Below are 57671 nucleotides of genomic sequence, written 5' to 3'. Positions count from 1 at the left end.
CGATCCACGGCGGCACGGCTGACACCGGCGCTCTTGGCAAAGGGGAGGACCGAGCTGTTGTGCATCGGCACATCCATCATCGTTTCGTCGAAGCCGATGCCGAGCCAGTCGCACAGCGAGGAGACGGTCACCGAGGGCTGGTCGGTGACGTCCTCGTAACGGACGATCCGGACCCTGTCGCTGCCGTGCCGGGTGAGCGCGCCGACGGCGGCGTTCACGGTGCCGCACCAGAGCAGGGTCGAGATGACGATGTTGTAGGAGAGCTTGGCGCGCCGCTCCTCGGCTGCGATCGCGGCCTGGTAGTCCTCCTCGTCGTTGACGTTGAGGCCGCCCTGGTTGCGCCAGTCGCGGTAGGACGCGACCACGGCGCGCGGATCGCGCACCATGCACACCACCTTGGCGGACGGAAACGCGGTCAGGATGTCGTTGAGGCGGAAGACGTGGCGGGGGGTCTTCTCGCCCCAGATCGTCTTGCCCTCGCGCTCGGCGACGAACCGGCAGTACGCCTCGAAGATGCCGTCGGCGCCGCCGCCAGCGGCCTCGCTCCGGCGAAAGAGCTCCTCCCGGGACAGCGCGCTGCGGGACGGGTCTCCCTGCATCCCGTAGGGGCGATCGTCGATCGAGCGGAAATAGTCGGCGCAGATGGCCGCCTGTTCCGGCGACAGCGCCTCCGCCTTGCGGAAGGATGGGCGGACGCGCAGGTCATCGAAATAGTGCGTTTCGGTCGCGAGGCCGATCAACGGTTGGCGGTTCAGTATCGAGCGCATCATGGCGGTGCCGGAGCGCGACGCTCCGACGATAAAAAGCGGCCCGGACCAAGAGTTGCAATCTGCCATGAGGGAACCTTATGTTATAGTCTGCCGAGGAAACCCTCTCGGCGCACGGTGAATACTGCTTTTCGTACCGGCCAACATCACTTTTATACTCACGACTTTGGCATCGCAACCGGACGAACGGGAGACGAAGCGCCATCAGCCGGTGGCGCGGCCAGGGTCCGCGGCGCTTGGCGCGGGTGATTCGGCGCGGCCTATTCGGCCGGCACCACGCCGCCGAGGTTCACGGGACCAGCGCGCCAGCGGCCGGCGCGGGGCGCTCTCGAGCCCCAGCTCCCGGAAGCCGCGGTCTCGGCCGCGTCGTCCTGCGCGGGGTCGGCCGCCTGGGCCCGCCGGCTCTGGACGACCATCCAGTACGAGGCGCCGACCATGAACATGAAGAGGGCGTAGAGCTCGGTCCAGAAGTGCACCGTGGCGCCGGCGAAGATCATGCCGACCATGCTGATCGACCAGCCGATCCGGAAGCGTTCCTGCTCCGGCTGCAGCCGTGCCCGGGAGAGGCGCACGAAGATCACGGTGAGAGCGAGGACGAAGAGGATGAACGCCGGCACGCCGTACCGCATGGCGATCACGAGCCAGAAGTTGTCGACGGAGGAGCTCATCCACGGCGGGCGCTCCCACTCGTTGAGGCCGATCCCGAAGATCGGGTATTTCTCGACCGACGCCATGCCGAAATCGAAGATGTGGATGCGGTTGTAGGCGCTCTCCATGCGCAGCGTCATGTACGTCACGATCACGTGGAACGGTGTCCGGTTCGTCATCGAATCGACGATGAAGTACAGCGCCAGCACCAGGCCGGAGAGAATGCGCCACCGATACTTCAGCCCGCGCGTCAGGACGTCGTAGATCTTCAGCTGCGTCTGCACCATGAAGAGCAGGAGCGGCCCGGAGGAGAGCGAGCAGAAGATCGCGACGCCCATCACGGCGTAGCGCCACAGGGCGGCGAACCTGGTCTTCTGCATCGAGACGAGCATCCCGACGAGCGTCGCGCAGAACAGGCCGTAGTGGATGGGATGCTCGAACGGACCGTACGCCCGCTCGAGACCGAGCCGGGCCGGGCGGCCCTCGAACGCGGTGAACCGCCCAAAGATCTGCCCCGCGATCTCCCGCAGGATGTGGTGGCCCGTCAGCGTTTCGATCAGCGCGAAGGGCAGGATCGCAAGGACAATGATGAAGTATAATTTAACAAATGCTTCGAACTGCTGGGCGGTCTGGATGTAGGTGCGCGCAATCAGGTACGGCACGACCGTTTCCACGGTCGTCAGGCCGATGAACTGCCACCAGCTGACCCCGTGGTTGACCAGCAGCGCGATGGCGGCCCACAGCGCGAACCCGAAGACCAGGAAGTCCGCGAGGTTGAGACCGCCCTGGCGCCCGCGCAGGAGCGAGATGAGGCAGGGGAAGGCCATCACGACGAGGAGGATCCGGTAGACCGGCAGGCGAATCGGGCCGAGCTCGACCCACACCTCCGGCGGGATCGTCAGCGACAGCATGAACAGAACAATGACGATGTGATTGCCGGGCCGGGATGCAGCTTGCGCATCCTGGCGCGCGGGCCTCGCCTGAGCCGTGATCGTAGTCGACATACTCGCCCGTCTCTCGTTCGGTCGATGTCCGAGGAGCGGCATCTTGTCACAACCAGAGCGCGAGTGGATCCTTCGAGGATCCGTTGCGCCGGTTGCCAACCGCCGTCACCTCCGACGTTGCAATTCCCGGCAGATGGGATCGCCGCGCTGTGGCGGCGGCCATCTGCCAGCCTTTAAAAACAAGCGGTTCGCGGTTTCAGCACCGGAATTGGCGCGCTTGCGCGATCGCGTGATCCACCCACCTCCCCGTCCCTTGCGAACCACGCTCGGCGGACGAGCGACCGTCGGTCGCTCCCCTGCCTGGATGAGACGTGAATCCTTGGGGGCCTGTGTGTGGCTAAGTATTTGTCCCGCATGCCGGAATGATTCGTATGACTAATTAACTCTCAGAACTGCTTTTCGAAGGTCCCCAACCGAAAATCCGCTGTATGACCATGATAATCCTAAGTTCCGTCGATTTTTCGCCCCAACTCACTGGGAGAAGCGCGGTCGAGGTGATCGCAGGCGACCCCTGTCCCAATGGAGAAACGCAATGGACCATCCTCGAGCGCTGCTTTTCCAAGGCGATGCGTAAAATCATTTCGGACCCGGACTCCGTTCAGACGCCCTCCTATTTCTCTCCCGCCTTGTCTCCGCGCATATGAGCAGTCCCAGACCTGGACACGACGGTCAGGACGCCCTGTGCTCCCGCCTCATATCGTTCCTTTGGTTGCAATTCGTCCGGCCCACAACTACAAGTTCGTTCCTGTTTGCTGGCCGCGCTCTTGAGCGCCGCAAATTCGAATGACTGCCCGCGACTAATCCCAATGGAACGTCAATCTGGAACAGTAGAATGGTAACCAAGACAGTCTCGTCCTCTTCCGAGCTCCAAGCGGCGCTCAATACAGCTTCAGGCGGCGATACCATCCTTTTGGCGCCGGGCACCTACGGCACCTTGGAGATCACCGACAAGCACTACAGCTCGAACATCACGATCACGTCGCAGGATGCATCCAACCCCGCCCAATTCACGAGAATTGATATCGCGGGATCGGAAAACATCACGTTCGACAGCGTAAAGGTTTCCTATCCGAGTAATCCCACGTTCAACTCTCCGGTCGGACTGGTTTCGATCACCGAGGGCAGCAAGAACATCACGGTTCAGAACAGCGAACTCCATGGACCCGTCGATCAGAATTTCGACGGCGGCCGGGGTGTCTCTGTCACGGACTCCAGCAACGTCACCGTCAAGAACAACTTCATCCACGACATCGCCGACGGCGCAGTCTTCCTCGGCAGCGACCACCTGGTCGTCGAGGGCAACACCATCGAAGACATCCGGACGGACAGCTTCAAGTTCGCCGGCGTGACGGATGTCCTGATCGAAAACAACACCGGCGCGACCCGTTACCACGGCGCTGACGGTGACCATCAGGACTTCATCCAGTTTTCCGGCACGTCCTCGGACATTGTCATTCGCGGCAACGTGCTGATGCCGGCGCTGGACGGGACGGTCCAGGGCATCTTCCTCGACGACGCGGTCTACAACAACGTCCTGATCGAGCAGAACATCATCGTCAACGACCTGCTTCGCGGCATCTTCGTGCGCGAAGGCAACAACGTGACGATCCACAACAACACGCTGATCAGCCTGCCGGGCGCGACGCTCGCCGACGAGGGCTCGTCCAAGGCGAGCGCCATCACGGCCCCGTCCGGCGCGAGCGTCTACAACAACGTCACCTCGAGCAGCGCCAACCAGGCCTCGGTCAGCGGCTCCAACTACGTGATCCAGCACACGGATCCGGATGGCGTCGGCTACTACGACGACTTCTACACGAACGCCACCAAGGGCCTCGGCATGACGATCGAGGACCTGCGGCCCGTCGAGGGCTCGTCGGTTGACTTCGGATCCGGCATGGGCGCAACCGGCCGCCTCGCCGAACTGCTCGACGAGACCGCCGCGCCGGCGCCCTCGAACAGCGCCCCCGAGGCCTCCAACGACACCGCCAGCAGCACGGGCGACCCCGTCCTGATCGACGTTCTCGCCAACGACTCCGATCCCGACGGCGACACGCTCAGCGTGACCGGCGTTTCGGGCGCCTCCAACGGTCAGGCCGTGGTGCAGTCGAACGGCAGCATCCTCTACACGCCCGACTCCGGTTTCTCCGGCACCGAGACGCTGACCTACCGTGTGACGGACGGCGACTTGACCGACACGGCAACGGTGAAGGTGACCGTTACCGCGCCGTCCGAGCCGACGGACCCGACGACTCCGACCGACCCGGCCGGTGACGTCACCGTCAGCAACGCCGCGCAGCTGAAGGCCGCCCTCGCCAACGCCACCGGCGGCGAGACGATCCTGCTCGCCAACGGCAACTACGGCGACGTCGACCTCGAGAACCTGAAGTTCTCCTCGACCGTCACGCTGAAGTCCGCCAACGGCGATGCCGGCGCGACCTTCAACACCCTCGACATCGTCAACAGCCAGAACATCCGGATCGACAACGTCCACGTCGACAGCGACAGCGACGGCACGGTCAGCCAGGGCTTCGTCAACATCCTCGGCAGCACGAACATCGATTTCGTGAACTCGGAGGTGAACGGCACCGTCGACGACGTCTACACGGTCACCGAGGAGCGGTTCTCCGAGGGCTACGGCATCGAGGTCAACGGCGGCTCCCGCAACATCAACGTCTCGAACAACTACATCCACGACTCGGGCCACGGCGCGGTGTTCTTCAACACCACCGGCCTGACCGTCAGCGGCAACGTCGTCAACGACATCGGCGTCGACAACTTCAAGTTCGGCGGCATCGTCAACGGCGTGATCGAGAACAACACCGGCGCCGTCTCGGTCCACCCGAACAGCGACGACCACGTCGACTTCATCCAGTTCCAGGGCGACGGCACGGGGCTGGTGATCCGCGGCAACGTCCTGCTGCCGGGCGATTCCAGCACGAGCGATCTCGGCGACCACGTCTATCAGGGCATCTTCCTGAAGGACGGCACGTTCACCGACGTCGTGGTCGAGCAGAACCTCATCTACACGAACACCGTCAACGGCATCTACGTCGAGAGCGCCAGCGGCACCGGCGGCAACATCGAGATCCGCGAGAACACGGTCCTGTCGCCGCCCGACATCTCGAAGTGGGGCTCGGCCGAGATCCGCGTCGTCAGCGTCGCGGGCGACTTCCTGGTGACGAACAACGTCGTCGACCGCGTATCGAACTCCGACGGCGGCGGCACGGTCACCGGCAACGTCGTGCTTCAGTACACCGACCCGAGCGCGGCGAACTACTACAATAAATACTATGTAAACGCCACGGCCGGCTCGGGCGCCACGCTCGACGACTTCGCCATCGTCGACGGCTCCGGCGCCGAGACCAAGGGCGCGTTCGACCGCATCACCGAACTCGTCGACGGCACCGATCCGGTCGACACCAACGGCGCTCCGGTCGCGGTGAACGACTCGATCACCACCGACTTCGACCAGAGCGTCAGCTTCGACCCGCTGACCAACGACAGCGACCCGGACGGGGACCCCCTGTCGGCCGCGCTCGCCAACGGGCCGGGCCACGGCACCGTCGTCGTGGGCGACGGGCTCTGGACCTACACCCCGGACAGCGGCTTTTCCGGCAACGACTCGTTCACCTACAAGGTGTCCGACGGCAACGGCGGAACCGACACGGCCACGGTCAGGGTGTCCGTCGCCGAGCCGCCGGTGACGACGCCGAGCAACGGCGCCCCGAACGCCGTCAACGACTCCGTCTCCACCGGATACGGCGAGTCCGTCACCTTCGACCCGCTCGCCAACGACAGCGATCCGGACGGGGACAAGCTGACCGGCGTTCTCGCCAAGGGCCCGACCAACGGAAGCGTCACCGTCGGCGACGGCCTCTGGGCCTACACCCCGGACAGCGGCTTCTCCGGCAGCGACTCGTTCACCTACAAGGTGTCCGACGGCAACGGCGGAACCGACACGGCCACGGTCAACGTGACCGTCGGCGCTGCTCCGACGGACGGTGGCAGCGGCGGTGGAGACAGCGGTGGCGAGGTCCTGTTCGAGCATCGAGGCGACCTCGAGATCGACAGCAAGCAGGACGTCATGGTCGTCGAGCATGACCCGTCGCTGGAAGTCGACGACTACACGATCTCGTTCACCTTCAACGCCGACAGCGTCGATTCGACGATGGGCCTGGTCTCGAAGGACGCCACCGGCTTCGGCGACGGCGGTCACTTCACCTCGTACGTCAAGAACGACACGCTCTTCGTCCGCTTCCAGAGCGACTCGAGCGAGCACACGTTCTCCGTCGCCGACATCAAGGCCGGGCAGGACTACGACGTCGTCGCCGCCTACGCCGACGGCACCGCGTCGCTGGAAGTCAACGACTCGCTCGTCGGCTCCGCCAACATCGACGCAAGCTGGATGAACAACACCGAGTACCTGCAGATCGGCGGACAGGGCTGGGCCAGCAACCCCGGCAGCGCATCCTTCGGTCAGCCGTTCGACGGGACGATCAGCAACGCGATGATCACCTCCGGCTCCGGTGGCGAGGCGGACCCGCTGCCGGCGTCCCTCCTCTACCTCAACGCCGGTCCGATCGACGTGTCCCGCCGGGCCGACGTCGCCGTCGTCGAGCATGACCAGGCGCTCGAGGTCGACGCCTACACGATCGCCCTCGACTTCACGGCCGATCGTGTGTCGGGCCGCCGCGGGATCATCTCCAAGGACGCCAGCGGCTTCGGTGACGGCGGGCACGTGTCCGCCTACATCGAGAGCGGCGCGCTGAAGGTGCGGTTCCAGAGCGAGAGCGCCTCGAAGACGCTCACGGCATCGAACATCACCGCCGGCGAAACCTATGAGCTGGTCGTGACACACGATGGGACTACCGCTTCGGCCTTCCTCAATGGGACGTCGTTCGGGTCGGCGAAGATCGACGCCGACTGGCTTACCAACACCGAGGCTCTTCAGGTCGGTGCACTGGGCTGGTCGAGCGATCCGGGCGACGACTCGTTCAGCTACATCTTCGACGGACAGATCGAGGATGTGAGGATCTTCGAGGGCGCCTGGGACCCCAGCGAACTCGATACCCTCACCCACGCGGATGCCGTCATGTCCTCGGGAACGGACTTCGACGGCATCGCCTGACCTCCTCGATCCTTCCTTCACGCCCGCCCGACTGAACCCTGCGCCGGCCCGGGATTGCCGGTGATCACCCAGAGTTCGGGCGCGAGGCCGAGCGACGCGAGACGATCGCGGATCTCGGCCTCGTAGAGGCCGTTCGAGACCAGGACCAGATCGGGCTGGATCTCGGACAGCTTGTCGGGATGGACGATCGGGATGGCGGCACCCGACGCACAGCGACCGTGCTTGCGGGGGTTGAGATCCACCATCGCGACCACGCCGCCGCAGTCGCCAAGGGCGTTGGCAAAGGTGACACCCTTGCTGCCAGCGCCCCACAGGACGGCCCGGCCGCAGCGGTCCTTGAGCCGGGTCCGCCAGTCGGCGATCCGGAGAGCCGCCTCGGACCCGAAGGACCGTGCCCGCCGCAGGGCCTCGTCGACCCCGTTCGAGACATAGTCGGGGTCGACGTCCGCCGGGCGCGCCTCGACCATGATGAACTGGCCGCTGTAGCCCTGACGGATGCGGTACGGCTGGAAGCCGGTCCGGCGCAGGAGCATCTCGATCGCAGGCTGCGTCCAGTAGCTGACGTGCTCATAGATGACGTCCCAGACCGAGACGGTCTGCAGCATCCACTCCGCGTTCGGAACCTCGATGTAGACGACCATGTCGCGGTCGCCGATCTGCCGGCGCAAGTCGCTCAGGAGCTTGCGGGGCTCCGCCAGGTGCTCCAGCACGTGACGGCAGACGACCGCGTCGATCGGCCCGTCGACCTCGTCCGTGCTGAAGTAGTGCGGAACGATGCGCATGTTGGGCCGGGCGAAGGGGCTGTCGCGCCCCTCCATCGAGGGGTCGAAGCCGATCGCCTCCCCGACCCCGGCGTCCAGGAAGCGCGACAGCACGAAGCCGTCGCCGCAGCCGACCTCGACGACACGCTTGCCGTAGAGGTCGTGCGCCTGGACGAGGTCACTGACGAGCCCGTCCGCGAACACCTTGAAGCTCGGCGAGTGATGCAGGGCGTTCTCGTAGTCCGGGACGTAGGCCATGCGCGCGTCGTCGAACACCGCGTTGTAGACGAGGCCACAGGAGCGGCAGACGACGAGCTCCACATCGCCGCGCGGAACGGCGCGGGCGGAGGCCGCGTCGTCCGACAGCGCGTTGATCACCACCGGCATGTTCGGCAGCGACACCACGGGCTCGAAGTCGCTGGATTGACAGCATGGGCAGTGTGTCATGGCAACGCCACCAGTTCCGGCTTCATTCCGAGTTGAGCGAGGTGGTCCGCGATCTCCTTCGCGTACATCGCGTTCATGGCGATGACGGTGTCGGGCGGACGGTCGCAGAGCGCCTCGGGGGCGTGCACCTGGCGCGCCGTCCCCGGGATGAACTTGCCTTGCTTGAAGGGGTTGATGTCGACCACGTCGGCGATATCGTCCTCCAGGCGATTGCTGGTGATGAACGACGTCGCCTTCGAGCCGCCGCCCCACAGCACCACGCGCTTGCCGACCGCGGCCCGGTCACGCACGAACTTCGTCCAGTAGTCGCGGCTGTCCGCGACGCGCTTCGGAAACTCGCGCACGAGGTGCCTCACCTCGTCGAGATCGCATTCCTGGCGCAGCTGCGGGCCGGTCGCATGGCTCATCGCATACTGGACGATGTACTGGCCGCCGTACTCCAGATAGAGGTCGGTGACGTTCATGCCGGCGCGCCGGAACAGGCGGGCGTGCGAGCCGAGCGTGAAGTACGAGCAGTGCTCGTAGTAGATGTCCCAGAACGCGCCCTGGACGAGGAGCCGACGCGTGTCCGGCGTCTCGAAGAAGACCGCGCGCGGCTGGTTCTTCAGCGTCCGGTCGATGTCGGACACGAAGTCCCACACCGCCGGAATATGCTCGAGCGTATGGCGGCAGACGACGAAGTCGGGGTCGAACTCGATCCGATCCGACTTGAAGTACTCACGCATGAACTTGATGTTGTTGCTGCCGTTGGTGGCCAACCGCTCGGGGATGAACCCCGGGTCCACGCCGATGCCGTAGGTGCCGGTGGTGGCGACGAGGGCCTTCAGGAAGTCCCCCTTGCCACAGCCGATCTCCAGCGTCGTGCGACCCGACAGGTCGTAGCGATGGGCGATATCGCTGATCAACCGCTCCGCGAAGCGGTTGAACGTTCCCGAGAAGTGCTGGCTCTCTTCGGTCGCGGCCGCGTAGTCGACATTGTCGACGTCAAAGACCGAGTTGAAGATGAAGCCGCACGACGAACAGAAGCTCAGCGTGATATCCCCGCGCGGGAAGTTGAGCGCCTCCTCTTCCGTCGGCACCAGGATGCAGCTTTGGACCGGAATCGACTCCAACTCGTAGATCGTATGGAGCCGTTGCGACCCGCAGGCAGGGCACGCACTCGCTGTCATTCCGCCGCTACCCTCGCCTCGGCGCGATCGAGGCTATCCGCATCGACGACCCGCAGCTCCGGGATGGGCACGATGAACTGCCCGCCGGCGCGCAGATAGGCCGTCTGCTGACCGATAATCTCGTCCGCGAAGTTCCACGGCAGGATGATCACGGCGTCCGGCCGATCCTCGAGGAGGCGCGCCGGGTCGGCGATCGGCACATGCACGCCGGGCATGAGCTTGCCCTGCTTGTGCGGGTTGCGATCGCAGGCGTAGGCGATCACGCGATCCCCCAGGCCCAGGTAGTTGAGCATGATCGTGCCCTTCGCCGCCGCGCCGTAGGCGGCGATACTCTTGCCCTCCTCCAGGAGCGAGCCGACGAGCTGCCGGGCCGCCTTGCGGAACGCGCGCACGCGGGCCGCGAAGGTCTCGTAGTACGCGTAGGTGTTGACGCCGGCGGCGTCCTCCTCGGACAGCGCCTGCTCCACCGCGTCGCCGGCGAGCTCGGTCTTGGCGAAGGTGAGGCGCAGCGACCCGCCGTGGATCGGCACCCGCTTCACGTCGACGAGATAGAGGCCGGCGCGCTCGAACAGCGTCTTGGCCGAGCGGATCGAGAAGTAGCAGCGGTGCTCGTGGTAGATGGTGTCGAACTCGCAGTGCTCGACCAGGTCGCGCACGTAGGGGAATTCGACGACCACGACACCGTCGTCGTCGAGCACCGTCGCCATCGCCTTCACGAGGTCGTTCTGCTCGGCGACGTGGGCGACGACATTGTTGGCGATGATGACCCGCGGTCGGATCCCCTCGCCCTTCAGCGTCTCGGCGAGCGTCGTCGTGAAGAAGTCGACGCGCGTGTCGATGCCCTTGGCGATCGCCGCCTCGGCCGGATGCGGCGCCGGGTCCACGCCCAGCACGGGGATGCCCTGGCGCTGGAAGTTCGCCAGCATGTAGCCGTCGTTGGAGGCGATCTCGAGGACCAGCGTGTCGGGGCCGAGATCGAAGCGCTCGATCAGCTCCTCGGCGTGGTCGCTGGAGTGGCGCAGCAGATGGTCGGAGTAGGACGAGAAGTAGAAGTACTCGTCACCGAACATCTCCTCGGCCGGGCGCGTCTCCAGAAGCTGCACCGTGGCGCAGTTCGGGCAGAAGCCGACCCGCAGCGGGACGAGCTGCTCGTCGATGTTGTCGAGCGGCGGCACCAGCAGACCGTCGGAGCGCGGCATCAGGCCGAGGTCGACGATCGGCTTCAGGCCCGCCTCGCAGCAGACGGCGCAGGTGGTCGCGGCGGCGTCGGCAGCGAATTTCGCCGTCGCGCTGGCGCTCCCCTCTTCCGCCTCGGCGGGGCGGCCGGGCAGGTGCTTCAGGGACTCGTCGATGATCCCGCCGGCGATCAGCGACTTGATGTGACCGATGCGCTGGTAGACCGGGCCCTCGAACTTCTCGAGCGTGAGGTCGGCTTCCTTGTAGGCGTTGTAGATGCTCTGCGCACCCTTCAGCGCGTCCCACTGTGGCTCGAACTCGGGCAGCCACAGGCGGATCTTGTCGCAGTTGACGCGATAGGACCGCTTGTCCGGGCCGGCGCCGTCCGCGAAGGTCACCTCGCAGCCCGGCACCACGCTGGCGACGATCTGGGCGAGTTCGCTGATCTGGTAGTTGTGCTCGGTACGGCCGACGTTGAACGCCTCGCAGTGGACGTTCTCGCGCGGCGCATGGAGCACCGCGAGGAAGGCCCGCGAGATATCCTCGATATGTGTGATCGGACGCCAGGGCGTCCCGTCCGACTTCATGTGGATGTTGCCGGTCGTCACCGCCCAGGCGACGAGGTTGTTGAGCACCAGGTCGAAGCGGATGCGCGGAGACACGCCATAGGCGGTCGCCGAGCGCAGGAAGGTCGGCGTGAAGTCGTCGTCGGCGAGCTCGGTCAGCCCGTACTCGGAGGCGACCTTGCTCTGCCCGTACGGCGTGACGGGGTTGAACATGCCCGTCTCGTCGATCATGTCCGGCCCGCTCGCGCCGTAGTTCGAGCATGACGAGGAGAAGACGAAGCGGCTGACGCCGGCGGCCTTGGCGGCGCGCGCGACCTTCATCGTGCCTTCGTAGTTGATCGCATGGGTGGTTTCCGGGCGGAAATCACCGAGCGGATCGTTCGACAGGGCCGCCAGGTGCAGCACCGCATCGAAGCCGAGGAAGTCGGAGACCTCGACGTCGCGGATGTCCTTGCGGATGGTCGGGACCACCGGCATCTCGCCGCCCGGCGCGAACGTGCAGCGCTCGTAGAGGTCGCTGTCGAGGCCGACGACGTCATGCCCGGCGGCGGCGAGCATGGGGGTGAGGACCGTGCCGATGTAGCCGCGGTGTCCGGTAACGAGTACGCGCATGGTCACGCCGCCTCCCACTGGGCCCAAGGACGTTCCCCGGAGTTCCAGAGCGTTTCGAGATTGTGCTTGTCGCGAAGGGTGTCCATCGCGGCCCAGAAGCCTTCGTGGCGATAGGCCATCAGCTGGCCGTCCCGGGCGAGGTTCATCAGCGGCGCGTGCTCGAACATCACGTTGTCGCCTTCGATGTAGTCGTGCACCTCCGGCTCGAGGACGAAGAAGGCGCCGTTGATCCAGCCTTCCGCGGTCTGCGGCTTCTCCTCGAAGGAGACGACGCGGTCGCCGTCGAAGGTCATGTGGCCGTAGCGGGCCGGCGGGCGGACCGCGGTGACCGTCGCGAGCTTGCCGTGCGAGCGATGGAAGGCCAGCAGGTCGTTGAGGTCGATGTCGGCGACGCCGTCGCCCCAGGTGAGCATGAACGTGCCGTCGCCGAGGAACGGCTTCAGCCGCTTGATCCGTCCGCCGGTGAGCGTCTCGTCGCCGGTCTCGATGAGGTCGACGTTCCAGGGCGCGTGGTCGGCGTCGTGACGGATGATCGGGGCGTTGCCGCCGACGGTCATCGTCAGGCTCCCCGACAGGGAACAGTAATCGGCAAAGTATTTCTTGATGTAGTCGCCCTTGTACCCGAGCGCGATGGCAAAATCATTGAAGCCATACGACGAGTAGATCGACATGATATGCCAGAGGATCGGACGTCCCCCGATTTCAACCATGGGCTTGGGACGAACACTGGTCTCTTCGGCAAGGCGCGTACCTTTACCGCCGGCGAGAATGCCTACTTTCATGAATGAAGCTCCTTGGCGAAATCTCTTTTCGTGAAGGACAGGAAGCGATGGTTGGGGGCCGAGGACTGACCCACCGCGCGGCGGCCGAACAATGACGTCCGCCACGAGTATTTTCCGGTCGAGCGCAGCTGCGCGGGGTACGCACTGGCGCCGGGACCGTAGGTTTCGCGGAAGAACCGCGAGTCGGCCCGGTTGACGAACGCCACAGGCTGGGGCGAGGACGCCGTCTCCAGGAGATCGAGCGAGCGATGCGTGCGATCGATCGTCGACGAGCCGTGCCGGATCACGAACACCACGGCATCGGCATAGGGTGCCAGGAGCTCGCAATCGGGCGCGAGGCAGAGCGGCGGGGTGTCGATCACGACGAAGTCGTAACGCTCCCGCAGCTCCTTCAGGATTTCCCGCATGTTCGCCGACGCCAGGAGCTCGGTCGAATGCTGCGCGGGGATGGTCACGGGCAGGACGGCGGGGCCGTCGTCCACCTCGGGAATGAGGACCTCGTCGAGCGTCGCACGCCCTTCGATGAGGCCCACCACGCCAGTGTTGGTGCGCGGCAGCTGCCGGTTGTGCCGGCCGGGCCGGCGCAGATCGCCCTCCACCAGCACGGTCGACGTACCAGTCGCCGCGGCGAAGGTGGCGAGCGCACGGGCGACCGTGGTCTTGCCTTCGTTGGTCGAGCCGGAGGTCACCAGCACCGTCCGCTTCATGTCTGCGTTGACGCCTCGGTAAAGGGTCGTCGCGAACAGGCGGCGGATCGCGTCCTTGAACATGAAGGCCGGCCGCCGGCTGCTTCGGCCGCTCTTCGGGACACGGGGGGCGCTGACGATCGTGCTGAGCCCGGCCGCGCGCACCTGGTCCGGATGAACGATCCGGCGGTCGATGATGGCGAGCAGCGCGACGACGGCCATGCCGAAGAAGAAGGAGGCAAAGCCGGCCAGCGTCACGAGCAGCGGCGGGCCGATGATGGAGGGCGTCTTCGAGGGCAGAGCGGCCTGGATGACGCTGATGCCGTCGTCCTCGACCTGCGCGACCTGACGGGCCTCCTGCAGGCGCCCGAGAAGGCTGCGGTAGTGCGCGCGGTCGGCATCGAGGTCACGCTGCAGGGAGGCGATCGACGCCTCCGCCTCGGCGTTGCTCTCCATCGCCGTCGCGAACTGCTTGCGCGCGTTCTCGAGACGTGTGTCCGCCGCCTTGACCGCGGCCTCGGCGGTGGCCACCTCCACCTCGAAGTCGCCCAGCAGGCGATGCTTCTCGGCGTTGATGTCCTTGTCGAGGCCGGCAATCTTGGCGTCGATGTCGCGCACGACGCCATGCTCTTCGCTGACCCGCGTCAGGAACTCGCGGCGCTTGCCGACCGCGTCGGCGCGCAGGGCAATGAGCCGATCCATCACGGCGGAGGTGAAGAGCGTGGTGTTGGTGGCGTTGCTGTCGACCTCGGCGCGGCCGCGGTCGAGCTTCACCTGGGCGTCGAGAAGGCGGGTGCGCGCCGCGTCGGCCTCGGCCGAAAGACGTGTGATGAGCTGCTGCGCCTCACTGTCCTTGGTATCGGCGAAGAGGCCGTGCTCGGCCCGCACGCGCTCGATCTTCTGCTCGGTCGCGGCGACGTCGCGGCGGGCATCTTCGACGCGCTCGGCGAGCCACTTGGCGGCACCAGTGGAGCCGTCCCGCATACGAGCCCGGCGCTCCGCGGCGAACGCCTTCGGAACCTCGTTCACGACGCGCGCGGCGAGTTCTGCATCCGGCGCGCTGAAGGAGATGATGGCGATCTCCGAGCGGGTGTCGATGGTGACATCGAGCTTGTCGGCGATTGCGGCCACGGCGAAACGCAGGGCCGCCTCCATCTGCTCGAGCTCGGCAGGGTCGGCGTTGGGATCCAGCGGATCCGGCGTCTCAACCGACCCGTCGACCGCACCGAACGCGCTCTGGCTCAAGATATCGGACTGGAGCGAAGAGACTTCGATGGGCTGTGATGGATCGTGAGACGCCGGTTCCGCCTGCGCCTCCGAAGGGAAAAAACTGTCCTGAAGCGAGCCGACGAAGGCCGAAAAGCGGGACTCGAGAGCCTCCGGCCGCTCGTAGAGCTTCAGGGAAATGGCAACCCGGCGCAGCACCGGGACCGAGGACAGCACGGCCGCGACTGTACGGCCGTCTTCCACGCTCCCGGTGACGCGCCCCACCGTCGACCATGCCGACTGCGACGCGAGGATCGCAGACTCTCGGCTACCCAGCCAGACGACGGAACGGGCAGAATAAACGGGCGGGAGATGCTGCAGCACAACAAACGCTGCAGCCGTCACCAGACCAGTAAAGACAATGACTATGGGGAGGCGTCTCAGGCACGTTCTGAGCACGCGTCCGAGCCGCAGCGTATCGCCACTCATCGGATTCATGCACCAATGTTCGTAACGTAAATGTCAGTAAAGAATCGGCTAGATCAATCTTCGCCGATGACGACCTCGACGAGGCTCAGTATTCGGCGCTTCAACGCGGGATCCCGGACATTGGCAAACATCCGCAGGAGTCGGAAGGTCGCAGCGTCGCCGAGCGCAACAGCCAGGAAGTTATCCGGCCCGTCGTCGTCCATCGCGTGCTGAATTTGATCCATGTTCCGGAAGAAATACTGGATCGGAACATCGAGGATGACCGAGATCCGATACAGGCGGCTGGCGCCGATCCGGTTGGTCCCCCGCTCGTACTTTTGGAGTTGCTGGGGCGTGATCCCCAACATGTTGGCGAGCTTCTCCTGCGTCATATCCAGCTCGATCCGCCGGATTTTGACCATGGAGCCGACATGCGCGTCAATTTCTGTGGTCGAGCGCGTGGCTTTCGGCTTGTGCACTTGACCAACAATCGTGTCATCATTCGCGGACAAGAGAGACACTTTAACCTCAAAATAATGTAATTTCTTAGAGCTCTCAACAATCACCAAACGCAACAACTTTATATGTTCAGGCAAAACGCCCTACAAAGCTGCAGTCAGCTTCGGATCGGCAAGAACACTTGCATACGAACCTTTGGCTGACCGTCGCAGGCGACCGCTAACGAGCCCGGCTGCCATCAAAGATTAACCACGATCGAAATCGGTGAAATAGTGCAAGTCCACCAAATTTTGCGGAATTTTTATCGCGGACATTAAATTTTAGAGATTTTTGTATCTTGCGCGTGATTCCCGAAGTGACCGAACTTTGAGTTCCGCACCCATGGGTTTTCGGGCCAGTGCGTCCAGTGTGACTCACGTAAAACAGCAATACGTCAGCATCAAGATTGTGTGAGCAGGCTGTTTTCCGAGTGGTATTCGATATTTACGCTTTCGGCCTCATTCTTCCCATAGTGCCGCTGACTCAGGGCGAACGCATTACTCAATGGCGGCTAAAGTGGGGCGAGCCCCAGGACCGCAGGTCAAAACGGCATTCTGCTTCGGCTCGGGGCCAACCCTCTGTAATTCGGAAAACATTGCACGCGTCCCGCCTGCGCCGCCTTGCTGTATTGCACGGAAGGCAACGCCGACGCGGAAACACGGTTCCCGGCAACCGGCCTCCCCGCGCTCCCCGGCCGTTCACAGGTCTCACAATTGCCATGCCCGTTCGGGCGCCCGCGACCGGCGATACGGTCGGCCCAACAGGTCGGCGACCGGGTGGCCCGTTAACCGGAATCCAGTCGAGGCGACCGCGACTTGCCCTCAACCACCCTCGGGCGGAGTTGCAGGCTCGATGCCGATGGCGGCTCTTGGCACCGGACGTCCGGACATGGGCCCGGCCACAATTCCGTCGCAACACCGGGGCGGCAACGCCGACATCAACGCACGGATCACCCCGCCGGCGGGCGTGCCCTCCCCTCGCCACGTCTCGCCAAACTTTGGCTACGGGCCGAAACGCAAAAAAGGGGTCGGGAGCCAGCTGGCTCCCGACCCCTTTTGCAGTTTCCAACGTTCACGACCGCTAGGTCACGACCGCGCGATCCGTAACCCGCCGCCAGTTGGCGCCGTCGGAGAAGGCCAGCACCGCACCGCCCGTCTCGTCGGCCACATAGACGACGCTCCCGGAATGCCCGGCCGGCGCCGGAAGTTGTGCGACGTTATAGTTGCTCAGCCCGAGGATTCCGGCCGACGGCGAAAGCACGCTGGCATTCTTGACCGCATAGTCCGACACTTGGCTCTCCGCATAGGTGAACCCCGCGTCGATCACCTGCAGCGCCGCATTGGAAAAGGACTGCGACACCGTGTAGACGGCGGCGGTGCCCCAGTCCGTCGTCTCGTCGATGTAGAACGCGTCGTCGTTTCGGATGTTCTGGAAGCGCAGAACCCCGTACGGCGTGCTGACGTAGGCTGGACCATCCAGATCGTTGAGAAGGTTGCCGCCGGTCCCGTCGACCTCCTCGTCGCCGAGGAGGTGGTTCCAGGTGCCGGACAGCGCGGTCAGGTGACCAGCGGCGCTCCAGCTGATCGCCTTGTCGGCGTCCGCCACTTCCACCAGGAAGACGTCGCCGGAGTTGTAGACCGGCCAGACCGTGACATCTGTCGTCCCGTTGAGATTCTTGAGCAGCAGCTTCTGTCCCAGGTGGATACGGGACGGCTCCGTCGCCGTGATGAAGCCATAGTAGAGTTCCAGCTCCGGAACCGTCGTCTCCGACCCCCGCACCGGCGGCCCCGGCATGAAGGAAATGCCGGTCGAGGCATCGACCGCTGGCGCAAGCGGTTCCGTCTGGACGTCCGGTCCGATGTAGATCCGGTCGACGACACCGGAGCTACTCTCGGAGGCGTCGTAGGCCACACCGTGTGTGCGCGTGAACGCCGTCCCTGATAGGGTCGGATCGTCGTAGCCCGAGCGCTGACAGTTGTCTGAAATTCGTCCGGAATGAATCTCGAGCCGTTCGCCGGAGACGACGCGCACCTGACCACCGCAGAAGGCGATGTCCGCGTCGTGAATGATGACCGACGGACGCTGCGGCGCCACCGACCCCTCGAACTCGATCTGCCCGTCATTGTCGAGCAGGATCGGGTCGGCGCGGCACTCGCGGATCGAACACACGCCGACTTCGATGGTGTTCTTGCGCGCCCAGATGCCGTAGTGCCACTGCCCGCGAATGATGAGCTCGCTGAAGGAGATGCGGCCGTTGCGCTTGTGCCGCCCGTTGCCGACATTCTCCGGCGGGCGCGCATCGCCGTGCGCATTGATCGCCGAGCTCCCCGACAGCACGTTCTGCCGGCCGCCGTCCGACCAGAGCAGCATGCGGCCAAAGCTGATGTCGAAATCGGTGATGACCTCGATGCCCTGCGTCGCCGTGCCGAAGAACGAGAACTCGTCGAACCGCGTCGCGCTGTCGTTGGAGATCCACGACACGCCGAGCATCGAGACGACCTCGCGAACGGTCTGCCCGCCGTAGTCTGACGGCTGCCCGGCCGCCGCCCCCATCCCGTGGATCGAGGCACAGTGGATCGGGCAGCGGACATTCCCCACCCAGGTGATGCCGTTCATGAAAGCAGAAGACGTGCCGTGTCTCCCTGCCCGTCCGGTCACATTGTCGATCTCGATCCGCTGGACCGGGCAGTTCACCGACCGCAACATGTGCACGACATGGAAGAAGGCCGGGAAGAACACGTCGTTGTCGTCGGCCAGACGATTGTCGATGTCCTGCGCCCCGATCGTCCCGATGTAGAGGTCACGGCATCGATCGAACCGGTAGGCCAGACCGCAGCGTTCGGCCCGGATGTCGTCGATGACACCCGACACACCCGCCGTCTCCGAGCCCTTGCAGTAGATCGCGAGATTGACCTGGTCGACGATCTCGATATCCCGAAGATCGACTTCGATGTCGCTGGTCGCCCGCGCGAAGATGGCGGCCTTGTACTGGTTCAGCGATTCATCGGCCGCACTGGTGCCGAGAATGTCCAGCAGCCCCGCCATGGTATCGGTGTTGGCACGGGAACCATCGAACCGCCCGCCCTGCCAGGAGAAGTCGGCCCGCACCTCGATGTGCCCGGCTTCCCCAGACCAGCTGGACCATCCGGAGCGTAGCTTGAACGTCGCCCCACGCGCGCAGATCACCGACGCCGGCGTCGTCAGCAGGATCGGATCGAACAGGTAGACCTTGCCGCCATCGTCCGCCCGCCCGCCGCCATAGGACAGCCAGTTGAAAATGGCCGCGGTGTCGTCGGCGATGCCGTCGCCGACGGCGCCGAACATCTCCGGCGAGGGCATCGGCTCCGCGATCTCCCACCACCCGCCATTGGCCGCATTCACGGTCCCATCGGGCAGGAACCGGTCCGAAGTGCGCAGCTTTCCCGGATGGGATGGTTCGCTCGACACGCGGCGAACGGAATGAGCGCCGCCGTCAGCCTCCGTTGCGTATCCCTTCAGGTACATCAACTTCACGTCCGCCGGGATGAACGTGGATTCCGCCACGTTCAGACTGGCGACCGACGGGCTGAACGGCACCCCCCGGATCGGGCCAAGGCCTAAACCGACCATCGTCTCTCTCCAATTTACGGTAAATTCGCGCGTGACCCTGCACCGACCGACACTCGGCGGGCCTGGTCGCAGCGACACAAAAGGGGGCGACCGCCGTCGTCCCATGGTGGCAAGGCGACCGAATGACAGGCAGCGTCGTCGCGGTTACGACCGCAGCAACCGCCACGCGGCGCGCCGCGATCGCCGGATCGCAGGCGACCGGTCGACGCGCCCACACGCTCCGAGGTCGAGTGGGTCAGACCAACCCTTCCGCTGGCGTCCCTTCGGCCCGCCGGATTGCGAAGCGCCAGAGAAGAACACCGGCGACGACGACGACGGCCAGAGCCACGACCGAGACGCCGATGATCGTCGCACCATCCCATGTCTGGAGCTGTTGTGCCGCCTCGACGGTGGACGTGATGGCCGCGCCTGCCGTCACTGCGGCCCCCGCCCCGGCGATCGGCGCCGCCGCCTTCTCAGCCGTCTTGCGGCGCGCCTCCCGCGCCTTGCGATCCTCGACCTCCGCCGTGAGCGCCGCCAGCATCGCCGGATCGGCGATTCCGTCGCCCTTGAGCCCGCGCTTCGTCTCGAACCGCATCACCGCGTCACGGGTCCGACCGCCGAAGATTCCGTCCACGTCGAGCTGGTAGTTGAGAACGTTCATGTCCCGCTGCAGCGCCTCCACGTCGCGCCCCCGGCTTCCCATCTGAAGCACGCGCGCCCCAAGCGGCGCGTCGTCCGCGCCATGCGGCTCGCTCTCCGCGGGTGCGACGGCACCGGGAGGCCAGCGGATCCCGTCGGGCAGGATCGACGACTGCCGGAAGACCGAGCGCCGAACGGCGTTCCCTGAATTGCCGTTGATGATCACGATCGTCCCATCGGACCGCACGCTCTCCACGATCCCGACGTGCCCGTAGAGCGGATTTGAACCGCGCGGGAACACGACGATCGCTCCACGAACCGGGCGAGACAGCCGCGTCCCATAGCGCGTGAACGACCGCGCAAGGGCCGAGCGGGTCGACGGATAGCCCGAATTGATCAGCGCCCCGTTCACTGCGACGGCGCACCACGCATCCTCGTCATTGTTCCACCAGTCGATGCCCGACTGTTTGCCCCACTCGATGATCAGCGGATTATGCTGAGCCCCCGGCACCTCTTTCAGGCCGATGTGATTGCAGAGATAGTCGAGCCACGGAACACGATCCTGCATCGTGCGATCCCCTACACAAGAGTACAAACAAAAAAGGCACTCATGCCTCGCATAAGTGCCTGAAGCGCCCGAAGACGCTCTCGCTATCCTGATCGAAACGCGCTCGTATTCAGTCGCTCACGACGCCCGGTAACTTCTTACGGAGCGCATCGACGTCTTCGCTCAACTGCTGGATGGCCCGGACGATCGGCGCCACGAACTCCGTATAACCGAGCGTCTTCACGTCACGGCCGCCGGCGATCGCATGGTCCTGATAACCACCGAAATCCATGCCTGTCCGGCGGATGACCTGTTCGATCTCCTGCGCCAGAAACCCGTGGTGAAAGCGGTTACGCTTCTTCGAGCCGTCCGCCGAAGCCTCGCCAGGCCCTCTACCGCTATAGTCCTCGCGATAGTCCCAGCGGAAATCGACCGGCCGAAGGGCGCGGATGAACTCGAGCCCCAGCGCCGTGTCCCGCACATCCGCCTTGTCACGCTCATCCGAGCGATCCTGGATGGCCCCGTAGGCATACGTGGTCGTCGCGCTGTTGCCCAACTGGACCTGATGGCTTCCCTGCACGGTCGCTCCAGCGCCGACCGCCGCGCAGTTGGTAATGCCCGTCGGTGCCCCAGCGAATGCCCCCTGTCCGAGAGCCGAGTTGTCCGCGCCGACGACCGTCGCCCCGGCGCCGGCGCCGATGAACGTGTTGCCGCCCGCGGTGGTTACCGCCGCCCCGGCCCCATCCCCCACGGCCACATTCAACGCCCCGCTCGTCACACCTGCGAGCGCGGACGTCCCGATGGCCACGTTATCCGTCCCGCTGCTCGCCGCATCCAGCGCGCCGGCGCCGAGCGCGATCGACCCGGCATCCCCTCCCGCGCCGGACGACAGTGACAGACCGGTCGACCAGCTCAGGCTCGCGCTCCCCAGAGTCACGGCGCCACCAGCAACGGCGATGTCCTGGTCGAACGACACCTTCGCGGTCGTATGGTCGACCACGAACGCCTGGGCGAACGTCGATCCATCCGAACTCACCTTCAGCGCAAAGTCATCGCTGCCGATGAGACCGAATTCGGCACGCCCCGAATAGTTGTTCTGGAAGAGATGCGACACGACATCGGTCGCCGAGTCCTTCGTCGCCACGATCCGGACGTCTCCCGACGGTGTCCCGGTCGGATCGGGTGCGAACAGCGCATAGTCGGAACGGACCGAGAGACGGTTAGTCTCGTCGGCACTCGTATTGATGCCCAGCTTGTCGGTCGTATTCGCCGTCAGTGAAACGCTAAGCTCGCCCCAGGCGGCCCCATCGTAGGTCGCAATCCCGCCCGTCGACTGATCGAACGCGATCCATCCCCCCCGGGGCGCGAAGAATATCCACGCACCGTCGATGTAAGCTGCCACGTCCGTGTCGTGACCGGCCCAGGCGTCCGTGGCACCCGCCGCCACGATATACCGGTCACCCTCGCTCACAGACACGGGCGGCGTGGTCTGGATCCGGTCGATCACGGTGAGCTGCACGATCAGGTCGAGCATGCTCAGCGCATCATTGACCGTCACATGCTTCTGCGCCTGCGCCTCCTCGAGGAGCGGCAGCTGCAGATTAAGGCTGTTGGACATCGACCGTCACCTCATAAAGCGTGCTAAGGGCGAACCCCGGTGAATGCTGCCCCACCCGGAACGACAGGGTATCCGGCGGCTCGCCGAAATCTGCCATCTGATCCGCCAGCGGGTACGTGTACGTCGGCTCCGAGGTGGCCGTCGTGCGAACCACCGTCGCCCCGTCGAGGATCTCCAGCCGGTACGATTCCGAGCTCTCCCCCAACGGGACATCGCCAGGCCCCCAGCGATCGCCGCCGATCCGCGTCCGTCGCACCCAAGAGATTTCGAGCGCATCGTCACTTGCACGTCGTCGCACTCTGCCGTGCACCGGCGAATACGGCACCAGCGCGCGGCCCGTTCCGACGAACGCGAAGTCGGTGACGTTCGGCCCGCCCACACCCTCGGTCAGCGGCCCGACCCGGTAGGATCGCGGCAGGCCGACCTCGTCGAGTTCGAGCGGGATGGTGGCCAGCGATCCGTCGAGGAGGACGAGCCGTGCCCCCGCCTCGATCCCCGCAGCGGTCGCGTCTTCCGTCCCAAGCTGCCCACGCAGCAGGACCGAGAGCCGGTACGTCCGCTCACCGGTCAATTCGGCGTCGCGAAACTGCATGATTTCCCAGAGGCCCGACCCCGTCTCGATCGCAACCGCGTTGGCACCGCTGAGAACATCCATCTCCGGCGCGCTCGACACCGCCGCATTGAAGAGGCGGACATCGACCGAGCCGCCGCGGTGCCACCGGCTCGTCGGCCCGGGCGGCAGGTCGCTCACCGTCTCCCCCATGGAAGCCGGCTTGGCGATCGTCTTGATCAGCTTGTGCGAGCCGCCCTCGACGAATTGCCAAACGCCCATCTCTGCCGGAAAGGGTCGCGAATAGACGCCGATCCACGGACGATGCGCATCCACCGAGCTGTCGACCAGCGGCAGGTTCAACCCGAACGCCACGGGTGCGGACAGGGTCTCGGGAACGCGCGGCCCACCGAACGACCCACGCACGGCCGTGACCACCTGGGCCGCCCGATCCAGCGTCCGCGCCGTGATGAGCCGGTGCCCGAGATCCTCGATCTCCTCCACGATGAATTCGCGTGACACGCCGCCGTACGTCAGCGCCACGACGTCACCGGGGGCGATCGTCAGATGAGACAGAGGCAGGGCGAACTGCACTCTGGTCCGCCCGGACCAGCGCACGCTCAGCGCCAGTTCCGACAACTCCGTCGCGAGCGCGTCATTCAAGCTCGCCGGCACCGAGATCGTCTCGATCTGGCGCGCCGATCCCGCCTGCGGCCGGAACCGCGCACTGGCGATCTGAAAGTCCCTCCCGCTGTCGAAGTAGCGCAGCCTCACCTCGACCGGCAGCGTTGCCGCATCGTCGCGCGTCTCGGAGACCAGCGGCGTCCGCGCATTCACTTCGACCAGGTCGTCCTCATTCAGCGCCAGGCTCGGAGCACGCGAAAGTCCCACGATCCGGATCGCCGTCCCCGTGTCCGCCGCCACCGCCGATACGGCGTCGAGCAACGGCTCGACCACCGACCGCAGGCTGCTCGGCCCCGTCACGATGAACCCGTCAAGGACGGTCGAAACCGCCCTCACCTCCGGCGCCTCCAGACCCCAGTCGGTGAACAGCGCCTTGAGCAGCGACGCCACCGGGACCCCGCCTAGGCGCCCGTTCAGCCAGTGCCCGCGCTCCCAGTTCGTCCCGTCCGCCCAGAGGTCGAGAAGGTGCGGGAACATCGGCCAGGGCCGCGCGTCCCAGGTCCAGACGTGCATCGTCGACGCGTCCACCATCCGCCCGCCGTAGACGCTTGAGACGGGATTGATCGCCGGATCCGGGTCCCCGCCCGCGTCGAAGACGTCGTAGAAAGCCCTCAGATGCGCCCGCTGGATCCCGTCGTCCCGCCGCCCGCTGGAGTGGTAGGGCAGCGCCGACTCCGAGCTCTTCGGATCGTAGAACACGTTCGGCTGGTTCGAACCGCGATCGATCGCAGGGCACCCCAGCTCGGTGAACCACACCGGCTTCGACTGCGGCACCCACGCCGTCGGCGTCGCCACCTCGACCCCGGCCACGCGATCATGGTGCGGGTTCGACCACCAGCCCGCGACATCCTTGTACCGATAGACCCATGGCTTTCCGTACCCGAGGTCCTGGATGGGCGAACGCACTTGCCCATCTCGGTCACCGTACCCGTAGTACCAGTCGTATCCCTCCCCGCCGGCGACGTTCGATGCCAGATAGTCCGGATCGTACACCGAGTCGGCGACCGCCTCGTCGAGATGCGTCCCGTCCCGCCAGTCCGACAGCGGCCAGTAGTTGTCGATCCCCACGAAGTCGACGTTCGGGCTCGCCCACACCGGGTCGAGATGGAAGATCAGCGTGTCGTTCTGGCCATCGCCGGTCGAGTCGAAGCTATGCCCGAAATATTCCGTCCAGTCGGCGGCGTACGAAATCTTCGTCTCCGCCCCCACCACCGACCGAACATCGTCGATCAGCGTCGTCAGCGCTTCGACGAACGGATAACCCGAGGCCCCCCGGATGGTCGTCACCCCCGGCAGTTCGGACCCGACCAGAAACGCGTCCACCCCTCCGGCCCGCGCGCAGAGATGCGCGTAGTGCAACATCATCCGGCGAAACGACCACTCCGGCGGGCCACTGTAGGAGACTGCCGCCCCGGTGCCGCCGAAGTCACCCGGTCCGGCCGAACCGACGAAGGCGGCGACCGCCAGTTCGGCACCGGCCGTTCCGTCCGGTGACCCGGCCCTGGTCGGCGCGGGCGACACGCTGATCCGCCCGCGCCACGGGAACGGCGCCTGCTCCGCCTCGAGGTAGGGATCCTCCAAACCGTTTCCCGGCGGAACATCCATCAGGATGAACGGGTAGAAGACGACCTTCAGACCGCGGGCGTTCAAAGCACGCACCGCGGCAAAGACCGACGCGTCGGCGGGCGACCCGCCGTAGAACGGCCGCGCCGCGCCGTCGGACGACACGAGCGGCGCCGTCTCGCGGTCGAGGCTCGACACGGTCCATTCGGCGCCCAGCGTCTCGCGGTCCCGCCGCTCCACCCGCGGCTGCAACTCGCAGTGATCCACCCGGAGATCCGTTCCGAACCAGGCCACGACGAGCGCCACCCGCTCGAGGTTCGGGCAGACCGCCTGCAACTCGTCCAGCGACGCTTCAAAGTCCGATACCGCTACGCCGATATGACGGTTGTCCGCCACCGCCTCACCCGGCCCCACCTGCAATTTCACGAGGTCAGGGTGGTATCCGAACTCCGTCGACCCGGGGATGATCGTCACCGCCCGGATGTCGCGCTCCAGTTCGCCGATCGGCCTCAGCACCTCGAAGGTGAGCTGAGGGAGCCTGTTCCCGTAAGGTCCGATCGGCAGCCCCTCGAAGACCACATACGCCAGACCGCGATAGGCCGGAGCCACCCCTTGGACCGCCTCGATCAACGGATCCGGCAGCTGTTCCTCGTCACCCGTATAGACTCGCCAGTTGACCCCCTGGAGGTCTATCGGCTCCCCGTCCGCCCACACGCGCCCTACCCGCGCGATCGGCCCCTCGCATAGTCCGACCGCGAAATTGGCCGTGTAGGAGTATTCGCGAACCTTGGGACCGCCGCCCTTGCCGCCGACCGCCGACGTCCGCGTATGCTCCTGAAAGTCCGTCGCCCAGATCACCGTCCCGGCCAGCCGCATCCGGCCGTAGACCTTCGGGATCGGATTGCCCTCCGATGCTGTCTGCACGGACACGTCGTCGATCCGACCGACCGAGCGCGTCGAGCTCTCGCCGAAGAGCCGCTGATCGATCATGTTGCCGGCGAGCGCACCCGCCGCGCGGCCGACAATCGCCCCGACCGGTCCTAGTAGGCCACCCACGGCCTGCCCGGCCGCCTGAAGAACAAGCGTCGCCATGTCAGTCCGTCACTCCTGGAAAATCGAACGTCGCCGCCAGCCGGCGCCGCCACATCGGCGCCAGCGCCCCCTCGACTGCCCGCCCGGCACCGTCGTAGGCATGAACGAACTGTTCCGGCGCGACCGCGATGCCGACGTGCTTGGCCGGCGTCCCCGCCGTCCATCGAAACAGCAGCACCGTCCCGGCTCGAATGTCCTCACACCGGACGAAGTGCCGTTCCGCCGCCTCCAGCAGGGTCTCGCGCCCCACCGCCTCCGCCCACTCCGGCGAATATGGCGGCGCCATCTCCGGCTCGGATCCGAGCAGCTCGCGCCAGACGCCCCGCACCAGTCCGAGACAGTCGCACCCCACTGCGCGCAGCGACGCCTGATGCAGGTAGGGCGTTCCGACCCAACTTCGCGCCGCCTCCACGATCTCCGACCGTCTCACGCCGACGCCCGCGCATAGGCGAACGCCCGGTCATTGCCCGGCAGGTGCGGAAACCCTTGGTAATTGACGACGTTCGCGAAGATGTCGCGGCACGTCGCAAAGCGCTTGTCGCAGCCCGGCGTCACCAGCACCGTGTCGCCCGCGACTACCGACAGAAACGCCGACCGCAGGTCCACGACGGACACCTCACCGGCGCCCGAGTGCCGCACGATGGCCGCTCGGCTCCCGAGGTCCGCCCCGCTCGCCATCTCGGCCACGCCGTTGGCGAGCGCCCCATCCGCCAGGTCGCCGATCCCGCTCACAGTGAGCCGCGTCCCGTCGACCGCCACCACGGTTGCCGACCACGCGAGCGCCGCAAGGTCGACCCTGCACCGCCCGTCGCCCAGGTCCGCGTCGCACGTCAGCGTATAGACCCGCCCGCGCACCGTCTCGAGCGACTGTGCCGGTCCGCGGACCTCGGCCCGGAAGGCGCCGTCCGCCCGTGTCACTTCCCCCAGCGTCCCCTCTCGCATCACCACGCGCTGGGACACGTCGGCCCAGTTCACCAGCCAGAGCGTCAGCTTCGCGAAGTCGTATTTGCCCCCCACCAGCTCGGCCGCGTCGAGCCCCGCCGAGGACAGCGCCCCCGCCACTTCCAGCCCGCCGACACCGAGCCCCGTGCGTGTCACGTCGCCCGAAGACTCCAGCCCCGACATTGCGGAGTGCGTCACCCCGTCGAACACCACCGCCTGGTCGTGGTCGGTAAAGCCGATGACGACGCCATCGGTTCGGGCCAGTCGCCAGCACCGGCATACCGTCACAACACCGCTGTCCAGATGCGCCTGGAGCGCGCTCGGTATTTCCCTCACGACGCAATCTCCACGATCGGAATGGAAGGGATCGTCCCCGCCAGGAACTGCGACAGGTTCACCTCGAGCCGGTCGGTGTCGAAGCGCACTGGCACGTCGAACTGGAACCCCGCCCGCACGTCCGCGCCAGCAGCCGGCACAGAGCCCGCCGCGAACGTCACCACGCCCTCCGCCACGGTGAAGTCGCTGCCTTCGGCCTGCGACACGCCGCCGACCGACACCAGCAGTGTCCCCTCGACCGGCAGCACGATCCGCCGGTCGTACGGAGCATAAAGGTCGCCGTATCGCTTGATCAGCTGAAACGCGACTTCAGACCCGTCACCCACTCCGAGACGCTGGTCCGTTTCAGACGGCGCGTCAGTTGGCGAACAACTCTTGTGGTCGAGTGGATCGCGGTAACGAAAGCCGTAGAGGCGGCCTCGACGCTCTTCAAAAAAGTCAACAACTTGCTGAAGGTCATCACGATGTCTTACTCCTGTACCGGCGTCGTACCGACGCCTACTCATCGACCAGCGCTGAATACGCTCCTCGCGACCGGACCCCAGCGTCACGATATCGGTCCGCCGCTCCGGTCCCCCCGTCGCCCCCAACGCCACGGCGAGCGGGAATCTCACGTCATGAAAGCCGTCCATGGCTCAAAGCCCCCCCTGGATCGCTTGAGCTCAAAGCCCGCGACGGCCGCGCGCCACGGCCCGCGCCAACATCGCCGTCACCTGCTGTTCCGAACGCTGGAACGCCTCGGGATCCGGAGTCGCGATCGACACGTTGATGGTCGTCCCGGCCCCGCGACCCGTCCCCTCCAGCGCCACGCCAAGGCGTCCGTCCGAGCCGCGCGCCAGCGGCAGGACGGCCTCGCGCCCGGCCTCGCCCATCAGCCCGACGCGCCCGCCCGACATCCCGAACGCGGTCGGCGCGCCGATCACGCCCCCCTCCGCGAACGGCATGACCTTGGTCGCAACCCCGGCGATCCCCCCGCCGACCGCGCCGCCGAGGCTTCCCAGCACCGCATTCGCCCCCTGCCCCACCAGATTGGACAGCGGCCGGAGCCCAGCCCGCAGCGCAGAGTTGGAGATCGACAGCGCCGCCTGGCGCAGCACGCGGTCCAGCGTGTAGCCGTCCGAGATCGCCCGCTTCATCCCCGTGGCGATCACGCTGGAGAACCGGGTCGCCGAGACCTCCAGCGTTGCGGAAAGCTCCTCGGCCAGCGCCGAGGAGTCGCGGAACGGTTCGGGGCTATCAGGCATCGGGAAAACGCTCCATCAGCCGCGCCAGGTCACCCCTGCGCGTCCCACCCGGCGCAGGCGGTCCCAGCACCGCTTGAATTTCAGGAAGGGTCAGGGCCCAGAAGTCGGCCGGCGCCATGCGCCGTTCACCGATGAACAGCGCCATCAGCTCGCGCCACGGAAACGGCCGCACCTCGTCCGGCGCGGCCGCACTCAAGAAGGGTCGGAGGCCTCCGACGCACCGAAGGTCGCCGTCAGCAGGTCGGTCACGACAGTCGCGAAACCGGCTGCTCCGCCATCGGCGGACATGCGCGATACCGCATCGTCGTCGACGGCGTGCCCCGCTCCGCGGAGCCCCGCCCCGATGATGCGGATTGCATCCAAGGCCGAGAGCTTGCCGAGCGCGAACCGATCCACCAGCGCCGTCATGTCCTCGCACTGAAACGCGTGCTCGAGTTCGGCCAGCGCGCCCAGTGTCAGGCACAGCGTCCAGTGCCGACCATCGAGGACGGCATCCACCTCGCCGCGATAAGGGTTTGCCATGTGCGCCCCGTCAGACCGCGGTGAACGTGAGCTGGCCCGCCGACTCCATGGCGATCTCGTAGACGACCTCGCCGTCGTGGTTGCCGCCGTACTCCAGCGCCGTCACCTGGAACGGCCCCTCGACCGTGCCGAAGTCCGGCACGACGACCTGCCAGTCGCGCACCGACCCGTTGAAGAAGATCGTCCGCACCACCGTGTCGGACGCTGCATCCTTGAAGATGCCGGAGCCCGCGAGGTTGGCCCGCCGCACGCCCGCCCCGTCGAGGAGCTCGCGCCACTGTCCCGCCGACTCCTGGTCGGTCACGTCCACGGCCTCGGCCCCGAACGAGATCCGCTTCGAGCGGAGCCCCGCCACCGTCACAAAGGAGCCGGCCCCCGTCTGATCGACCTTCAAGAGAAGATCCTTGCCCTTCTGCGCACCCACGGCGCCCTCCTTCAGTTCGCTTCCGTCAGCGCGCGGAACCGCAGCCGCGCCCGATAGGCCCGCCCGTCCCGGCTCGCCGTCACGTCCGTATCCCTGTGCCGCATCGAGACCATCCGGTGCCCGGCCGGCGCCATCGCCTCGCCTTCCAGCACCATCCGCACCCGGTCGGCGATGTCCGACGCCTCGCGCCGCCCCGCCGCCCTGGAATTCACGATCAGCTCGATCCGATGCTCCACCGTCGGCGGGTCGTCCCCGTCGAGGGCGCCCGAGCGCACCTCACCGATCGAAACGAACGGATACGCCGCTCCCTGCGGCACACCGTCGAACACCCCCGGCCCGGCCAGAAGGGAACCCAGCGTCCCGTCCGCGAGAAGCACCCGATGGACCTCGGCCAGAAGAGCATGCCTCGCATCGCTCATTCCTGCTCCTCCTCGCACAGGCAGGCGAGAAACCGGCGCTGCGGATCGAGATCCTCGACCGCCAGCACCCGGAGCCGCCGTGCCCCTTCCACGAACCGCGTCCCCCGGGCGACGTTGCCGTGGCGCCGCACCGTCACCCGGTGGGTCACGAGCCCGACGTTGCGCCCGTCCTCGACTCTCTCGCGGCGCCCGCGCGGCTCGACCCGCGCGAAGAGACTCGCGACCGGTGTCCAGGACCGCGTCGCCTCGCCGGCCCCGTCCGAGACCTCCGTCGCCACTTCCAGGACCAGTCGGTGCCGCAGTTCCCCCACCCCCGGCGTCACGCGAGCCTCGGCATGCGGTATGGCGCCGTCAGCGCCTGAACGCCCGATGCCACGTGGGCCGGCACCGCGCCGATCGCGGCCGCCTCGCGTTGCTCGTACCAGTACGACACCAGCATCAGCACCGCCTGCTTGAGCGATGCCGGCACGTCGTCCGGTTCACCGAAGCCGCAGGTGAAATCGATCTCGATCCCGTTGAGCGCCCGCGCACCCCAGAACCGCCCGGACGACAGCATCAGCCGCCCCGGGACGTTCGCCGTGTCGACCAGATAGTCGTCGGACGGCACAACCTCGGCCACGCCGTCCGCACCGTAGACGGTCACCGCATCCACACTCTTCACCGGACCCGGCGCGAGGCGGACGATCCCCCGAACCGGCGGCCCGTCCAGCACGATGCGCCAGCCCTGGCTGACCAGTGCGCGACCGGTGCGGCTCTCCACGTCGAGCCGGGCGGCCGCAATCAGCGCGTCCACCTTCGCGTCCTCGTCGGTGCCGTCGATGCGGGCGTGCAGCTTCGCTTCCTCGCGCGTCACAGGCTCGGCCTGCGGCGGTGTCACCAGGATCGCCACCATTGTTCCATCCAAGCATTGCCGCGCCTGCGCGGCCGCCGGTCGCCGGCGGCCCGGTCAGCGCGCGTGACCCCAAACAAAAAAGCGGGCCAGATCGTCTCTGGCCCGCCCTCTGCCGCCCGAAGGCGGCCGCCACCACGCATGGACTCAGGCGGCGAACTGCAGCAGCTTTATCGCGTCGAAGTCCTGAACGCCGCCACCGACACGCTTGGTCGTGTAGAAGAGGACGTTCGGCTTCGCGGAATAGGGATCGCGGAGCACCTTGATGCCCTGCCGATCGACGATCAGGTATCCCCGCCGGAAATCACCGAACGCGATCGCGCAGGCGCCGGTCGTCGTGAACTCGGGCATGTCCTCCGCCTCCACGATCGGGAAGCTCATCAGCCCGGCACGGCCCCCCGGAACCGACGGCGGGGTCCAGAGGTACTCACCCTCGCCATCCTTGAGCTTGCGGATGTGCGCCTGCGTGGACCGGTTCATCACGAAGTGAGCGTTCTGGCGGTAAGAGGCCTTCAGCGAATACACGAGGTCGACGAGTGCATCGCTCGGCGCAACGGTCGGGAACGCCCCGTTCTGCCCGGTCTTGATGACGCCCAGTGTCTCGTTCGCGAGGTCGCCCGCCTCGGTCGTGCCCGCATAGGTCACGATGCCCTTCGGCTGGGTCGTGCCGTTGCCGATGACGAACGCCTTCGTCTCCTGCTCGGCGAAGACCATCTCGATCTCACCGGCCAGCCACTCGCCGACGTCGATCGCCGCGTCCTCGACCAGGACCGACGACGCCGCCGGCACCGCATAGAGCTCCCCGGTCGGAAAGTTCAGCGCCTTCAGCGTGGTGGCGTCGGCCGGCCGCGCCGTCGTCTCGTCGGAGGCCCAGGCGCCGGTCAGACCGTTCGGAACCGCCTTGCGGAAGCTCGTCGCCGAGATCGACCGCACCGTCGCGATCGAACGGAACGGCGACACCTCGGCGAGGCGGCGCATCACCTCCGCCTCCACCTCGACCGGCATCGCCAGACCGCCGTCCGACGCCATCGCCTTCGTCTCGAGAGCGCGCATCGCCTGCTCGTCGCCGGAGCGGACGAAGGCGCCGAAAGCGCTCTTCGTCTCGTTCGCCGCAACCGGCGCCCCGCCCATCAGCGACGGGCGGGCGCCGCGCAGGACCATTTCGTCCATCCGGCGCTGCTGCGCGTCGAGAGCCGCCTCGACCCGTGCCAGCTTGTCGACCGTCAGGACGTCCGCGCCCTTCTTCTCCAGCTCGGCCAGCCGGCGGTCGTTGGTCTCACGGAAGACCTCGAACGCCCCCATGAATTCGCCGAACGCATTGTTCAGCTCGGCCTTGGTCTCGGGCGCACCCATCTCGTTGTCCATCATCTACCTCGTTTGACGAAGAATGGCCGTTTCCCGACGCAGCAAGGCGACCAGCCCAGCGTCCACGGCAGCTTCGGGAGCGACGCCCCCAGCCTCGGCACGGCCGCGTCCTGCGGCCCGCGCCCTCGCCTCCGGGAGCATCGGCGACGCGACCAGCGACACCTCCCAAAGATCGATCTCGGTCAGCCGGCGCACCCGCGCCAGCCGGTCCTCATCCGCACCGACGGTGCGAAACCCTATCGACAGCCCGTCGAGCCTTCCGGCTCGCATCAGCGCTCCGGCCCGCGCCGCGTCCGCCGATCCGGCGATCCGCCCCTCGACCCACAGGCCGCGGCGGTCCTCCTCGAGCCTCAGCCAGACGCCGACCGGAGCCCTCGGATCATGCTCCAGGAGCATCCGCACGCCCCGCGCCCCGCGCAGCCGCAACGTCCGTGCAAAGGCCCCCGGCATGACGACGTCGCCCGAGAGGTCCATCCGCCCGAACAGCGAAGCGTAGCCACAGAACCGCCCGTCCGCCGCGACCGCCTCCAGCGGCGCCGCGAACTTGCGCTCCGGTGCCACGCCGGTCCCTCCGGCCGACGTCACGGAAGCCCCCGCCGCTGCCGGAAGCTGATCACCCGCGGCTCGTTCTTGACCCGCTCCTCGAGCGCCACCCGCTCGACGATCCGCGCGAACTCCTCGAACACGGACACGTGCTCGACCGTCTGAACCGTCGTCAGCCGCAACAGCGGCTCCGCAGTGCGGCGAAAACATCCCACCATCACGTCTGTCCAAACATGCGATTGAGCTTGGCGACGGCGTTCACGAACTCGGAGAAGCGCCTGTTCGAGCGCGCCAGCTCGCGCATGGTCCACACGAGCAGTCCCGAGGACGCCGACGCCCAAAGAAAAAGAGCGAGGTGCGCCAGGTCACCTCGCTCCACGACCGACTGCGTCAGCGGATCCATCAGTCCGGAACGGCATCACCGCCGCCCTCCTGCCGTCCGCCGTCGCCAACCCCATATCCGACCGCGGCCCGCTTCTCGTCGCGCGTCAGGAAGTCGGCCGCCGCCACGCGATCCCAGAGCGCGTCGCGCTCCACCGCCAGCGCCTCGACCCCGTCCGGATCGAACGCCAGCCGCAGTCCCGGTTCGTACGCCGCGCCCAGCCAGTTCCCCATCGCCTGGACCGTCCGGTTCACCAGCGGCAGCACCGTCTGGCGCCAGAAGGCCCGGTTCGCCTCGCGATAGTTGGCGTAGGTGTTGTCGCCGGGGATCCCGAGCAGCATCGGCGGCACCCCGAAGGCGAGCGCGATCTCCCGCGCCGCCTGGTTCTTCGCCTCGATGAAGTCCATGTCCCGCGGCGACATCGCCATGGTCTTCCAGTCGAGCCCACCCTCGAGGAGCAGCGGCCGCCCGGCGTTCCTGGCGCCGGTATACCCGTCCTCCAGCTCCGCCTTCAGCCGCTCGAACTGCTCGTCGTTGAGGTGCCCCTCTCCGGTGTAGACGAGCGCCCCGGAGGGCCGCGCCGCGTTGTCCAGCAGCGCCTTCGACCACGCCCCCGACGCGTTGTGGATGTCGAGCGAGGTCTGCGCCGCCTCGATCGGCGCGAACCCGTAGTGGTCGTTCAGCGGATGAAACAGCGACAGGTGCAGGATCGGCGGTACCGCCCCGTCCTGCGCAAACCGCACCACCCGCCCGGCGACCGAGTACTCGAACGCCTGCGGCCAGCCGTCCGCCCCGGCCACGACCTTCATCCGGTCCGGCCGGAGCGCGAAGAGCTCCCGCGGCTCGCCGTCGAGGGCGACAACCTCGAGGTAGGCGTTCCCCGCCACCATCAGGTGCCCATAGACGGTCTCCATCAGCGACACGCCCGACTGCGCCGGATTCGGCCGCTGCAGGAGGGCGAGCAGCGGATGCCTCTCGATCTCCTTCTCGCCCTCGTAGAGGAGCCACGGTGCGGAGGCCGCCGCCTCGGCGATCATCCGCACCGAGCGGAAGACGACCGGGTTCCTGGCGAACCCCTCCTGCGCCAGCGACGCGTAGTCGCGCGGCGTCCAAACCGGACGGCCGAGCGCTTCCACGCTCATGAGCCGTCCCACGCGCGACGCCTTGGTCTCGCGTCTGCCAAAGATGCCCATCGCACCCCCTTCCGGGACAAAAGAAAAGGGGCCCCGATGGAGCCCCCTGGTCTCGACATCTGCCGCGCCTCCGGTCGCCCGCCCGCACGGCGCGAGGGCTGCGGCCGGGTCAAGGGCGCGCGAAGCGCGGGCGCAGCCTTCACCCTTGACGCGGCCGCGGCCCGATCCACCCTGGCGCAGGGGTCGGGGAGGAGCCGGAGCGCAGGGCGAAGCCCGAGCACCGGAAGCCACCCCAACCCCTGCCTGCCGGCGAGGCGGAGGGAGCGCGAGGGAGGAACGCCCTCGCCCATCGACGAAAATGCCGGCGCGAAGCGCCGACCGCACCCTCTTCCGCCGCCGCTACCCGAACCGCCGGACCCGTGGCACCGACGTTGGCGCATCCGGACACAGCATCAGCACCGTCAGCGCCCAGACGAGGGCGTCGATCCGGTCCGGCGAGGCGCCTCCGGACGTCCCCGCCGGCACGAAATTGCACATCTGGTCCTCGAGCTCGGCCATCGGCCCCACGTGGCTGACGCGCCCCTGCTCGTAGAGCTGCGCGACTGGCTCGGCCCGCAGCCACTTGCCCCGCGTCGCCCGCACCGGCGTGACCGGCACCGACGGATCCACCTGGGCGACCACGGTCGCGACCATGTCGCCGCCCTGGTTGACCTCGACGACCAGCCTGTCGGCCTCCGTCAGGTGGTAGAGCCGCACCGCCCGCTCCGCCCAGACCTGGGGCGATGCACGGTAGACGGTCCGGTCCGCCAGCACGTACGCGCGCTGGTCCACCCCGATCCCGGCCGCCACGATCCCGCAGGCATCCGACTTCGCATGGCTCGTCGCCGGCGGATCGACCGCCACCACGACCCGCATCATCTCCGGCGCCTGCGCCACCCTGTCCCGGTCGATCGACGCCCGCGCCCAGAGCGCGTCGTCGCGATCCTCGATCAGCTCGCCGTCGAGCTCCTGCCGGCCGAGCCGCGTCCCGCGATAGCGCTCCACAACCGCCTTCAGGAAGCCCGGCGCCAGATTGCCCCTGTTTTCGGCCGTCGTCATCCGCGACACGGCCGTTCGCTTGTCGCCCAGGATGCGCTTCAGCAGCGGCACCGCGCGCGGCGTCGTCGTCACGACCTGCCGCGGCCGGTCCCCCAGCCGAAGCCCGAACTGCAGCATGTCCCATGTCGCCTCGGCCGCCGGCCACTTGGCGAGCTCGTCCGCCCAGGCCGCGTCGAACTGCGGCCCGCGCAGGCTCTCCGGATCCGCTGCCGAGAACAGCTGAGCCACCGCCCCGTTGGGCCACTCCAGCCGCCGCCGCGACGGCTGCCACGCCGGCCGCTCCCGCCGCGGCGAGATCGCCAGGATCCCGGACACGCCCTCGACCATGACTTCGCGCGCATCGGCGAACGTCTCGCCCACGAGGGCGATCCGACCCGCCGGCTGCGTCGCGAACGGCGCGCGCCCCGCGACCATGCCACGGACCCATTCGGCCCCGGCGCGCGTCTTGCCGGCACCGCGTCCGCCCAGGATGAGCCATGTCGTCCAGCTCCCGCGGGGCGGGAGCTGCTGGCGCCGGGCCCACACCGCCCAGTCCCCGAGCAGCCCCTCGGCGATCTCCAGCGGAAGCTCGGCCAGAAACTCCGCGACCGCCCCGTCCACCGCCAGACACGCCCGCAAGGCCTCCCGTACCTCCTCGGCGCTCGCGCCCGGTGCGGCCGGCAGGGTCACTCCCGCCGCGCCCGCCCCCGTCACTCAGGCGCCTTCTCCGCCGCGCCCGACTTCCGGCGCAGCGGCGTGAGCCTAGAAAGCCGTTCCATCACCTCCGTCCGGATCCGCGCGAGGTCCACAGCCCCCTCCTCGCCGTCACCCGCGACCTTCCGGTCCAGCGACAGCAGCGTCTCCATCGTCTTGGCGAGATCGCCGAGCGTCTTGTGCTCCTTGATGATCTCGGCCCCGCCCGCAGCAATCCGCTTCTCGACCTCATGCAGCTGCCGCGAGAACGCCTCGAACATCCGCTCGACGAGGCCCGCGCGCCGGCCGCCGCCACCCAGCGCCAACTCGGTCATACTCGATCACTCCAGCTCGACGCCGCGTCACGCCGGCACCAGCCGGCGCAACGAAAAAGGGCGCGCCGCCTGCCCGCGGCGCGCCCAAGGCGCAACTCACACATCCCGCCACAGCCAGAACTACCGGGGGGCCTGAACCGTCTCTGACCCAACTCTGCGACAGTACCTAAGGTTTACTCGACCAGCGGCGCGGTGTCAACCTCAAGTTTCACTAACTTCGTCCCAAATTTCCGCCGGCCAGTCTACGAGGTGCGCTTCATACTCCTCGACGGGAATATCGTCCTCGCTCAGCACCCGGTGCCGAACCGACACGCCGGCGGCATGGACCGTGTCCGCCGAGCCGGACACCAGCGGGTGCCACCAGAAGAGATCCTTCCCGTCGGCGACCAGCCGGTAGGCGCACGTCGGCGGCAGCCAGTTCATCTTGCGCACCTCCTCCGGGGTCAGGGTCACGCAGTCCGGCACCAGTTCCGCGCGGTTTTCATACGACCGGCACCGGCACGTGCCGTGGTCGAGCAGCGTGCACGCGACGTTCGTCCAGGCAATCTCGCCGGTATCCCAGTCCTCGAGCTTGTTGAGGCAGCAGCGGCCGCACCCGTCGCAGAGTGATTCCCACTCCGCCGGAGACATCTCCTCCAGAGCCTTCGTCCGCCAGAACGGGTCAGCCAACTTCATCATCCATCAAAAAGACACGGCCCTCGCGATCCTCGACCGTCACCAACCATAGATCGCTGTCGAACTTCGCTTCCCGCTCGATGCGTTCGGCCACCTCGAAGCCCGGCACGCGCTCCAGGATCCGCTCGAACGCCCGAGCTCCGTCCTCGCGCATCCGCGGTCCGTAGAGGTCGACGCCGTCGGCGTGCAGGCACTCGATGAACACCGCACCGGCGCTTTCGTCGCCGCGGCGCGAAATCGAAACATACGCACCTGCCGCGCGGCATCGGCGGATGTAGGCATCGACCCACACCTGCGCACGAAGCCGCGGCATCGAACCATCGGCGAACATCATGGAAAAGGAAGTGGCGCTAGACGTCGCCCGTTGCAAGCGCCCTGATGACCTCGGACGAGGCAGCCCCCGACAACCCGTGATCGGCGGCGAACGCATCCAGGGCGTGCTGCGTGCGCGGCCCCATCTTGCCGTCCTCGGCAAGCGGCCCGAACCCGGCCGCATTCAGCCGCTTCTGGATCTGCAATGTGCTGAGCGCCGCGTTCTGCGCCGCCTTCGGCGCCCGCGGCGCTCCGGCCGGCACGCTGAGCGCCGCCAGCAGCCCGACGCTCGGCTCGCCCGTCACCGGCAGGCCCCGCTCGCGCTCGAACGTCTCGATCGCATCGGCCGTCTCGTCGTCCATCACCCCGGAGGCCGGCCCGCTATAGAGCCCCGAGGCGATGAGCCCCTCCTGGACCGAACGCACCATTCCCGAGGCTTCCGGCTCCGCCGCGATCGCCCGGACCGCGTGGACGTCGCCCTTGTCCGCCTCCGCGCCCGACGCGCCGTTGTGCGCGGCGTAGGACGTCTGTTCCGAGTTGCCCCAGAGCGGCGCCGGATGCATCCCGTCCTGCTCCCACATGGCGTTGCCGCCGACGAGAGCACCCGTCACGAGGAACCCGAGCGCAATCGCAGCACCACCCTTGCGGCGCTCCACGCGACGGCGCAAACGCCGCAGCGAGAGGGTGGCCGCATCCGCCAATTCGGCGAGCGGCAACTGGTCTATGCGGTCTCGAATGGTCAGGGCCCCGATCCTCCTCGCACAAGACCCTCGTCCAAACCAATGAAAAGGATGTTAAACTTCCCCTCACCGAGGACGACACAATCCGCATCACGCTGCGAACCGTGCCGTTACCCGCGGCGTCTAAAATCCGCCGCAGATCGAACCTCGGAGCCAGATCATGAAACTGCTCTTCAAGCTGGTCCTCCTCGGCATCCTCGTGGTCGCCGTCCTGCCGATGATCGCGCCGAACTCGCCGCTCAGCGGCGTGATCCGCGCGGCCACCGCGGACTTCATGACGTTCTGCGATCGCCGCCCCGATGCCTGTGAGGAGGGCAGTCTCTTCGCCCAACAGACCATGGAATCCCTGTTCGCCCTCATCGGGTCCATCGGGGCGTCCCAGGGCCCCAGCGCGCTGACCGCCTCCGATCGCGCCCTCGCTCCGACGCAGCAGCGCGCGACGGCGCAGCCGCAGGCGGACGGGCCCGTCATGGTGCAGACCCAGTCCTTCACCACGGTGCAAAATCAGGGCGATAACAACGCGCAGGACCGCAAGGCCGCATTCGCCGGGCACGGCAAGTCGTTCAGCTATTGACAATCCGCACGCCCGAGGCGAGGCCAGATCATGTCTGATCAGAAGCTGCCCGAAAAAGCCTTCCCCGTCTCCTGGGACCAGTTCCATCGGGACTGTCGCGCTCTGGCGTGGCGGCTCAGCGGCCTCGGCCCGTTCGAGGCCATCGTCTGCATCACCCGCGGCGGTCTCGTCCCCAGCGCCATCGTCGCCCGCGAACTCGGTGTCCGAGTGATCGACACGATCTGCATCGTCTCCTACGGGGAGTTCAAGCAGCTCGAGAACCTCACGGTCCTCAAGGACGTCGCCGACAGCGTCGTCAACCTCGAGCGCAAGAAGCTCCTCGTGGTCGACGATCTGGTCGACACCGGCAAGACGGCCCAGCTCGTCCGGCAGAAGCTGCCGGACGCGCACTTCGCCACCGTCTACGCCAAGCCCAGCGGACGCCCGCAGGTCGACACCTTCGTCACCGAAGTCAGTCAGGACACGTGGATCTATTTCCCGTGGGATCTCGGCTACTCGTTCCAGCCGCCGATCCGCGGCCCGATCTGAGCCGCCGCGCCGCCGCCCTCGCAGGACGCCGGCCGCAATCAGGCGAGGAAGCCTTTCGGGGCCACCCCGCCGGCCGCGCCGGAGCGTCGGCCAGCCCATCGGGGCCAGCCGCCCGCTCCCCTACTCGCTGACCGCCACCGTATCGTCGGAATCCGAGCGCTTGCGCCGACGGCGGCCACGTCCCGAAGCCGACGGGGCCGGGTTCAGCGGACGCTCGCAGTCGATCGTCTTGAGGGTGCGCCCGTCGAAGGCGATTCCGATCTCTCCGGAACGCAGCTTCAGCGCGGCCTCGCCGAACACCGTCCGGCGCCAGCCCGTCAACGCGGGTGCGTCCTGTCCGGCCACGATCGCCTCGAGGTCGTCCACGGTGGCCAGCACCTTCGGCGCCACCCCGTGGGCCTCGGCGGAAAGCTTCAGCAGCACCTTCATCAGCTCGACGGCCGAGCTCGCCCCCTCGATGCTGGGCTTCCGCTTGGGAAGCGACGGCAGCGAATCCGCCGGCCGCCCCGCGACCTCGTCCATGATCGTCAGGACCGCCTGCCCCAGCCGCGAACGCTCGAAACCCTTCGGCACGGCGCGCAGCTTGGTCATCGCCACCGGCGAACGGGGTCGCTGCAACGCCAGCTCGTAGATTGCGTCGTCCTTCATCACGCGGTTGCGCGGCACGTCCCGCTCCCGCGCCTCGCGCTCGCGCAGCGCCGCGAGCTCCTGCAGCACGGCGAGCTCCAGCGGCTGGCGGGCCCGCGCCTTCAGCCGCCGCCAGGCGTCCTCGGGCTTCAGGTCGTAGGTGTCAGGCGAGGCAAGCAGTGCCATCTCCTCCGCCACCCAATCGGTCCGATCCTTCTGCGCCAGCGTATCGCGCAGGTGGATGTAGACCAGCCGCAGGTGGGTGACGTCCGCCAGCGCATAGGCGAGCTGCGCCTCGCTCAGCGGCCGCGCCGACCAATCGGTGAACCGGCTCGACTTGTCGACCACCGCGCCGGTCACCCGCTGCACGATCTGGTCGTAAGCCACCGAGTCGCCGAAGCCGCACACCATGGCGGCGACCTGCGTGTCGAACAGCGGCTTGGGCACGTCGCCGGACAGGTGGTGGAAGATCTCGACGTCCTGCCGCGCGGCATGGAACACCTTCATCACCGACTCGTCGGCGAGAAGGGCGAACAGCGGTTCGAGCGAAATGCCCTCGGCCAGCGGGTCGATCAGAGCCGCCTCGTCCATCGAGGCGATCTGCACCAGGCACAGCTTCGGCCAGAACGTCGTTTCACGCAGAAACTCCGTGTCCACCGTCACAAAGGGCGCCGACGAAAGGCGCTCGCACAGAGCCGCGAGCGCGTCGGTTGTCGTAATCGTCTCCACTAGACCTGCGGCTTTACGGGGCGGGGGAACACGTCGGCATCTTCCATCGGCTGGGTCGGGAAGCCCGCGATCGAGCCCATCATCTCACGGTCGCGGCCGATCTCGACCGGACTGACCGCATACGCAGTCAGAAGCTCGGCGATCGAACGTAACGCGTGCATGTGAATCCGTTCATATCCGTGCGAGGCGTCGACGCCAAAGGTAACCAGAGCCGTGCGAACATCGTAACCGGCCTCCAGAGCGGCGGCCGAATCCGATCGATAATACTTAAAAATATCCTTCTGGTAGCGAATATCATTTTCCTCGCACAATTTCACCAGCTTCTGCGTCAAATGCCAGTCGAACGGCCCGGCCTGGTCGGCCATGCCGATCGTGACACCGAATTCACTCGAGTTCTGCCCGGGTGCCGTGGTGCCGTTGTCGATGGTGATCAGGGATGCGATGTCATCCGTCAACACCGAGGCCCCGCCAATACCGATTTCCTCGGCGATCGAGAAGATGAAAAAGAGGTCGACCGGCAGCTCTGCGTCGTTGCGGACGAGCGCCTCCATCGTGGCGAACAGGAGCGCGACGCCGGCCTTGTCGTCGAGATGGCGCGAAACGATAAAGTCGTTGTCGGTAAATTCCGGGGCGGGATCGATGGCGATCAGGTCGCCGACCGCAAAGCCCAGCCGCTCCAGGTCGTACTGATCCTTGATGATCGCATCGACACGCAGCTCGACGTTGTCCCACGACACCGGCTGCGTATCCACCTCCTCGTTGAAGGTGTGACCCGACGCCTTCAACGGCAGGATCGTGCCGCGATACGCGCCCTTGTCGGTGAAGATCGTCACCCGAGCCCCTTCGGCGAAGCGTGCCGACCAGTTGCCCACCGGCACCAGCTCGAGCCGCCCGTTGGGCTTCAGCATCTTCACCTGCGCGCCGAGCGTGTCGAGATGGGCGATCATGGCGCGCGCGCCGAGCGGGCTCTTGCCCGGCAGCCGTGCGCGGATCGCGCCGCGGCGCGTGATCTCCATCTCCAGCCCGAGCCGGCGCAACTCGCCGACCGCCGCCCGCACGATGGTATCGGTATACCCCGTGGGGGACGCGATCGAGAGAAGCTCGGCGAGCGTATCCTTCAGGTAGACGGTGTCGATCGTCAGGCGGGACACTGTTCCCCCGTGTCGAGCGAATTACGCGACGCCTGGCGCGCCGCATGCGGAATCGACTGCGGAAACAGCAAGTCGACAAAGCGCTCGGCGGTCGGTTGCGGCTCGTGGTTCGCAAGGCCCGGACGCTCGTTCGCCTCGATGAACTTGTACTTCGCACTGAGGTGCGAGGGCACCAGCAGATCGACGCCGACCACAGGAATATCCACGGCGCGCGAAATTTTCACCGCCGCATCGACCAAAGTCGGGTGCACATGGTCGGTCACGTCGTGGATCGTCCCGCCGGTGTGCAGGTTGGCCGTTCGCCGCACCTGGATCTCCCGACCCTCCTCCGGCACGTCGTCGTAGCTGAAGCCCTCGAGCGTCAGGCAGCGCTCGGTCTCGCCGTCCATCGGGATGTTGGCCTCGCCGCCGGTGGCCGCCGACCGCCGCCGGCTCTGCTTGGCGATCAGCTCGCGCACGCTCGAATGCCCGTCGCCGAAGATCCGCGCCGCACGCCGCACCGCGGCTGCCACGACGCGGTGGCCGATCACCACCAGGCGCAGGTCGTCGCCCTCGCAGAATTCCTCGACCAGGACGCGCTCGCAAACCTCCTGCGCACGCTTGAAGGCCGCATCGATGTCGTCGTCCTTCGTGAGGCCGACGGCGATCCCGCGCCCCTGCTCGCCGCGCGCCGGCTTGATCACCAGCTTCTCGTGCCTGTCGAACATCGCCCGGACGTCGTCGGGGTTCGCGGCCTCGATCTCGTCCGGCACCTCGATACCGGCCGCCTCGACGATCGCCCGCGTCACCGCCTTGTCGTCGCAGATCGACATCGCCACCGCGCTCGTCATCTCCGACAGGGACTCGCGGCACTTGATCGACCGCCCGCCGTAGGTCAGCCGGAAGTAGCCGTGCTCCTCGGAGATGATCTCGACGTCGATCCCCCGCCGCCGCGCCTCGTCGACGATGATCTTGGCGTAGGGGTTGAGGGACGCCTCCGGCGCCGGCCCAGCGAACAGCCGCTCGTTGATCGGGTTCTTGCGCTTGATCGTGTAGACGGCGAGCCGCTCGAATCCGAGCTTCTCGTAGAGCTGGATGGCAAGGTCGTTGTCGTGCAGCACCGAGAGGTCGAGCGTTGCGCAGCCGCGGTCCTTGAAGATCTCGGCAAGCCGCCGCACCAGCGCCTCGCCGACGCCCGAGCATCGCGTCTGCGGGTCCACCGCCAGGCACCAGAGCGAGGTCCCCTTGCGCGGATCCCCGAAAGCCCGGGCATGGTCGATCCCCGTCACGGTGCCGATGATCATCCCCGTCACGGTGTCCTCGGCGACGAGGTATGTGAACGCCCGGCTGTCTCGCCGGCGCCAGAAGAAGTCCGGCCGCACCGGCACCATGCCGCGCGAGGAATAGATGCGGTTCACCGCCTCCGCGTCTTCCTCGTTGGCGAGACGCCGGACAATGTAGCCTTCCGGCTTTCGATCGGACGGCTCATATTCGGGCAGGTCGAGACGGTAGGCATGGCTCGGGTCGAGGAACAGCTCCAGCGGCGCCGCCGAGAGCATGACGTGCGGCTCCTCGACATAGAACGCGATGTCGCGGCGCCCGGGCCCCTCGTCGCGCATTGCGTCCGCCAGCACCGCCGCCGACTCGTACGTGTCGGCGAAATGCAGCGTTCCCCAGCCGCAATCCAGCGAGACGTTGGTGGTCTCCGCGGTTCGGGACACCGGTTCATCCATGTTGTCGCGACCTGTCACCACTGCAGCTTCGGACATTAAAACCTCAGATCCGATGGGACTGTAGCCACATCTCGAGGAGCGCAACCTGCCAGAGTTCCGACCCCCGCAGCGGCGTGATGTGTGCCGGCGGATCCGCCAGCAGCTTGTCCAAATACGCGGGATTGAACAACCCACGCGTTTTGGCGGCCGAAGCGCCCAGGACGTCCTCGACCATCTCCTTCACCGGACCTGAAATATATTTCAAAGCCGGTACAGGGAAATACCCCTTCTTGCGATCGATGATCTCGTTCGGCACCAGCTGCCGCGCGACGTCCTTCAGGACGCCCTTGCCGCCGTCCTTCAGCTTGTGCTCGGCCGGGATCTTCGCCGCGAGCTCGCAGAGCTCGTGGTCGAGGAACGGCACCCGCGCCTCCAGCCCCCACGCCATGGTCATGGCATCCACCCGCTTCACCGGGTCATCAACGAGCATGACCGTCGAATCGATCCGCAGCGCCTTGTCGACCGGATCGTCCGCACCCGGGATCGCGAACTGCTCGCGCACGTAGTCCAGCGCCGCATCGTGGTCGGCGAGGTAGGGAGAGGCCACCTCCTCCGTCATGCGCCGGTAGTCGCGGTCGAAGAACGCCTTCGAGTACGCCGCCAGCGGGTCGTTGGCCGATGCCATCGGCGGGTACCAGTGATAGCCGCCGAAGATCTCGTCCGCGCCCTGCCCGGACTGCACGACCTTGATCTGCTTGGCCACCTCCCGCGACAGCAGGAAGAAGCCGATGTTGTCGTATGAGACCATCGGCTCCGGCATCGCGCCGACCGCCAGCGGCAGGTTCTCGATCATCTCCGAGGACGGCACGTAGATGCGGTGGTGGTCCGTGTCGAACCGCTTGGCGATGATGTCGGAGAACTCGAACTCGTTGCCGACCTCGCCGTGCGCGTCCTCGAAGCCGATCGAGAAGGTCTTGAGGTCCTTCTGCCCCGCCTGTGCCAGCAGCGCGACGATCACCGAGGAGTCGACACCGCCCGACAGCAGCACGCCGACCGGAACGTCGGCGACCATCCGGCGGTCGACGGCCAGCTTCAGCGCCGCCATCACCCGGTCGCGCCATTCCTCGCCCGACACCTTGAGGTCCTCGGCCGTCCGCTCGTAGCTGACACGCCAGTAGACGTTGTCCTTGAACTCGCCGTTCGGCTCCATCACCCGCACCGTCGCCGGCGGCAGCTTGCGGATCCCGGACAGGATGGTACGCGGCGGCGGCACCACGGCATGGAACGACATGTAGTGGTTCAGCGCCACGGGATCGATCGAGGTGTCCACCTCGCCTGCCGCGAGCAGCGCCTGCAGCGACGACGCGAAGCGCACCCGCTTCGGCCCGTTGGCATAGTAGAACGGCTTGATGCCGAACCGGTCGCGCCCCATCACCACGCGCTGCGTCTCGCGCTCGTGGATGACGAACGCGAACATCCCGTGGAACCGCTTCACGCAGTCGATCCCCCAGGCGTGATACGCCTTGAGGATCACTTCCGTGTCACCGGACGAGAAGAAGCGGTAGCCCTTCCCCTCCAGCTCCGCGCGCAGCTCCGGGTAGTTGTAGATGCAGCCGTTGAAGACGATCGAAAGGCCGAGCTCCGGGTCCGTCATCGGTTGCGACGAGCGGACCGACAGGTCGATGATCGTCAGCCGCCGATGGCCGAAGGCGAACCCGTCCCGCGCCAGGATTCCCTGACCGTCAGGCCCACGCGGCGCCATAGCGTCCGCCATCTTGACCACCGCTGGAACCGACGCCGCCGAGCCGTCGAACCGCACCTCGCCACAGATGCCACACATGAAGCGTGTTTCCCTCTTCGCTGCACTACCCGGGTGAACTCACCCAGGGAACATAGGACAGAAACCGGCATTTCGTTCCATTTACGCGAACGAAAATTTCTAGTTTCGTCCCTTGACGGCCTTCCCGCGGCGCCCGATCGCCCGCCCGGCCCCCGATCTCGTCCGGCCCAGCCTATCGGCCAAAGCCGCGTTCAGGAACCGGGGGGGCCGACACTCCTGAGAAACCGGGCCGACCGGGGTTCACCCGCCCCAGCCGTCCAGCACGGTCCCGACCGTAGTCGCAGCCTCGGCCGCCTTGCCCGGCAGCTCGAGAGTGGAACGCGAGAACCGGGGCGCCGGCGAAGCCTCCAGCTTCCCGTCCCGCTCGGCGAACACGCCGCGCGCGGCCATGTGCGCATGCGCCGGCGCCTCGCTCATCGTCAGGACCGGCGCCACGCACGCGTCCGTCCCCTCGAACAGGCCCGACCACTCGGCCTGCGTCCGTGCCGCGAAGACACGCTCCATCCGCTCCCGCAGCGCCGGCCACGCCGCCGTGTCCCACTGGGCGTCGAACGCGGGATCGTCGAGCCCCGCGATCCGCCTCAGCTCGGCATAGAACTGAGGCTCGATCGCCCCCACCGACATGAACCGCCCGTCAGCGCACTTGTACGTCCGGTAGAAATGCGCCCCGCCGTCGAGGAAGTTCGACTGCCGCGCCTCCACCTGCCGGCCCTTGCGCACCAGCATGTGGAACATGGTCAGGAGCCCCGGCACGCTGTCGACCATCGCGCAATCGATCACCTGGCCGCGCCCCGACGCCTGCCGCTCCACCAGCGCCGCGAGGATCCCCATCACCAGGTACATCGTCCCGCCGGCGTAGTCGCCGATGAGGTTGAGCGGCGGCACCGGCTCGTCCGGCGTCCCGATCGCCGCCAGCGCGCCCGTCAGCGCGATATAGTTGATGTCGTGCCCGGCCGCCTTGGCGAGCGGCCCGTCCTGCCCCCAGCCCGTCATGCGCCCGTAGACCAACTCCGGATTGCGCGCCGCGACGATGTCCGGCCCCAGCCCCAGCCGCTCCATCACGCCGGGCCGGAAGCCCTCCATCAGGACGTCCGCCGCCCCGATCAGACGCAGCGCGTCCTCGATCCCCGCCGGATCCTTCAGGTCCAGCGCCACGAAGCGCCGCCCGCGGGAGGCGATGTCGTCCGGATCGATGGTCGCGACCCCCGTGCGCTCGATGCGCACGATGTCCGCGCCCAGATCGGCGAGCAGCATTCCCGCCAGCGGAACAGGACCGATCGCGGCGAACTCGACGACCTTTACGCCCTTCAATGGCCCCGTCACCGGGCACGCCCTCGCACGCTTACCTTCCGGTTCAACATCCTCGCCCTCCCGAGATTTTTCCGTATCCCGCCGCGTTCTGCCGCCCCGCGCAAGTGCCACGGCGCCGCGTCCCTCGAACGGCTCGCATTTGCCGGCCGAGTGCTGTACCGCCATGGCAAAAGACGACACGAGACGGAGGAAGACGAGCGTGACCGACCCGGTCCTTTACGAGCGCGACGACGACGGCATCGCAACGATCACCCTGAACCGCCCCGACACACGCAACGCCATCTCCGACCACGACATGATCGAGGCGCTGCTCGACCGCCTGGAGGAGGCCGACCGCGACATCGACGTGCGCGTCGTCATCCTGACCGGAGCGGGGCCGGCCTTCTCCTCCGGCGGCAACCTCAAGACGATGTCCGGTCCCGGCGGCCTCGCCGACGAGCTCCCCGCCCAGACGCGCCGCAACTACCGCTACGGCATCCAGCGCATCCCGCTGGCGATGGAGGCGCTGGAGGTTCCCGTGATCGCCGCCGTCAACGGCCCGGCGATCGGTGCGGGCTGCGACCTCACGCTGATGTGCGACCTGCGCATCTGCTCGCACAACGCCCGTTTCGCCGAGAGCTTCGTGAAGGTCGGCATCATCCCCGGCGACGGCGGCGCCTGGCTGCTGCCGCGGATCGTCGGCTTCTCCAAGGCGTGCGAGATGGCGCTCACCGGCGACCCCGTCGACGCCGAGGAGGCGCTCGCCTGCGGCCTCGTCTCCCGCGTCGTCACCTCCGACGACCTGATGGCCGAGGCGAGGAACCTCGCCCGCCGCATCGCGGTCAATCCGCCGCATGTGGTGCGCATGACCAAGCGCCTCTTGCGCGAAGCCGGCCAGGTGAGCCTGCCGACCCTCCTCGAAATCTCCGCCGCCAAGCAGGCCCTCGGCCACGCGACCGCCGACCACAAGGAGGCGATCTCCTCCATGCTGGAGAAGCGCAAGCCGACCTTCACCGGCCGCTGACCTGACGGCCGGGGCCGCCGGCCCCCGCCGCCCACGCGCGGGCGGCCCCTCGTCTGGTCCACGGAACCGCGGTTCGCGCGGTTCCGCACAGGCGTCACCGGTCCCGGCCGCTGACGCCACGATCGTCCGCAGGCGGCACCCGCCCCGGTCCGGACGCAACGGGCCCCATCCACGCCTTTCCGACCCGTCGCCTTCCCATCGCGCCCTGCGCGTGGGATACGCTCTGGCGAAACGGAGAGTTGATTGTGCGCACCGAGAAGATCCCCGCGACCGTCATCACCGGCTTCCTCGGCGCGGGCAAGACGACGCTGATCCGTCACCTCCTCGAGAAGGCCGACGGCCGCCGCATCGCGCTCATCATCAATGAGTTCGGCGACCTCGGCGTCGACGGCGAAGTGCTGAAGGGCTGCGGCATCGAGACGTGCGGCGAGGACGACGTCATCGAACTCACCAACGGCTGCATCTGCTGCACCGTCGCCGACGACTTCATCCCGACGATGACCGCGCTTCTGGAGCGCCCCGCCCGGCCCGACCACATCGTCATCGAGACCTCCGGCCTCGCGCTGCCGCAACCGCTCGTACAGGCCTTCAACTGGCCCGGTATCACAGAGCGCGTCACCGTCGACGGCGTCGTGACCGTGGTCGACGCCGCCGCCGTCGCCGCCGGCCGTTTCGCCTCCGACCCCGCGGCCGTCGACGCCCAGCGCCAGGCCGACCCGTCGCTCGACCACGAGTCGCCGCTGGAGGAGCTGTTCGAGGATCAGCTCCGCGCCGCCGACCTCGTCGTCCTCAACAAGGTCGAGACGCTGGAGCCCGCCGCGCTCGACGCCGTGAGGGAGACCGTCGCCCACTCGACCCCGGCGCCCCACGTCGTGTCCCCTGCCGGCCACCTCCCGCCGGAGGTCCTCCTCGGCCTCGGCGCCGCGACGGAGACCCTCATCGCGGGCCGCAAGTCCCACCACGAGATGGAGCACGAGGACGGCGGGGAGCACGACCACGACGAGTTCCACTCCTTCGTGGTCGACGCCCCGGCGATCCCCGACCCGGACCGCTTCGTCGCGATGCTGAAGGAGATCGTGGCACGCCACGACGTGCTCCGCCTGAAAGGCTTCCTCGACGTTCCCGGCAAGCCGATGCGAATGGTGGTCCAGGGCGTCGGCGCGCGCCTCGCCTCGAGCTTCGATCGCCTGTGGCAGCCGGGCGAGCGCGCGACCCAGCTCGTGGTGATCGCCGAGGCCGGCGTCAACGAGAGCGCCATCCGCAACGAGATCGAGGCGGCCGTCGGAGAGCGGCTCTCCGCCTGATGCACCTCCTCCTCGCACAGCGCGGCACCATCGCCGACGAGGGCGAGGCGATCGACCTCGGCCAGACGCCCGCCGACATCTGCGTCCTCTCCGCGGCGGACACGGAGCTCGCCTCCCTCGCCGCCGCCCAGTCCGCGCGCCCCGCCGACGCGCCGGGCCTGCGCCTCGTCAACCAGATGCGCCTCGCCCACCCGATGAGCGTCGACCAGTGGATCGAGCGCACCGGACGGCATGCCCGCCTCATCGTTGCGCGCGTCCTCGGCGGGCGCGGCTACTTCCCCTACGGCCTCGACGCACTCCACGCGGCCGCCCGGCGCCACGGTATCCACTTCGCCGCCCTCCCGGGCGACGCCCGCCCGGATCCCGAGCTCGCCGCCCTCTCCACCCTCGACGCCGGGGACGCCGTGGCCCTCTGGCACGACCTCGTCGAAGGCGGCGCCCAGAACGCGGCGCGGTTCCTCGACCGCGCGCGCGCCATCCTCGACGACGCGCCCAGGCCCGGCCCGCCCGAGCCACTGCCGCCTGCCGGGATCTGGCTGCCCGGCACCGGGATCGCCTCGTTCGAGGATCTCGCCGCCACCTGGACCCCGGGCGCGCCGGTCGCCGCCATCACCTTCTACCGCGCGCTCGTCCAGGGCGGGCAGACCGGTCCCATCGACGCCCTCGCCGCCGCGCTGCGCGCCGAAGGCCTCAACCCGCTCCCCCTCTTCGCCGCGTCGCTGAAGGACGCGACCAGCCAGGAGGTCATCCGCGGCACCTTCGCCAAGGCGAGCCCCGGCGTCATTCTCAACACCACCGCCTTCGCGGCGAGCACGCCCGGCTCCGACGGCGGTACCGTGCTCGACGAAACCGGCGCCCCCGTCCTCCAGGCGATCCTCTCCGGCTCCACCCGGGCCGCGTGGGAGTCCGGCGCGCAGGGCCTTACCGCGCGCGACCTCGCCATGAACGTCGCGCTCCCCGAGGTGGACGGGCGCATCGTCACCCGCGCCATCGCCTTCAAGGCCCTCGCCCGGTGGGACGAGCGTACCGAGTGCAACGTCGTGCGCTCGGAGCCGGAGCCGGAGCGCGTCCGCTTTGTCGCCGAGCTCGCCCGCCGCTGGGCGACGCTCCCGGCCGACCCGGCCGACCGCCGCGTCGCCATCGTCCTCGCCAACTACCCCAACCGCGACGGCCGCCTCGCCAACGGCGTCGGCCTCGACACCCCGGCCGGCACCGTCACGCTTCTCGAGGCGATGCAGGCCGCCGGCTACGCCACCGGCCCGCTCCCCACGGACGGCAACGCCCTGGTCGAGCGCCTGCAACGCGCCCCCACGAACGCCAACCCGCAGAACCCGGCGACCGTCACGCTTCCGCTGGACGCCTACGCGAAGTTCTTCGCCCGCCTCCCGCAGGAGGTCCGCGACGCGGTCACCGAGCGCTGGGGCGAGCCCGAGGCCGACCCCTTCTTCGCTCCTGCCCCCGCTCCGTCCGGACCCGCCACCCCTTCCGGCGCATTCGGCCTCCCGCTGGTCCGGCTCGGCCACGTCCTCGTCGGCATCCAGCCCGCGCGCGGCTACAACATCGACCCGAAGGAGACGTACCACGCGCCGGACCTCGTCCCGCCGCACGGCTATCTCGCCTTCTACGCCTTTCTGCGCGGCGAGGTGGACGCCGTCATCCACATGGGCAAGCACGGCAACCTCGAGTGGCTGCCCGGCAAGGCGCTCGCCCTCTCGGACCGCTGCTTCCCCGAGGCCGTCTTCGGCCCGCTGCCCCACGTCTACCCCTTCATCGTCAACGACCCCGGCGAGGGCGCCCAGGCCAAGCGCCGCGCCCAGGCCGTCATCGTCGACCACCTCACCCCGCCGCTGACGCGCGCCGAAAGCCACGGCCCGATGCGCGACCTCGAGGCGCTGGTCGACGAGTACTACGAAGCCTCCGGCGGCGACGCGCGCCGCACCCGGCACCTCGCCCGCGAAATCCTGGACCTCGCCGCCACCAGCGGCCTCGCCGAGGACATCGGCCTCGCCGGCCTCGCCGAGCAGGACGCGCTGGAGCGCCTCGACGCGTGGCTGTGCGAGCTGAAGGAACTGCAGATCCGGGACGGCCTGCACGTCTTCGGCCGATCGCCCGAGGGGCGGCTGCGCACCGACCTCCTCGCCGCCCTGGTGCGCACCCCTCGCGGCGAACAGCCCGGGGACGCATCCCTCCTGCGCGCGCTCGCCGCCGACCTCGCGCTCGGCTTCGACCCGCTCGCGTCGGCCATGAGCACGCCCTGGACCGGCCCGCGCCCCGACGCCCTCGGCGCCTCCGCCGCCCCGTGGCGCACCGAGGGCGACACCATCGAGCGCCTCGAGGGGCTCGCCGCGGACCTGATCGACGGCGCGCCCTGCCCGCCCAGGTGGACCGCCACGGCCGCCGTGCTCGCCGAAATCGGCACCCGCCTCGCCCCGGCGGTCGACGCCTGCGGGCCGCGTGAGATCGCCGGCGTCCTCACCGCGCTCGACGGGCGCTTCGTGCGCCCCGGCCCCTCGGGCGCGCCGAGCCGCGGCCGCCCCGACGTGCTCCCGACCGGGCGGAACTTCTACTCCGTCGACACGCGCTCGGTACCGACCCCGGCGGCGTGGGAGATCGGCCGCCGCTCGGCCGAGCTGGTCCTGACCCGGCACCTGCAGGACCACGGCGACTGGCCGACGTCCATCGCCCTCTCCTGCTGGGGCACGGCCAACATGCGCACCGGCGGCGACGACATCGCCCAGGCCCTCGCCCTGATCGGCGCCAAACCGCTCTGGGACCCGGCCTCGCGCCGCGTCACCGGCTACGAGATCACCCCGCTCGCGGTCCTCGGCCGCCCGCGCATCGACGTCACCTTGCGCATCTCCGGCTTCTTCCGCGACGCCTTCCCGGACCAGATCTCGCTTTTCGACCGCGCCGCCCGCGCCATCGGCGCGCTCGAGGAGGACGCCGCCGAGAACCCCATCGCCGCCCGCATGCGGTCCGAGCGCGAGACCCTCCTCGCCGGGGGCACCCCGGAGGACGAGGCGGCCGCCCGCGCCGGCCACCGCATCTTCGGCTCGAAGCCCGGTGCCTACGGCGCAGGCCTCCAGGCGCTTATCGACGAGGGCGGCTGGGAGACGCGGGACGACCTCGCCGAAGCCTTCTCCGTCTGGGGCGGCTACGCCTACGGCGCCCGCGCGGAAGGAACCCCCGACCGCGACGCGCTACGGACGCGCCTCGCCACCGTGGAAGCGGTGCTCCACAATCAGGACAACCGCGAGCACGACCTCCTCGATTCGGACGACTACTACCAGTTCGAAGGCGGCCTCACCGCCGCCGTGCAGCGCGAGCGCGGCACGCGGCCGGCCGTCTACCACAACGACCACTCCCGCCCCGAGCGCCCCGTCGTGCGCACCCTCGAGGAGGAGATTGCCCGCGTCGTGCGGGGCCGCGTCACCAATCCGAAGTGGATCGCCGGCGTCATGCGGCACGGCTACAAGGGCGCGTTCGAGATGGCGGCGACGGTCGACTACATGTTCGCCTTCGCCGCCACCACGGGCGCCGTGAAGGACCATCACTTCGACGCCACCTACGCCGCCTTCGTCGCCGACGAGACGGTCGCCGCGTTCATGAAGGCCAACAACCCCGCCGCGTGGACCGAGATGACCGCCCGGCTCGGCGAAGCGATCGCCCGCGGCCTCTGGCATCCCCGCTCGAACGAGGCCGCCGCCACCCTGACCGCCACGGCCTGACCGCCGCGCGACCACGGCACTGCGGATCCCAGCCTGTTGTTCCCCGGTGAAGCCCGAGCGCCCCCGGCGCCTCCGCCTGACCGCGTCAGTCGAGGCGCTGGAACATCACCAGCGCGTCCACTTCCCCCGCGGCCGGGTGCATGAATGCTCCGGGAAGGCGCGTCAGCGTCTCGAACCCCATCGACGCCCACAGCCCGACGGCGCGGACGTTGGTCGCGACGACGAAGTTGAACTGCATGGCGCGGTAGCCCCGCTCGCGTGCATGGCTCAGCGAATGGGCGCACATCCCGCGCGCGATCCCCCGCCCGCGCGCCGCCGCCGCGACAGCGTAGCCGCAGTTGGCCACATGGCGCCCGCCGCCGGCCTGATTGGGCCGGATGTAGTAGGAGCCCAGCACCTCGCCGTCGACCTCGGCCACGAAGGTCTCGCGGTCGCTGGCGATCCAGTACGCCAGCGCGTCCGCCTCGCTCATGTCGCGGTCCAGCGCGTATTCCTCGCCGGCGCGGATGATCGGCTCGATGATCGACCAAACGGCAGGCGCATCCGCCTCGGTGATCGGACGGATCAGCATCGTCTCATCTCCTTCAACCCCGTCGGGGCACTCGTCTCTCGTTCCAGTCACATCGTCACCGGCAGTCGCCTAGGACACCGCCCGCCGCCGCCCCCGCGCCTTCGGGGTCTTCGGCGGCTTCGCGGCGGCGCCGCGCCGGGCCGCCTCCAGGGCAGCACCGGCGTAGCGGACCAGTTCGTCGGGATCGTCGAAGCATTCGGCCGGGAGGCGGCGGTAGCTCGTCGCGATGACCTTCTCGCCGCGGCGGAAGCTGAACGGCTCGGCGTCCGCCAGCATCTCCTGCGTCTCGGCATCGGTCTTGAGGTACACCTCGCCGTAGGCGACGAGCGCGAACATCACCCCGTCGGCCCAGACCCCCTTGCCGCCGAACATCCGCTTCACCGAGACCGGACCGAGCGGCGAGAACAGGTCGATGAGGTCGTCCGCCTCCACCTCAGGATCCCGACGCCGGCCCGTGTCCCGGGCGCGGCCTGGCGAAGGCGCCGTTGACGCGCGCGCTCGGCACCGCCCCGGGCAGTTCGACCCGCCCGTCGGCGAGCGCGTCCACGGCGGTGAGGAAGCTGCCGAGCGCCACCTTGTAGAGGTTCGAGCCCAGCGTGATCCGCCTGACGCCGAGGGCCCTCAGCGCGGCGAGGTCGTTGCTCACGCCGCCGAGCCCGGCGATGACGCTGACCGGCACGCTCGACGCCTCCAGAACGGCCTCGACCTCCGCGGCCTCGGTGAGATACGGCACGTAGATCACGTGCGCGCCCGCCTCGACGTAGAGCGGGATGCGCTCCAGCGCCTCCGTCAGCCCGTCCTTGCCGAACGGCGCCAGAGCCTCGCAGCGTCCGGTCAGCACGAAGTCGCTGCCGGCACGCTCGATGGTGTCGCGCGCCGCCTCTAGCCGGCGGCAGGCGACGACGCGGTCGTAAAGCGGCTCCGGCCGGTCCGAGACGAGATCCTCGATCGAGCAGCCCGCGACGCCCGCGTCGATGGCGGCCTCGATCGTCTTGGCGACCTCCGCCGGCGTCTCGCCGTAGCCGCTCTCGAAGTCGCCGTTGACCGGCAGGCCGGCGGCGGCGCTCAGCGTCGCGGCGTGGGCGACGGCGCTCTTGCGGTTCAGCGATCCGTCGGGCTTGCCCATAGTCCACGCGCACGCCGCCGACGAGGAGGCGATCGCCGAGAAGCCCGCCTCGGCGAGGAGCTTGGCGCTCCCCGCGTCCCACGGGTTCGGCAGCACGAGGAAGTCCTCGTGCAATGCCCGGAATCGGGTCGCCATGTCGGCGATGTGCGGGGGAGGATCGATGGGTGCGGGATGTGGGCCTGGCACGGACAGAGCTCCCGTCGTTGGAGGCGTTGTCGCCTCGCCTACCCTGTTAGCCCGTGCCCACGTTTCGGTCCATCCCGAACCATGCCCGCCTGCGGGCCGCCTCAGAACTCCAGCTTCATCCCCACGTGGCTCTTCTTGAAGCCGAGCCGCTCGTAGAAGGCGTGCGCGCGGGTGCGGGAGGCATCGGAGGTGAGCTGCACGAGCGCACACCCCTCCGACCGCGCCAGCGCCATCACATGGCGGATGAGCGTCTCGCCGAGCCCCCGGCCACGATGGGAGGATGCCACCCGCACGGCCTCGATGAGCCCGCGCCTCGAGCCGCGCCGGCTCAACCCGCTCAGCACGGTGAGCTGCGCGCACCCCACGACTTCGCCCCCGTCGACCGCGACGATGAGGTGGTCGTACGGGTTCGCCGCCATCGCCTCGAACGCGGCGACATACTGCGGCAGGGGCGGATCGCTCACCGTCTCGCGGCTCGCCCCCAGCACGTCGTCCGCCAGGAGGCCGACGATGGCGGCGATGTCGCCCTGCTCCGCCGGCCGCATCTCGACCCCGCTCACCGGCGCACGCCCTCGGCCGCGCCATCCCATCCGTTCCAGCCCATCGTCGTCCGTCCCTCAGGTGACGCCGGGCATCCCGGCGCCCGGCAGGACGGTCAGCTAACACGGAATCGGCATCTGCGGGGGACGCTCGGCACGCGTCCGGACGCGGCCCGGCACGCCGGGACCGCCGCCCGGATTGGCATGCATTTCATCCCAAATCGGACAGTCGATCGGGATCTCTCGGCGGGGCGCAAGAATAGGCAACGATCCGTTGCATGAAGGCCGCAAAACCCTGCGAACTCACGCCCCTACCCCCTCCGGATCCACCGCCCCCGTTGCGCCACGATTGGCGCCCCGGCAAGCTCGTCACATTCCGAACGGACCACTCACCGAGCCTACTGAGAGGAACCGAACATGCGCGCCATCGTCACCGTCCTGGGGCTGAGCCTTCTGTTGGCCGGCTGTGTGACCGGCGGGTCCGGTTCGTCGATCGACGGCAACTGGAGCTCGGACGACGGCGTCTTCATCGCCAATTTCAACAACGGCGCCTTCACCTCCCGCCTCACCGGCACCGGCGAGACCGTCGTGGCCGACGGCCGCTACGCCCGCAGCCCGGACGGGATCACGCTGTCCTGGACGTCGATCGCGGCCAACGAGAGCCGCGCCGCGAAGTGCGTCTTCGTCACCACGCGCCAGCTCTCCTGTGCCCCGTCGGTCGGTCAGCCCTTCACCATGACGCGGGTGCGCTGACGCCCGCCACACGGGCGGCCACGCTCACTGCCCGAACGCGCCGGGACCTGCGAGGGGACCCCGGCGCGCCTTCGTCTCAGATGCCCGGACGCACCACGTTGAGGAGCGGTTCGCCGGCTTCGACGCGGCGGATGTTCTCCGCGATCGTCGCCGCGCGGCGCGACCACAGGGCGTCCGTGATCGCCGAGGAGTGCGGCGTCAGGATCACGTTGTCGAGACCGAAGAAGTCGAACCGCGAGGGCGCCGGCTTGTCCCCCTTGCTGCGCGGATACTGGTACCAGACGTCGATGATCGCGCCGCCGATCGACTTGCTGGAAAGCGCGTTGAACAGCGCCTCCTCGTCGATGGTCTCGCCGCGGCCGACGTTGATGATCACGCCCGTCGGCTTCATCGCCGCCAGCATCCTGGCGTCGAAGATCCCCTTGGTGACGTCGTTGAGGGGCAGCGTGTTGAGGACGTAGTCGCACCGCGGCAGCACCTCGGCGAGCGCGTCGCTCGGGTGCACCTCGTCCGCCGGACCACCGTCGGGCCGCCGCGCCACCGCGAGCACCGTCATCCCGAAGGCCGCCGCGCGCTTGGCCGCCTCGCGGCCGATGCGGCCGAAGCCGACGACACCCAGCGTCTTGCCGTAGAGCTCGCCGTGCATGGTGCGGAAGCGTGAGAACTCCGGCCACGTCTGCGCCGTGAAGCTCGCCCGCATCCTTGCGAGCCCGATCTCCCACTCCAGCATCGCGGCGAGCACGTACTCGGCGATCGGGATCTCGTGGTCGTAGACGTTGCAGACCGTCGTCTCCGGCGCCAGCGTCTCCATGGCGACGCGGTCCGTGCCGGCGCCGGGGAGCTGAAGCAGCGCCACCGGCGGCATGGTCCCGCCCGGACGGTCCATCTCCATCGAGATGACGACGTCGTCCGGCTGGAACTCGATGTCGAAGTCGGGCGTGTTCCGGGCTTCGTTCGGAAGCGTCACGATCTCGACGTCGTGGCCGATGGCGGCCGGCAGCTTTTCCCGCAGCGTCGGCGGGTAAACGATCATCACAATGCGCATGGACGGTCCTCGGAGGTAGAAGGTGACGCCGTCAGAGCGCTTTGACGATCTCCTCGACCATCTTCTTCGCGTCGCCGAACAGCATCATGTTGTTGTCCTTATAGAACAACGTATTGTCGATGCCCGCATAGCCGGAGCCGAGCGAACGCTTGACGAAGAGCACGGTCTTGGCCTTGTCCACGTCGAGGATGGGCATGCCGTAGATGGGCGAGGACGGGTCGTCGCGCGCGGCGGGATTGGTCACGTCGTTGGCGCCGATCACGAAGGCGACGTCGGTCTGCGCGAACTCGGAGTTGATGTCCTCGAGCTCGAAGACCTCCTCGTAGGGCACCTGCGCCTCGGCGAGCAGCACGTTCATGTGGCCCGGCATGCGGCCCGCGACGGGGTGGATCGCGTACTTCACCGACACGTCCGCCTCCTTGAGGGAGTCGGCCATCTCGCGCAGCGCGTGCTGTGCCTGCGCCACCGCCATGCCGTAGCCCGGCACGATGATCACGGAGCCGGCATTCTTCATGATGTAGGCCGCGTCCTCGGCCGAGCCCTGCTTGACGGTCCGGTCGCCGAGGTCGCCCGCCGGTCCCGTCGTCTCGCCGCCGAAGCCGCCCAGGATCACCGAGATGAACGAGCGGTTCATGCCCTTGCACATGATGTAGGACAGGATCGCGCCCGAGGAGCCGACGAGCGCGCCGGTGATGATCAGCGCCGTGTTGCCGAGGGTGAAGCCGATGCCGG

General features: G+C 67.9%; 50 protein-coding genes and 1 pseudogene (2 of these 51 running past the window's edge). 7 read left to right on the top strand and 44 right to left on the bottom strand.

All coding sequences use genetic code 11. The features are described from left to right. Window positions 1-836 carry the 5' portion of a sulfotransferase family protein gene (locus DLJ53_RS24520; protein WP_111350151.1) on the bottom strand. 235 nt of this gene lie to the left of the window's left edge, so 836 of the gene's 1071 nt are visible here — the first part of the coding sequence; its start codon is at window positions 834-836; the stop codon falls past the left edge of the window. A 191-nt stretch (window positions 837-1027) separates the two neighbouring features. After that, window positions 1028-2419 (bottom strand): O-antigen ligase family protein, encoded by a 1392-nt coding sequence (locus DLJ53_RS24515; RefSeq protein ID WP_162409518.1) that lies wholly within the window; start codon window positions 2417-2419, stop codon window positions 1028-1030. An 832-nt stretch (window positions 2420-3251) separates the two neighbouring features. Here DLJ53_RS24515 and DLJ53_RS24510 point away from each other — a divergent pair. Next, complete coding sequence (locus DLJ53_RS24510; protein ID WP_111350147.1) at window positions 3252-7547, top strand: Ig-like domain-containing protein; 4296 nt, start codon at window positions 3252-3254, stop codon at window positions 7545-7547. Window positions 7548-7564: 17 nt separating this feature from the next. On the opposite strand, the gene DLJ53_RS24505 is transcribed toward DLJ53_RS24510, so the two are convergent. The 31 genes and pseudogenes from DLJ53_RS24505 to DLJ53_RS24360 form a co-directional block, all read right to left on the bottom strand. Next, window positions 7565-8755 (bottom strand): class I SAM-dependent methyltransferase, encoded by a 1191-nt coding sequence (locus DLJ53_RS24505; protein WP_111350145.1) that lies wholly within the window; start codon window positions 8753-8755, stop codon window positions 7565-7567. Further along, window positions 8752-9867: a class I SAM-dependent methyltransferase gene (locus DLJ53_RS24500; protein ID WP_211100676.1), complete on the bottom strand. Its 1116-nt coding sequence runs from the start codon at window positions 9865-9867 to the stop codon at window positions 8752-8754. Before DLJ53_RS24500 ends, DLJ53_RS24505 begins: the two co-directional genes overlap by 4 nt. A gap of 53 nt (window positions 9868-9920) precedes the next feature. Then, the gene (locus DLJ53_RS36170; RefSeq protein ID WP_226578315.1) at window positions 9921-11255 is read right to left on the bottom strand and encodes a class I SAM-dependent methyltransferase; all 1335 of its coding nucleotides are present in this window, start codon (window positions 11253-11255) and stop codon (window positions 9921-9923) included. After that, window positions 11241-12278 (bottom strand): annotated as a pseudogene (locus DLJ53_RS36165) (NAD-dependent epimerase/dehydratase family protein); the annotation flags it as partial. The gene DLJ53_RS36170 and the pseudogene DLJ53_RS36165, both read right to left, overlap by 15 nt. A 2-nt stretch (window positions 12279-12280) precedes the next feature. Further along, on the bottom strand, window positions 12281-13060 hold the full coding sequence (rfbF, locus tag DLJ53_RS24485) for a glucose-1-phosphate cytidylyltransferase (RefSeq protein WP_111350141.1): 780 nt from the start codon (window positions 13058-13060) through the stop codon (window positions 12281-12283). Next, window positions 13057-15441: a GumC family protein gene (locus DLJ53_RS24480; protein WP_211100675.1), complete on the bottom strand. Its 2385-nt coding sequence runs from the start codon at window positions 15439-15441 to the stop codon at window positions 13057-13059. Before DLJ53_RS24480 ends, rfbF begins: the two co-directional genes overlap by 4 nt. A gap of 53 nt (window positions 15442-15494) precedes the next feature. Continuing rightward, a complete protein-coding gene (locus tag DLJ53_RS24475; RefSeq protein WP_244935156.1) occupies window positions 15495-15941 on the bottom strand; it encodes a helix-turn-helix domain-containing protein in 447 nt (148 codons plus the stop codon). Window positions 15942-16998: 1057 nt separating this feature from the next. After that, complete coding sequence (locus DLJ53_RS24470; protein ID WP_146620080.1) at window positions 16999-19527, bottom strand: hypothetical protein; 2529 nt, start codon at window positions 19525-19527, stop codon at window positions 16999-17001. A 235-nt stretch (window positions 19528-19762) separates the two neighbouring features. Then, window positions 19763-20716, bottom strand: coding sequence for a C40 family peptidase (locus tag DLJ53_RS24465; protein ID WP_111350136.1), 954 nt, complete (start codon window positions 20714-20716; stop codon window positions 19763-19765). A gap of 109 nt (window positions 20717-20825) precedes the next feature. Then, window positions 20826-22313: a DUF2793 domain-containing protein gene (locus DLJ53_RS24460; RefSeq protein WP_111350134.1), complete on the bottom strand. Its 1488-nt coding sequence runs from the start codon at window positions 22311-22313 to the stop codon at window positions 20826-20828. Continuing rightward, window positions 22297-26202 carry a baseplate multidomain protein megatron gene (locus DLJ53_RS24455; RefSeq protein ID WP_111350132.1) on the bottom strand — a complete coding sequence of 1302 codons (3906 nt, stop codon included), beginning with the start codon at window positions 26200-26202 and terminating at the stop codon, window positions 22297-22299. The genes DLJ53_RS24460 and DLJ53_RS24455 overlap by 17 nt, the downstream gene beginning before the upstream one ends. Before the next feature lies 1 nt (window position 26203). Next, a complete protein-coding gene (locus DLJ53_RS24450) occupies window positions 26204-26632 on the bottom strand; it encodes an NlpC/P60 family protein (protein WP_111350130.1) in 429 nt (142 codons plus the stop codon). Continuing rightward, complete coding sequence (locus DLJ53_RS24445; protein WP_111350128.1) at window positions 26629-27480, bottom strand: DUF2163 domain-containing protein; 852 nt, start codon at window positions 27478-27480, stop codon at window positions 26629-26631. Before DLJ53_RS24445 ends, DLJ53_RS24450 begins: the two co-directional genes overlap by 4 nt. Next, the gene (locus DLJ53_RS24440) at window positions 27477-28112 is read right to left on the bottom strand and encodes a DUF2460 domain-containing protein (protein ID WP_111350126.1); all 636 of its coding nucleotides are present in this window, start codon (window positions 28110-28112) and stop codon (window positions 27477-27479) included. Before DLJ53_RS24440 ends, DLJ53_RS24445 begins: the two co-directional genes overlap by 4 nt. A 30-nt stretch (window positions 28113-28142) precedes the next feature. Further along, a complete protein-coding gene (locus tag DLJ53_RS24435) occupies window positions 28143-28724 on the bottom strand; it encodes a phage tail tape measure protein (RefSeq protein ID WP_111350124.1) in 582 nt (193 codons plus the stop codon). Further along, window positions 28717-28920 (bottom strand): phage tail assembly chaperone, encoded by a 204-nt coding sequence (locus DLJ53_RS24430; RefSeq protein WP_202913340.1) that lies wholly within the window; start codon window positions 28918-28920, stop codon window positions 28717-28719. Before DLJ53_RS24430 ends, DLJ53_RS24435 begins: the two co-directional genes overlap by 8 nt. Next, window positions 28917-29246, bottom strand: coding sequence for a gene transfer agent family protein (locus DLJ53_RS24425; protein ID WP_111350122.1), 330 nt, complete (start codon window positions 29244-29246; stop codon window positions 28917-28919). Before DLJ53_RS24425 ends, DLJ53_RS24430 begins: the two co-directional genes overlap by 4 nt. 10 nt (window positions 29247-29256) lie before the next feature. Beyond that, entirely contained in the window at window positions 29257-29670 is a 414-nt protein-coding gene (locus tag DLJ53_RS24420) for a phage major tail protein, TP901-1 family (RefSeq protein WP_111350121.1), read from the bottom strand. 11 nt (window positions 29671-29681) lie between these two features. Beyond that, window positions 29682-30089 (bottom strand): DUF3168 domain-containing protein, encoded by a 408-nt coding sequence (locus DLJ53_RS24415; RefSeq protein ID WP_111350119.1) that lies wholly within the window; start codon window positions 30087-30089, stop codon window positions 29682-29684. Beyond that, window positions 30086-30412, bottom strand: coding sequence for a phage head closure protein (locus DLJ53_RS24410; protein ID WP_162409514.1), 327 nt, complete (start codon window positions 30410-30412; stop codon window positions 30086-30088). The genes DLJ53_RS24415 and DLJ53_RS24410 overlap by 4 nt, the downstream gene beginning before the upstream one ends. After that, window positions 30409-30981, bottom strand: coding sequence for a head-tail connector protein (locus tag DLJ53_RS24405; RefSeq protein WP_111350116.1), 573 nt, complete (start codon window positions 30979-30981; stop codon window positions 30409-30411). Before DLJ53_RS24405 ends, DLJ53_RS24410 begins: the two co-directional genes overlap by 4 nt. A 144-nt stretch (window positions 30982-31125) precedes the next feature. After that, a complete protein-coding gene (locus DLJ53_RS24400; protein ID WP_111350628.1) occupies window positions 31126-32343 on the bottom strand; it encodes a phage major capsid protein in 1218 nt (405 codons plus the stop codon). A 3-nt stretch (window positions 32344-32346) separates the two neighbouring features. Next, on the bottom strand, window positions 32347-32904 hold the full coding sequence (locus tag DLJ53_RS24395) for an HK97 family phage prohead protease (RefSeq protein ID WP_244935155.1): 558 nt from the start codon (window positions 32902-32904) through the stop codon (window positions 32347-32349). 20 nt (window positions 32905-32924) lie between these two features. Continuing rightward, on the bottom strand, window positions 32925-33068 hold the full coding sequence (locus DLJ53_RS36155; RefSeq protein WP_244935154.1) for a hypothetical protein: 144 nt from the start codon (window positions 33066-33068) through the stop codon (window positions 32925-32927). 35 nt (window positions 33069-33103) lie between these two features. Next, window positions 33104-33289, bottom strand: coding sequence for a hypothetical protein (locus DLJ53_RS24390; protein ID WP_111350113.1), 186 nt, complete (start codon window positions 33287-33289; stop codon window positions 33104-33106). Beyond that, on the bottom strand, window positions 33289-34410 hold the full coding sequence (locus DLJ53_RS24385) for a phage portal protein (protein WP_244935153.1): 1122 nt from the start codon (window positions 34408-34410) through the stop codon (window positions 33289-33291). Before DLJ53_RS24385 ends, DLJ53_RS24390 begins: the two co-directional genes overlap by 1 nt. A 390-nt stretch (window positions 34411-34800) precedes the next feature. Next, complete coding sequence (locus tag DLJ53_RS24380; RefSeq protein WP_111350626.1) at window positions 34801-36117, bottom strand: DNA-packaging protein; 1317 nt, start codon at window positions 36115-36117, stop codon at window positions 34801-34803. A gap of 71 nt (window positions 36118-36188) precedes the next feature. Then, a complete protein-coding gene (locus DLJ53_RS24375; protein WP_111350110.1) occupies window positions 36189-36506 on the bottom strand; it encodes a hypothetical protein in 318 nt (105 codons plus the stop codon). A 201-nt stretch (window positions 36507-36707) separates the two neighbouring features. Beyond that, complete coding sequence (locus DLJ53_RS24370) at window positions 36708-37136, bottom strand: YcgN family cysteine cluster protein (protein ID WP_404801164.1); 429 nt, start codon at window positions 37134-37136, stop codon at window positions 36708-36710. 31 nt (window positions 37137-37167) lie between these two features. After that, a complete protein-coding gene (locus DLJ53_RS24365) occupies window positions 37168-37515 on the bottom strand; it encodes a DUF1491 family protein (RefSeq protein WP_202913338.1) in 348 nt (115 codons plus the stop codon). 16 nt (window positions 37516-37531) lie between these two features. Further along, complete coding sequence (locus tag DLJ53_RS24360) at window positions 37532-38104, bottom strand: peptidoglycan-binding domain-containing protein (RefSeq protein ID WP_146620079.1); 573 nt, start codon at window positions 38102-38104, stop codon at window positions 37532-37534. A 289-nt stretch (window positions 38105-38393) separates the two neighbouring features. Between DLJ53_RS24360 and DLJ53_RS24355 the strand changes: the two genes are divergently transcribed. Both DLJ53_RS24355 and gpt read left to right on the top strand, forming a co-directional pair. After that, complete coding sequence (locus DLJ53_RS24355; protein WP_111350105.1) at window positions 38394-38807, top strand: hypothetical protein; 414 nt, start codon at window positions 38394-38396, stop codon at window positions 38805-38807. Window positions 38808-38837: 30 nt separating this feature from the next. Further along, the gene (gene gpt, locus DLJ53_RS24350) at window positions 38838-39335 is read left to right on the top strand and encodes a xanthine phosphoribosyltransferase (protein WP_111350104.1); all 498 of its coding nucleotides are present in this window, start codon (window positions 38838-38840) and stop codon (window positions 39333-39335) included. Window positions 39336-39455: 120 nt separating this feature from the next. On the opposite strand, the gene rnd is transcribed toward gpt, so the two are convergent. From rnd to DLJ53_RS24325, 5 genes are all read right to left on the bottom strand, one after another. Then, window positions 39456-40691, bottom strand: a complete 1236-nt coding sequence (rnd, locus tag DLJ53_RS24345; RefSeq protein ID WP_111350102.1) for a ribonuclease D — start codon at window positions 40689-40691, stop codon at window positions 39456-39458. Beyond that, window positions 40691-41842: an osmoprotectant NAGGN system M42 family peptidase gene (locus tag DLJ53_RS24340; protein ID WP_111350100.1), complete on the bottom strand. Its 1152-nt coding sequence runs from the start codon at window positions 41840-41842 to the stop codon at window positions 40691-40693. Before DLJ53_RS24340 ends, rnd begins: the two co-directional genes overlap by 1 nt. Beyond that, window positions 41830-43554 carry an N-acetylglutaminylglutamine synthetase gene (gene ngg / locus DLJ53_RS24335; protein ID WP_162409550.1) on the bottom strand — a complete coding sequence of 575 codons (1725 nt, stop codon included), beginning with the start codon at window positions 43552-43554 and terminating at the stop codon, window positions 41830-41832. Before ngg ends, DLJ53_RS24340 begins: the two co-directional genes overlap by 13 nt. Window positions 43555-43597: 43 nt before the next feature. Continuing rightward, window positions 43598-45373 carry an N-acetylglutaminylglutamine amidotransferase gene (locus tag DLJ53_RS24330; RefSeq protein ID WP_111350096.1) on the bottom strand — a complete coding sequence of 592 codons (1776 nt, stop codon included), beginning with the start codon at window positions 45371-45373 and terminating at the stop codon, window positions 43598-43600. Between the two features lie 240 nt (window positions 45374-45613). Then, window positions 45614-46684, bottom strand: coding sequence for a CaiB/BaiF CoA transferase family protein (locus DLJ53_RS24325; RefSeq protein WP_202913337.1), 1071 nt, complete (start codon window positions 46682-46684; stop codon window positions 45614-45616). A 199-nt stretch (window positions 46685-46883) separates the two neighbouring features. Between DLJ53_RS24325 and DLJ53_RS24320 the strand changes: the two genes are divergently transcribed. The 3 genes from DLJ53_RS24320 to cobN all read left to right on the top strand — a co-directional run bounded on the left by DLJ53_RS24320 (window position 46884) and on the right by cobN (window position 52719). Continuing rightward, on the top strand, window positions 46884-47687 hold the full coding sequence (locus DLJ53_RS24320) for a crotonase/enoyl-CoA hydratase family protein (protein ID WP_211100674.1): 804 nt from the start codon (window positions 46884-46886) through the stop codon (window positions 47685-47687). Between the two features lie 245 nt (window positions 47688-47932). After that, window positions 47933-48991, top strand: a complete 1059-nt coding sequence (gene cobW / locus DLJ53_RS24315) for a cobalamin biosynthesis protein CobW (RefSeq protein WP_111350090.1) — start codon at window positions 47933-47935, stop codon at window positions 48989-48991. Further along, on the top strand, window positions 48991-52719 hold the full coding sequence (cobN, locus tag DLJ53_RS24310) for a cobaltochelatase subunit CobN (RefSeq protein ID WP_111350089.1): 3729 nt from the start codon (window positions 48991-48993) through the stop codon (window positions 52717-52719). The genes cobW and cobN overlap by 1 nt, the downstream gene beginning before the upstream one ends. A gap of 85 nt (window positions 52720-52804) precedes the next feature. On the opposite strand, the gene DLJ53_RS24305 is transcribed toward cobN, so the two are convergent. The 4 genes from DLJ53_RS24305 to DLJ53_RS24290 form a co-directional block, all read right to left on the bottom strand. Further along, on the bottom strand, window positions 52805-53290 hold the full coding sequence (locus DLJ53_RS24305) for a GNAT family N-acetyltransferase (RefSeq protein WP_111350087.1): 486 nt from the start codon (window positions 53288-53290) through the stop codon (window positions 52805-52807). Between the two features lie 69 nt (window positions 53291-53359). Further along, on the bottom strand, window positions 53360-53722 hold the full coding sequence (locus DLJ53_RS24300; RefSeq protein WP_111350085.1) for a TfoX/Sxy family protein: 363 nt from the start codon (window positions 53720-53722) through the stop codon (window positions 53360-53362). Between the two features lies 1 nt (window position 53723). After that, window positions 53724-54551, bottom strand: a complete 828-nt coding sequence (locus tag DLJ53_RS24295; RefSeq protein ID WP_111350083.1) for an isocitrate lyase/PEP mutase family protein — start codon at window positions 54549-54551, stop codon at window positions 53724-53726. Between the two features lie 152 nt (window positions 54552-54703). Further along, on the bottom strand, window positions 54704-55162 hold the full coding sequence (locus tag DLJ53_RS24290; protein ID WP_111350082.1) for a GNAT family N-acetyltransferase: 459 nt from the start codon (window positions 55160-55162) through the stop codon (window positions 54704-54706). Window positions 55163-55558: 396 nt separating this feature from the next. Here DLJ53_RS24290 and DLJ53_RS24285 point away from each other — a divergent pair, with 396 nt between their 5' ends. Beyond that, a complete protein-coding gene (locus DLJ53_RS24285) occupies window positions 55559-55894 on the top strand; it encodes an Omp10 family outer membrane lipoprotein (RefSeq protein ID WP_111350080.1) in 336 nt (111 codons plus the stop codon). Window positions 55895-55970: 76 nt separating this feature from the next. Here DLJ53_RS24285 and DLJ53_RS24280 read toward each other — a convergent pair whose 3' ends face one another. Then, window positions 55971-56939 (bottom strand): 2-hydroxyacid dehydrogenase, encoded by a 969-nt coding sequence (locus DLJ53_RS24280; protein WP_111350078.1) that lies wholly within the window; start codon window positions 56937-56939, stop codon window positions 55971-55973. A gap of 31 nt (window positions 56940-56970) precedes the next feature. Next, window positions 56971-57671 carry the final stretch of an NAD(P)(+) transhydrogenase (Re/Si-specific) subunit beta gene (locus DLJ53_RS24275; RefSeq protein ID WP_111350076.1) on the bottom strand. It continues 706 nt past the right edge of the window, so the window shows 701 of its 1407 coding nt (coding positions 707-1407); its start codon lies off the right edge, out of view; the stop codon is at window positions 56971-56973.

It is taken from the genome of Acuticoccus sediminis (assembly GCF_003258595.1).
GTDB classification, from domain to species: Bacteria; Pseudomonadota; Alphaproteobacteria; order Rhizobiales; family Amorphaceae; genus Acuticoccus; species Acuticoccus sediminis.
The sequence above is the reverse complement of the archived record's forward strand: the minus strand, read 5'-3'. Positions and strand labels throughout refer to the sequence as shown.

Bases quoted from the DNA above. Each gene is read 5' to 3' on its own strand.
- DLJ53_RS24515 (WP_162409518.1), bottom strand. From the start codon at position 2,419: ATGTCGACTACGATCACGGCTCAGGCGAGGCCCGCGCGCCAGGATGCG.
- DLJ53_RS24510 (WP_111350147.1), top strand. From the start codon at position 3,252: ATGGTAACCAAGACAGTCTCGTCCTCTTCCGAGCTCCAAGCGGCGCTC.
- DLJ53_RS24505 (WP_111350145.1), bottom strand. From the start codon at position 8,755: ATGACACACTGCCCATGCTGTCAATCCAGCGACTTCGAGCCCGTGGTG.
- rfbF (WP_111350141.1), bottom strand. From the start codon at position 13,060: ATGAAAGTAGGCATTCTCGCCGGCGGTAAAGGTACGCGCCTTGCCGAA.
- DLJ53_RS24480 (WP_211100675.1), bottom strand. From the start codon at position 15,441: ATGAGTGGCGATACGCTGCGGCTCGGACGCGTGCTCAGAACGTGCCTG.
- DLJ53_RS24470 (WP_146620080.1), bottom strand. From the start codon at position 19,527: ATGGTCGGTTTAGGCCTTGGCCCGATCCGGGGGGTGCCGTTCAGCCCG.
- DLJ53_RS24465 (WP_111350136.1), bottom strand. From the start codon at position 20,716: ATGCAGGATCGTGTTCCGTGGCTCGACTATCTCTGCAATCACATCGGC.
- DLJ53_RS24460 (WP_111350134.1), bottom strand. From the start codon at position 22,313: ATGTCCAACAGCCTTAATCTGCAGCTGCCGCTCCTCGAGGAGGCGCAG.
- DLJ53_RS24455 (WP_111350132.1), bottom strand. From the start codon at position 26,202: ATGGCGACGCTTGTTCTTCAGGCGGCCGGGCAGGCCGTGGGTGGCCTA.
- DLJ53_RS24440 (WP_111350126.1), bottom strand. From the start codon at position 28,112: ATGGACGGCTTTCATGACGTGAGATTCCCGCTCGCCGTGGCGTTGGGG.
- DLJ53_RS24435 (WP_111350124.1), bottom strand. From the start codon at position 28,724: ATGCCTGATAGCCCCGAACCGTTCCGCGACTCCTCGGCGCTGGCCGAG.
- DLJ53_RS24425 (WP_111350122.1), bottom strand. From the start codon at position 29,246: ATGGCAAACCCTTATCGCGGCGAGGTGGATGCCGTCCTCGATGGTCGG.
- DLJ53_RS24415 (WP_111350119.1), bottom strand. From the start codon at position 30,089: ATGAGCGATGCGAGGCATGCTCTTCTGGCCGAGGTCCATCGGGTGCTT.
- DLJ53_RS24405 (WP_111350116.1), bottom strand. From the start codon at position 30,981: ATGGTGGCGATCCTGGTGACACCGCCGCAGGCCGAGCCTGTGACGCGC.
- DLJ53_RS24400 (WP_111350628.1), bottom strand. From the start codon at position 32,343: ATGGACAACGAGATGGGTGCGCCCGAGACCAAGGCCGAGCTGAACAAT.
- DLJ53_RS24390 (WP_111350113.1), bottom strand. From the start codon at position 33,289: ATGGATCCGCTGACGCAGTCGGTCGTGGAGCGAGGTGACCTGGCGCAC.
- DLJ53_RS24385 (WP_244935153.1), bottom strand. From the start codon at position 34,410: ATGAGCGTGGAAGCGCTCGGCCGTCCGGTTTGGACGCCGCGCGACTAC.
- DLJ53_RS24375 (WP_111350110.1), bottom strand. From the start codon at position 36,506: ATGACCGAGTTGGCGCTGGGTGGCGGCGGCCGGCGCGCGGGCCTCGTC.
- DLJ53_RS24370 (WP_404801164.1), bottom strand. From the start codon at position 37,136: ATGTCTCCGGCGGAGTGGGAATCACTCTGCGACGGGTGCGGCCGCTGC.
- DLJ53_RS24365 (WP_202913338.1), bottom strand. From the start codon at position 37,515: ATGATGTTCGCCGATGGTTCGATGCCGCGGCTTCGTGCGCAGGTGTGG.
- DLJ53_RS24355 (WP_111350105.1), top strand. From the start codon at position 38,394: ATGAAACTGCTCTTCAAGCTGGTCCTCCTCGGCATCCTCGTGGTCGCC.
- gpt (WP_111350104.1), top strand. From the start codon at position 38,838: ATGTCTGATCAGAAGCTGCCCGAAAAAGCCTTCCCCGTCTCCTGGGAC.
- ngg (WP_162409550.1), bottom strand. From the start codon at position 43,554: ATGGATGAACCGGTGTCCCGAACCGCGGAGACCACCAACGTCTCGCTG.
- DLJ53_RS24330 (WP_111350096.1), bottom strand. From the start codon at position 45,373: ATGTGTGGCATCTGTGGCGAGGTGCGGTTCGACGGCTCGGCGGCGTCG.
- cobN (WP_111350089.1), top strand. From the start codon at position 48,991: ATGCACCTCCTCCTCGCACAGCGCGGCACCATCGCCGACGAGGGCGAG.
- DLJ53_RS24305 (WP_111350087.1), bottom strand. From the start codon at position 53,290: ATGCTGATCCGTCCGATCACCGAGGCGGATGCGCCTGCCGTTTGGTCG.
- DLJ53_RS24295 (WP_111350083.1), bottom strand. From the start codon at position 54,551: ATGGCGACCCGATTCCGGGCATTGCACGAGGACTTCCTCGTGCTGCCG.
- DLJ53_RS24285 (WP_111350080.1), top strand. From the start codon at position 55,559: ATGCGCGCCATCGTCACCGTCCTGGGGCTGAGCCTTCTGTTGGCCGGC.
- DLJ53_RS24280 (WP_111350078.1), bottom strand. From the start codon at position 56,939: ATGCGCATTGTGATGATCGTTTACCCGCCGACGCTGCGGGAAAAGCTG.